Source organism: Longirhabdus pacifica, from assembly GCF_004115085.1.
GTDB classification, from domain to species: Bacteria; Bacillota; Bacilli; order Paenibacillales; family DSM-105158; genus Longirhabdus; species Longirhabdus pacifica.
Genome location: NZ_QXJP01000007.1, coordinates 1 through 57,671, shown reverse-complemented (window position 1 = coordinate 57,671; position 57,671 = coordinate 1). Strand labels below are relative to the sequence as shown.

Here is a 57,671-nt window from a genome sequence, read left to right as displayed (position 1 = left end):
AAGGGAAGAGGCCAATTGTCATTTCACAGTAGTGATTGGCAAGAAATAAAATTAATTTTACCAGGAATGAATGATAAAAATAAATAATTTGTTTTTTGTTTAATTATTCATTTAGATTGTAGAAAAAAGAAAAAAATTGTTGTAAGCTTAGAGTTAATACCTTTAATACCTTTCTATATATTTGATCACAAATAAAGATCATACCATAAATATTAAACTTGCAGGAGGGCAATGGATGGATTCATTAGATCAAAAGTTTGATGTTTCTCGTTTGATGATCAATGCATATGAACTTGCAGATATGGTTAACCATTCTGAAGTACTAGATCGTTATTTAGCGCTTAAATCATTGTTGCGCAATGATGAGACTATACAAGAAGCAATCAAAGAGTTAGATAAACAGAAAGAAAAATTTGCAGAGTACGAGCGCTTCGGACAATATCATCCTGATTATCATAAAGGAATACAAGAAGTGAAAGATGTAGAAGAGAAAGTGAATCAATATGATTTAGTAAAGCAATTTAAAGCCGTGGAAGAAGAACTAGATGATTTGTTGTATTCCATAGCAAAAAATATTGCCCATACCGTATCACCTACGATTAAAGTCCCATCTAATACGTTACAACTAGATGAAGGGTGTTCTACTGGTGGATCATGTAGCGGGAAATGTGGGTAAATAAAGGGGGAAGAGCATGTTTCCTAAACGTAATGGATTAATAATATGGTTTCAAGATATGAAAAACACTCGAGTACTTGAAAAATATGGAATGGTACATTATGTTTCTAAAAAAATGGATTATGCCGTTTTGTATGTATTTGAAGATAAAATGGAAGAAATTCAACATAAATTAATGAAGCTGCCGTTTGTTACTGGTGTAGAACCTTCTTATCGTAAGCATTTAAAAACAACTTACGATGGCAATATTGCAGATAAAACGAAGTTTTTTGTTTTTTAATTCTAGACTATAAGAAAAATAACCAAACATCTATTACAAAAGATCTACTACAAAAGACCAATGAGAAAGACGAATAACATATCAAAGGACTTCTATTAATAGAATGATAATAGTCAAAATTGGAAAGGAGATGATAGTATGAGGGACAAGATCATGAATCGCTGGAGTACGTACGAACCATTTTATGTGGAGTTAGGTGATAAAAAAATAGCAGATGTGTTTATTACGAATCATGCACATTTTCGCTGGAAGGATCGCATTGACGATAAAGAAACAAGCATCGAACATATTTGCAACTATATGTGGGAGCAATTAAAAAATGGGAATGTAAGTCCTTACTATCCGAATGAAAAAGAAGTATTTTTAGTAGAGAATGATTTAGTTATGGTTGTTGAGTTCTCCGTTTTAAAAGATGAGTTTGATATTTCTGGAAATCCATTGCACAAATTAATCGTTGTTACCTTTCTAGGGAAAATGTCAGAAACGATAGAGCTTCGTGATCTAAAATCATACTATTCATGGCTCCGCCACTCTAGAAGAATGACTTTGATAAAAAATTATCGGAAGAAAAGGTAAAGTGAACAAAGGAGTTGTTGGAAGTGGCTATGAATTTTCACCAGCTTCATATATTTTATACGGTGGCACAAAAAGGGAATTTCTCTGCCGCCGCCTATTCCTTACATATGACGCAGCCGGCAGTAACGATGCAAATTCAAACATTAGAAGAGCATATAGGTTCACAATTGTTTATAAGGACAACGAAAAAAGTATCACTCACAGAGGCAGGACAAGTTCTTCTTCCCTATGCAAAACGCAGTATTGATTTAATGAAAGAAACAGATAATGCGATGGCGCATTATACCAATCGATTGAAGGGAAGATTGGACCTTGGTGCAAGTTTAACCATCGGAGAATATATCTTACCTCCACTGCTTAAATCGTTCTACGAACAACATGGACATATATCCGTCGGTATGAAAGTGATGAATACGGCACAGATTGTGGAAGATATCTTAAACTATAAATTGAATTTCGGATTAGTGGAAGCGCCGATTGATAATCCACAATTGCATACAGAGGCAGTCTTGCGAGATGAGTTAATGTTAGTTATGCCTAAAAATCATCCATTAGCAAAAAAAGAACAAATTTGCATTCAAGATGTACTAGACTATCCATTTATTTTGCGTGAGCAAGGATCTGGAACAAGACGAATAATGGAAGATGAATTTCGTAAGCATCATATTAATTTGGAGCAAATACATATTGCAATGGAATTAGGAAGCACTGGAGCAGTTAAATCCGCAGTAGAGTCTGGGTTAGGCATTGCTATTTTATCTGACTCATCAGTAAAGCATGAAGTGGAACTTGGCATATTGCAAACACGACGAATTGAGGGTTGCTCCTTTACACGTCGTTTTTTTGCCATTTACATCGATGCTTCCATGCTACCGATTGAAGCATTAACCTTCCTAACATTTATACGAAAGGCTTAGCACAGGCTTAGCTTCGCTAAGCCACGTCGAAAGCATGAGGAAAAAAAGTGAAACTGTGTTTCACTGATTCCTACAGGCTAAGCATAGCTTAGCCACTTCGAAAGCATGAGGAAAAAAAGTGAAACTGTGTTTCACTGATTCCTACAGGCTTAGCTTGGCTAAGCCACATCGAAAGCATAAGGATAAAAAGCTAAGCTTGCTTAGCTGGATCCTACAGGCTTACCAAAGCAAAGCCACTTCGAAAGCATAAGAAAAAAAGCTAAGCTATGCTTAGCCTTTGGATGCCTAAAGGTTATGTAAGCGGTAATAGGTTGTACTCACTCAACCTATGTCACATACCGCTTATTTTGGTACCTAAAAGTTACACTATTTACAGCACAACATAGAAGGAGGAATACAATCATTTTGTTACAACAAGTGGACTTACATACACATACTACTGCATCGGACGGTAAAGAATCTCCTTCCTCTGTCGTGAAACTAGCTAAAGAAGCCGGGCTACATGCTGTGGCTATTACAGATCATGATACGGTTGGTGGAATAGCAGAGGCGATATCAGAGGGAAAAAAACAAGGAATAGAGGTCATCCCTGGTATTGAAATCAGCACCGCAGCAAGAGGACATGAATTTCACATTTTAGGCTATTTTATGGATTGGAAAAATGAGCAATTTCTTACGCGCATAAGCAATCTTCGCCAAACAAGACAAAAAAGAAATGAAAAAATAATACAGAATTTATCTAGCTTAGGCATGGATATATCACTAGATGAAATTCGAAAGTTAGTAAATAAAGAAGGAGAAACACAAGATTCTGTAGGGAGACCTCATATTGCAGATATGCTTGTGAAAAAAGGTATTGTTGCAAATTTGCGCGAAGCTTTCGATCTCTACTTATCTAAAGATGGGAAGGCATATGCGCAAATTGAGCGCATTCATCCTGCAACAGCGTTGGATTGGATAAAAGAAGCTGGAGGAGCAGCGGTTATTGCACACCCGGGCTTGTATGATGCGGATGAGATGGTGGAGCGTTTCATTCGCTATGGAGTGGATGGCTTAGAAGTATACCATTCTGATCATACCTCAGAGGACGAAGTCAAATACAAAAAAATGGCAAAGCAGCATCATTTGATTATGACCGCAGGATCAGATTTCCATGGGACAAGACAAGGTGAAGTATTTCATGGCCCGTTAGGTGGGAAAACCGTATCCTATGATGTTGTCACAGCGTTAAAACAGGCAGCAAAGCAATGTTAATTTATTATTGAGATATAACGGTGAAGGAGGAGTGTAAGAGATGAAAATTGCTGCACTTTATGACATTCATGGAAATCTACCAGCACTGAACGCTGTGCTGGAAGAGCTGAATAATGTACAGCCCGATCTTATCGTTATTGGTGGAGATATTGTTTCTGGGCCAATGCCTATTGAAACGTTAGAACGTTTACTACAGCTAGGTGACAAAGTTCGTTTTATTCGTGGAAATGGAGATCGTGAAGTGGTTCTGGCTTATGGCGGTGATCCGCTTCACCAAATGTATGAGAAGGGAAGAGAGAAGCAACTTTGGGTTGCTAAGCAGATGAAGCAATCTCACTGTGATTTTCTTTCCCAATTACCAGAAGTAATAACGATCCATTTAGAAGATTTAGGAGATATTTTGTTTTGCCATGCGACTCCACAGAGTGACGAGCACATCTTTACACCCCATACTTCGATGCAGAAACTTACAAGTATTTTTGATGGTGTGGATCAACGTTATGTTGTTTGTGGCCATACTCATATTCAATTTAAACAGCAAGTAGGAATTCATACCGTTCTTAATTCTGGTAGTGTAGGCATGCCTTTTGCTGATCAGCCCGGAGCTTACTGGCTTTTACTTAGCTCTGAAGGTTATGAGTTTAAACGCACGTTGTACAATAAAGAAAAAGCAGCACAGCAAATCACAGACAGTGCCAGTCCACATGCTGAGGAATTTATAGAGACAAACGTATTCAATGTTCTGACAAAAGCAAAAGGGATGGAGTTATTAGAAAATTTAGCAAGAAGACAATAGTGAAAGTTTAAAACAATAAAGGAGATAGAAGGGCGTGCTAAAATCAAAGGATAATGAAATCAGAGTCGTTATCGGTGCAGGGGAATTCAACAACAACCCAGGTTGGATACATACACAGGAAAACGAGTTGAACTTGATAGATCAGTCCACTTGGAGCAAGCGTTTCAACTATAATTCTGTCACTGCTATTCTAGCAGAGCATATATGGGAGCATCTTACATATGAAGAGGGAATAGAGGGAGCTAAAATTTGTTAAGTCATAAAATAGTATATGACTATATTTCTTTATCTGAGATGTTTAAACAGGCTGGATTTAAAGTCTGTTTATTGGAGTATTTTGATGAGCAAGGTACATTTCACTTTCATGATTGGGATGAAAGAGATGGGGTTATTTTTCGATCTAAAAAAATAGACCCAAGAAACCAAAATGGGGAAATGGTATTTCCGTCGCTGCTTATTGATGCGGTGAAGGATGAAAAATTGGTTTGACAGAAAATCATTTCCTACAAAATAATGAATTATGATACAAAATAGTCTTCCATTTTACAATACTAGCAACGTGTATTGGACTGTTTAAAATACTTATTCAATGTGAATAATGAAAGACAAACGGTTCAGAATGGAGGCTTTTGTATTGATGGAAGAAAAAAATAAAGATATACATGAAGAAGAAACATTAACGACACGGCAAGGACATCCTGTTTCAGACAATCAAAACGTACGTACAGTGAGTAATAGAGGTCCTATGACGTTAGAAAATTATCATTTTCTTGAGAAAATTACTCATTTTGATCGTGAGCGTGTTCCTGAACGTGTTGTACATGCTAGAGGGGCTGGAGCACATGGATATTTTGAAACATATGGAACAGTAGGAGATGAGCCTGTATCGAAATACACTCGTGCAAAATTGTTTCAACAGAAAGGAAAACAAACACCTGTTTTTGTCAGATTTTCGAGTGTTATTCATGGTGGACATTCCCCAGAAACGCTGCGTGATCCAAGAGGGTTTGCTGTGAAATTTTATACGGAAGATGGCAACTGGGATCTAGTGGGAAACAATCTTAAAGTTTTCTTTATTCGTGATCCGCTAAAATTTCCTGATCTTGTACACGCTTTTAAACCTGATCCAGTGACGAATATTCAAGATGGCGAACGTATATTTGACTTTATTAGTAACACACCTGAAGCGATGCATATGGTCACTTTCTTATTTTCTCCGTGGGGAATACCAGCAAATTATAGAGAAATGCAAGGCTCAGGTGTCAATACATACAAATGGGTAAACCAAGATGGTGAAGCGGTTCTTGTAAAATATCACTGGGAACCGCAGCAAGGAATTAAAAATTTAACACAAGTAGAAGCAGAAGATGTACAAGGTAAAAATTTCAATCATGCAACGCAAGATTTGTATGAAGCTATTGAGCGGGAAGAATATCCGGAATGGGAACTTTGCGTACAAATCATGAGTGATGATGAACATCCTGAATTAGATTTTGATCCACTAGATCCAACTAAACTGTGGCCGGAAGATCAATTTCCTTTTCTACCTGTTGGAAAGATGGTATTGGATCGCAATCCAGTCAATTACTTTGCCGAAGTGGAACAAGCTGCATTTGGAACCGGCGTACTAGTAGACGGGTTGGATTTTTCTGACGATAAACTGCTACAGGGTAGAACCTTTTCTTATTCTGATACACAGCGTTATCGAGTAGGAACAAATTATTTGCAGTTGCCAATAAATGCGCCACGGAAACATGTGGCGACAAATCAACGAGATGGTCAAATGGAATATCATGTTGATTTATCTCCTGGTCAGAACCCTCATGTTAATTATGAACCTTCGTCATTAGGAGGACTAAAAGAAGCAAAGCAAGAAGGAGATGATCATACACCTCACGTTGAAGGGAACTTGGTGAGGGAAAGTATTGATCGTACTAATGACTACAAACAAGCAGGGGAAAGATATAGACTGTTTGAAGACTGGGAACGAAATGAGTTAATACAAAATTTAGTTACGACATTAGCACCATGTGAGGAACATATTCAACATAAGATGGTTGAACACTTTACCGCTTGTGATCGTGACTATGGTCATCGTGTTGCTGAGGGACTGAAAGACACAAATAAAAATCATTCATCAAGTAGAGGGCCAATAGGGAATACAGGAGCAAGTGAGGCAGTGCAAGAAGCGGAGAAAAAAGGACACGAAGCAGATCCTTATTAAGGTTTATTTAGATGCAAATAGTAAAACATAATCAGATGGATACTATCCATCTGATTATGTTGGTGTGTAATGAATGCATGCTGTTTATACTGTAGACGTATTTATATGTTGATTCACATGAATGAATTGTAATTATATTATACTAGATGACTTTGTGCGGATGGTTGTGCTACATATGCTTGTTAAAGAATTTTGTAATTTCCCGATACAATTTAATTTCGTTTTCTTTTTTAGCAAAACCATGACCTTCATCTTCAAATAGAATATATTCTACTTCTCGACCTTTATTTCTCAGCTGCTGTACAATTTGATCGGACTCGGCTTGCACGACACGAGGGTCATTGGCCCCTTGGACAATCATCATTGGCTTGGTCATACCGTCTACATACGTATGTGGAGAGTGTTCCGTTAACATGTCTTTATCTTTTTCCGGATTTCCAACAGCCTTATCCATTATTGGTTTCCAATGATCTGGTACCGAATTTACAAACGAAAATAAGTTGCTAGGACCGCAAATATCTACAACGGCTTTAAAATAATCACCATGCATACCGTGAAGTAAGAGTGCCATGTAACCACCGTAGCTTCCGCCCATCAGAAATACTTTATCGCGCTCTGCTAATCCTTGTTCAAATAAGTATTCTAAGCCTGCAATATTGTCTAACCTCGGTTCTCCTCCCCAATTTCTGTCCACCATCTTCATGAAAGATAAACCGTAATCCGATGAACCTCGAAAATTCGGTGCAAAGAAACTAAACCCACAGTAAGGTAAGAACTGAAACAAAGCAAAAAAATCTTTTCTATGAGAGGACTGTGGTCCACCGTGCGGCCACAAAATAACATGACCATTATCTACTTCTGGTTTCGGTCTGTACAGTAATGCTTCGATTTCTAATCCATCTACAGAAGGGTAGGTAATAATATCTGGTTCTATCATTTCTTCTATAGAAACACCAGGCACAGTATTATTACTTAATGATGACCAATCGTCTCGACCCACTTCTTTCATATAGATGTTTTCTGGTTTCGTTGCCGTGCTGCCTAGTACGTATACATTTCCAGAATCGGCAACTTTGAGACTGGTTACACAATCTATAGGCATGGAAACAAGGGTATGTATGTTAGTCGTGAGATCGTATTGATATAAGCAATCTACTACCCCTTTGCCAGCAACGACGTAAAGGAAGTTACGTTTTTTATCGAAAGAGATATTTTTAATATCTTCTTTTTCCAATGACCATATTTTCGTAGATTGCATGGTAGTGAGATCCAATTTGGCTAAATAACCGAAGTCAGCACCTTCTGTCGTTGTATAGTATAATTCGTTGTTGTTGGTGAACACATTACTGCATATTTCACCAGAAGTATGAGTAAAAGAGATTTCTTCCCCGTCTTTTAGTAATACCATCTCAGTTTCTGTATTCGATGATGATTTTAATAGAACGAAACAGCGCTCATCAGGGCTTACATTTTTTAAATCAATGGGAAGATCTTTTCCTTCATGAATAAGTGTAATTTCCCCACTGCGAAAGTCTTGACAGTATAGATTTAAATACGATGGATTGTTTTTAGTGGAAGTGTAATATAGTCTTTGTCCGTCATCGGATAGGATAAGGTCAGCATGTTTTTCCCCTTCTTCTACACTTACAGGAACGACTTCTCCTCCTTGCGGTGAAATGGCATATAGTTGTGTGTTCTCGTCTCCATCTTGGTCTATTCCTACAATGATAAATTTCCCTTCTTTGTCGTGTCTAATATAGTGACAGCTTTGATCTTGAAACGTGATCTGGTAAGGATACGTATCGGGTAAATCCATTGCCCATAAATTAAACTTACCTGTGATGTTGGTGCTGAATACACATTGTGTCTCATCATGATTGATAGAAAAATTCGCAATAGTCTTTGTGTTCAGAAATTTTTCTACGTCTGTTTTTTCAAATGTAATCATGGTAACACTCCTTTATTCCAATAATATATCATCATACATACAGGTAGTTTAATTCATGTTTCTATAAAAGGTAATTTAATCAAATTCAAGACTATTGTATTACATATACTTGTTAAAGAATTTTGTAATTTCCCGATACAATTTAATTTCGTTTTCTTTTTTAGTAAAATTATGACCTTCATCTTCAAAAAGAAGATATTCTACTTCTCGACCTTTATCTCTTAGCTGCTGTACAATTTGATCGGATTCGGCTTGCACGACACGAGGGTCATTGGCCCCTTGGACAACCATCATCGGCTTGGTCATACCGTCTATATACGTATCTGGTGAAAATTTCGTTAGCATGTCTTTATCTTTTTCTGGATTTCCAATAGCCTTATCCATCATTGGTTTCCAAAACTCTGGTACCGAATTTGCTAACGAAAATAAGTTGCTAGGACCGCAAATATCTACAACGGCTTTGAAATAATCACCATGCATGCCGTGAAGTAAGAGTGCCATGTAACCACCGTAGCTTCCGCCCATCAGAAATACTTTATCGCGCTCTGCTAATCCTTGTTCAAATAAGTATTCTAACCCTGCAATATTGTCTAACCTCGGTTCTCCTCCCCAATTCCTTTCCACCATCTTCATGAAAGATAAACCGTAGTTTGATGAACCTCGAAAATTTGGTGCGAAAAAACTAAACCCACAGTAAGGTAAGAACTGAAACAAATTTACAAAACTTTTTCTTTCAGAATGCTGTGGTCCACCGTGCGGCCACAAAATAATATGACCATTATCTACTTCTGGCTTTGGTCTGTACAGTAATGCTTCAATTTCTAATCCATCTACAGAAGGGTAGGTAATAATATCTGGCTCTACCATTTCTTCTATAGAAACACCAGGCACGGTATTATTGCTTAATGATCTCCAATCATCATGATCCACTTTTTTCATATACATGTTCTGTGGTTTGGTTGCCGTGCTGCCTAGTACGTATACATTTCCAGATTCGGCAACTTTGAGACTGTTTACACAATCTACAGGCATAGGTACAAGGGTATGTATGTTTGTCGTAAGATCGTATTGATATAAGCAATCTACTACGCCTTTGCTAGCAACGATGTATAGGAGGTTATGTTTTTTATCGAAGTAGATATTTTTAATATCTTCTTTTTCTAATGACAATACTTTCGTAGATTGCATCGTAGTGAGATCTAATTTGGCTAAATAACCAAAATCAGCTCCTTCTGTCGTTCTATAATATAATTCGTTGTTTGTGGTGAAGATGGTACTGCACAATTCACCAGAAGTATGAGTAAAGGAGATTGCTTCCCCATCTTTTAGTAGTACCATCTCGGTTTCTGTATTGGATGATACTTTTAATAGAACGAAACAGCGCTCATCTGCGCTTACATTTAATAAAAAAGTGGGAAAATCTTTTCCTTCATGAATAAGGGTAGTTTGACCACTGCGAAAGTCTTGACAGTATAGATTTAAATACGATGGATTGTTTTTAGTGGAAGTGTAATATAATCTTTGTCCGTCATCGGATAGGATAAGGTCAGCATGCTTTTCTCCTTCTTCTACACTTACCGGAACGACTTCCCCTCCTTGCGGTGGAATGGCATACAGTTGTGTGTTCTCGTCTCCATCTTGGTCTATTCCTACAATGATAAATTTCCCTTCTTTGTCGTGTTGAATATATTGACAGCTTTGATTTTGGAACGTAATTTGGTAAGGGTACGTATCGGGTAAGTCCATTGCCCACAAATCGAATTTACCTGTGATGTTCGTGCTGAATACACATTGTGTCTCGTCATGATTGATAGAAAACGTCTTTATACTCTTTGTATTCATAAATTTTTCTATGCCTGCTTTTTTAAATGTAATCATAATAACACTCCTCTATACAATTTAAATAATATGTTTATATTAGATTGGTCTAATATAGTATGTCAATTTCAACATGTTTCCCAACATGTTTGGATGGAATGAAGCATAGTGTATACTGCCCTTTATGATGTATTCATCCAATGTTCACTCGTCACTCATTCATTACTAGCTGCACTGTATTACATATACTTGTTAAAAAACTTTAAGACTTCCCGATACAATTTAATTTCGTTTTCTTTTTTAGCAAAACCATGACCTTCATCTTCAAATAGAAGATATTCTACTTCCCGCCCTTTATCTCTCAGCTGCTGTACAATTTGATCGGATTCGGCTTGCACGACACGAGGGTCATTGGCCCCTTGAACAATCATCATTGGTTTGGTCATACCGTCTATATACGTATCTGGCGAAAATTTCGTTAGCATGTCTTTATCCTTTACTGGATGTCCAACCCATTTATCCATTACTGGTTTCCAATGATCTGGTACCGTATTAATAAGGGAAAATAAATTGCTTGGGCCACACATGTCCACAATGGCTTTAAAATAGTCACTATGCATACCGTGAAGTAAGAGTGCCATGTAGCCTCCATAACTTGCGCCCATAACAAATACTTTGTCTCGCTCTGCTAGTCCTTGTTCAAATAAGTATTCTAACCCTGCAATGTTGTCTAGTCTGGGTTCACCGCCAAAGTTCCTTTCCACCATTTGCATAAAAGATAAACCGTAACCCGATGAACCTCTAAAATTTGGAGCAAACACACTAAACCCACAGTAAGGCAACAACTGAAATAAGGCTGTAAACATTTTTCGTTCAGATGCTTGCGGCCCACCGTGAGGCCATAAAATAACATGTCCGTTATCTACTTCTGGTTTCGGTCTGTACAGTAATGCTTCGATCTCTAATCCATCTACAGAAGGGTAGGTAATAATATCTGGCTCTATCATTTCTTCCGTAGTAACACCAGGCACTTTATGATGAGTTAACGACGTCCACTCATTAGCATCTACTTTTTTCATATACATGTTTTCTGGTTTGGTTGCTGTGCTGCCTAATACGTATACATTGCCAGATTCCGCTACTTTGATACTGTCCACGCAATCGACAGGCATAGGTACAAGGGTATGTAAGTTAGACGTGAGGTCGTATTGATATAATTGATCTACTACGCCTTTGCTAGCAACGATGTAAAGGAGGTTATGTTTTTTATCGAAGGAGATCGTTTTGAGATTTTCATTTTCTAGTGACAATATTGTTGTAGACTGCATCGTAGTGAGATCTAATTTGGCTAAATAACCAAAATCCGCACCTGCTGTCGTTGTATAATATAATTCGTTGTTTGTAGTAAACACAGTACTGTATGCATCATAAGAAGTATAACTGAATGTCACTTCTTTTCCGTCTTTTAAAAGGATCATCTCGTTTTCAGATCTCGATAATCCTTTTAATAGAACGAAACAGCTTTCATCTGGGTTCATATTTAATACATGAGTTGGAAAATCTTTTCCTTCATGAATGAGTGTAATTTCCCCACTGCGAAAGTCTTGACAGTATAGATTTAAATAGGATGGGTTGTTTTTAGTGGAAGTGTAGTATAACTTTTGTCCATCATCTGATAGGATAGGATTAATATGTCTTTCCCCTTCTTCTACACTAACAGGAACGATTTCTCCTCCTTGCGGTGGAACGGCATATAATTGTGTGTTTTCGTCTCCGTCTTGGTCTATTCCTACAATAATAAATTTGCCTTCTTTGTCATGTGTAATATATTGACAGCTTTGATCTTGAAATGTGATCTGATACGGATACGTATCCGGTAAATCCATTGCCCATACATTAAATTGACCTGTAATGTTCGTACTAAATACACATTGTGTCTCATCGTGATTAATAGAAAACATGGAGATATACTTTGTATTCAGAAATTTTTCCACGCCTGTTTTTTCAAATGTAATCATAATAATCCTCCTTCATTTTTTTGATTTTAATAATATGTTTGTATAAAATTTTCCTGATGTAGTGTGTCCATTCCAACATGTTTGGGTGGAATAAAGGACAGTGTATACTGCCCTTTATGATGTATTCACTCCATATTAACTCGTTACTAATTAATCAATGATTCATTACTAGTTCAATCACTAGCTCATTACAAAAATGAATTGAAAAACTTCAAGATTTCACGATATACTTTGATTTCATTTTTTTTCTTACTAAAACCGTGACCTTCATCTTCCATGACGATATATTTTACTTCTCGCCCTTTGTCTTTCAATTGCTGCACAATTTGATCTGATTCCGCTTTTACAACGCGTGGGTCGTTTGCACCTTGGATAATCATCATTGGTTTTGTCATACCGTCGACATATGTATGTGGGGAAAACTCCATAAGCAGGTCTTTATCTTTCTCTGTATTACCGACCCACTTGTCCATTAGTGGTTTCCAATGTTCTGGTACGGTATCGATGAAGGAAAATAAATTGCTAGGACCGCAAATATCTACTATGGCTTTAAAATATTCACTATGTCTGCCATGTAGCAAGAGCGCCATGTAACCGCCGTAGCTTCCGCCCATAAGAAATACTTTATCTCGCTCTGCTAGACCATGCTCAAATAAGTACTCTAAGCCTGCAATATTGTCTAGTCTTGGTTCTGCTCCCCAGTTTCTTTCTACCATCTTCATGAAAGATAAACCGTAATCTGATGAGCCACGGAAGTTCGGGGCGAAGAGGGTGTAGCCAGAGTATGTGATGAATTGAAACAGTGCGCGAAAGTTTTTTCGCTCGGATGCCTGAGGCCCACCGTGAGGCCATAAAATAATATGACCATTATCTACTTCAGGTTTAGGTTTGAAAAGCAATGCTTCAATTTGTAAGCCATCCACAGATGGATAGGAAATGACGTCAGGTTCTACCATTTCTTCAATTGAAACGCCAGGTACGTTTATGTTCGATAGTGGTGTCCACGTTTCACCCTCCACTTTTTGCATATACAGGTTATGAGGTTTGTTTGCACTGCGTCCTAACACATATAAATTGCCGGATTCCGCTACTTTGATCTGATCCAAGCAATCCACAGGTAATGATACAAGGGTATGGCTTTGAGTATGGAGATCATAACGATATAAATGATCTACTACTCCTTTCCCAGCAACAATGTAAATACATTGATTTTGTTTATCAAAAGAAAGGGACGTAAAGTCTTCTTTTTCTAATGCTAATATTGTAGTAGATTGCATGGTGTTTAGATCAAATTTCGCTAAGTAACCAAAGTCAGCATTTTCAGTCGTTGTATAATACAACTCGTTATCACTAGTAAAAACAGCACCCGCTGTCGTGACTGAAGTTGTGGTGATATGATGTTCTTCTCCATTTTTCAAAAGCACCATGTTCGCTTCTGTGTTAGATAATATCTTCAATAAAACAAAACTGCTGTCATCTGGGCTCTTGCTTAATACACCCATAGGTGCATCTTGGCCTTCGTGTAGAAGTGAGATTTCTTCCGATTGGAAGTCATAGCAGTATAAGTTAAAGTAGGTAGGATTGTTTTTAGTAGAAGTGAAATATAGCTTTTTCCCGTCAGCAGATAACATGGGGCTACTATGCTTTTCACCTTCTTCTACACTGATAGGGACAAGTTCTCCTCCTTGCGGTGGAATAGCGTACAATTGCGTATTTTCATCTCCATCGCGATCCATACCAGCAATAATAAACTCGCCTTTTTTATCGTGAACAATGTACTGGGTACTTTGATCTTGAAAGGTGATTTGGTAAGGATAAGTATGAGGTAAGTCCATGGCCCATAAATTCTGTTTACCTGTAAAGTTCGTGCTGAATACACATTGTGTTTCGTCATGATTAATAGAGAATGTGGTAATGGATTTTGTATTGAAAAATTTTTCTACATCTGTTTTTTGAAATGTGATCATAGTAACACTCCTTTGTTTAATGAATACATGGTGGTACATATAACTACTTTATTCCTATTGGTTGCAAATAGCAGACATGTAATGAAAATAGTAATTACAAATAGTAATTGAAAAACTTCAAAATTTCACGATTTAACGTCATTTCATTCTCTTTTTTATTAAAATCGTGCCCTTCATCTTCAAATATAATATATCGTACTTCTCGCCCCTTATCTCGAAGTAATTGCACGATCTGATCTGATTCCGCTTTCACGACGCGAGGATCTTGTGCCCCTTGAATGATGAGCATGGGTTTGGTCATGCCGTCCACATACGTATGAGGAGAAAAGGCTGTAAGCATTGCTTTATCTTTCTCTGGATTCCCAACCCAGTTGTCCATCAATGGTTTCCAATGTTCTGGTACGGAGTCGATGAAGGAAAATAAATTGCTAGGACCACAAATACCTACTACAGCTTTAAAATAATCCGCATGTCTACCATGTAGTAAGAGGGACATGTAGCCACCGTAACTTCTACCCATGAGGAAAACTTTATCTCGATCTGCCAGCCCTTGCTTAAACAAGTATTCTAAACCAGCAATATGATCCAGTCTTGGTTCTGCTCCCCAATTCCTTTCTACCATTCTCATGAAAGATAGACCGTAATGAGACGAGCCTCGAAAGTTAGGAGCGAAAATGGTATAGCCAGCATAGGTGATGAATTGGAAAATAGCACGAAAGCTTTTTCGCTCACATGATTGCGGCCCACCGTGAGGCCACAAAATAACATGTCCATTATCTACTTCAGGTTTAGGCTTGTAGAGTAACGCTTCGATTTGTAAGCCATCTACAGAAGGATAAGAAATCACGTCTGGATCTACCATCTGTTCAAGAGAAACACCGGGTACGTTATGGTTTGATAATGGTGTCCATGTTTCGCTGTTGACTTTCTTCTTATACAAATTATGAGGTTTGTGTGCGCTTCGACCCAATACATATAGATTGCCAGATTCCGCTACTTCGATGCTATCGACACAGGCGATAGGTAGAGGGATATGAGTATGCTTTTGAGTATGCAGGTCGTAACAATATAAGTGATCGATGACTCCTTTTCCCGAAATGATGTAAATACGTTTATTTTTTTTATCGAAAGCAAGGGATCTGAAATCTTCTTTTTCTAGTGACAGTATTTTCGAAGATTGCATCGATGTGATATCCAATTTCGCTAAATATCCAAAATCACTACCTTCTGTGGTGGTATAGTACACTTCATCTTTATTAATGTATACGACACTGCATACCGCTCCAGATGTATTGGTGAAAGGGTGCAATTCTCCGTCTTTTAATACTGTTAATTGTGCTTCAGAATTGGATGATGATTGTAATAAAACAAAGCTGCTATCATCTGGGCTCTTGCTTAATACACCCATAGGTGCATCTTGGCCTTCGTGTAGAAGTGAGATTTCTTCCGATTGGAAGTCATAGCAGTATAAGTTTAAGTAGGTAGGATTGTTTTTAGTAGAAGTGAAATATTGCTTTTTCCCGTCAGCAGATAACATGGGGCTACTATGCTTTTCACCTTCTTCTACACTGATAGGAACAAGTTCTCCTCCTTGTAGTGGAATGGCGTACAATTGCGTATTTTCGTCTCCGTCGCAATCCATTCCAACGATAATAAACTGTCCTTCTTTGTCATGAATAATGTGTTGCGTACTTTGATCTTGAAAGGTAACTTGGTAAGGATAAGTTTGAGGTAAGTCCATGGCCCATAAATTATATTTACCTGTGATATTGGTGCTGAATACGCATTGTGTTTCGTCATGATTAATGGAGAAGGTCGTGATAGATTTTGTGCTAAAGAATTTCTCTACATCTGCTTTTTGAAATGTGATCATGGTAACACTCCTTTGTTCAAGTAATGTTATTAGGATGAGCTAGTAGTATTCTAGTAGATGACTTACTCATGTATGTAATGAAAATGGTGAAATGAGATGGTTCCTGGTACTGCTTTAGTTTTAACTATAACTTTATTCTATCTTTATCTTGATCTTATCTTTATATCATAGTATAAGAGATGGGGCCTAGGCCAGATCAATACGTTTTTATAAATAAAAATTGAAGTGAAATGGCATAAACAAGGTGTATACCCCATGTTTTTTGGAGTATGAAAAAAAGATGACTCCTCTATCTTGAAGTCATCTACATGTAGTCATGTTGTAGACGGTTTTAACATTATGCATTAGGTTGTTTTCCTACAAAGGACCAAATGGCATCCCTTAAAAATACAGCGGTTCCTGCCACGTCTTTGTCATAATAAGCTGTGAAACGTTCATCTTCCACGTACATTTGCGCTACGCCTGCATGTGCCTCTTTGCTGTATGCTTCCCAGTAAAAGGATAGCCATTTCTTGTGGTATGTTGCCGCTCTCTGTCCCATTTCGCCAGCAGGATCTTCTCCATCTACAACTGCTTTATGCAATATTTCGAATAAGGCGGACTCTACCTGGTTTAGCTCATCATGTTGTGCTGAGGTCATCTTTTTTAATTTTTCATTGGTTTGATTTATTTGCTTATCTCCATACTTTTGCCTTAATTCTTTTCCGTATTGTTGTTCATTTTCTGCTAGCATTTTTTGTTTCAATCCTTCAAATTTCTCTTGATCCGTCATCGTTGTTTCTCCTTTCTTTACTAATATTGTTTTTTCTACATTGGCGATAAGTGTATCTAGCTGTTCTTGTTGTTGTAAAAGTTGCTCTAGATGTTTCTCCAATGCTGCTGTCACATTAAAATCTGGCGAGGTGATGATGATTTTAATTTCATCTAATGGAACGCCTAATGCTTTGTAAAATAAAATTTGTTGCAGACAATCCACTTCTGCTTCCCCGTAAATGCGATAACCCGATTCGTTTATGTTTGCTGGTTTCAATATATTTATTTCGTCGTAGTATCTTAATGTGCGAGCACTGATACCAGCTATATTCGCAAGTTTTTGTACGGTGTATTCCAATGTGATCACCTCCTACAAATGATATTACACGTTTACGTTGCGTAAATGTAAAGACGATTGTATTAATATTTTTTTGGAAAATATTAGATATCTAAGTATGATATACTGAAAATAAACTTTACTTTCCATGATACAATAAAGAAAACGCTTTCAGTTATGTGGTCAACACGTCATAAAAGAACTATAGAAAGGAGCACAGGATGAATACAAAAAAATTTAATGAGAAATCTGAAATGTACCAAAAGTTTAGACCGTCTTATCCAAAAGCATTCATCGCTTATCTCTATCAACAATTAGGTGTACAAGAGCATCATTCCATAGCAGATATAGGTTCAGGAACAGGAATACTTACGGAACAATTATTACATAAAGGAAACAAAGTGATTGCGGTAGAGCCCAATGAGGAAATGCGTCTAAGTGTTGAAAAGAGGTTGAAACATCATCCTAAGTTTATTTCTATTAACGCAACAGCAGAGCAGAGTAGTATATCCGAACATAGTATTGATTTTATTACGGTAGCTCAAGCATTTCACTGGTTTGACCATGATAAATTTAAAATTGAATGTCAAAGAATACTGAAGCGTGATGGAAAAGTTATTTTAGTGTGGAACAATCGTGTGGAAGATGATCCAATTGTGATCGCAAATCGAAGCCTATGCGAAACATTTTGCGAAGGGTTTACAGGGTTTAGTGGAAAAAGTGAAGAGGAAAGGGCAGAACTAACTGCTTTTTTCAAAAAAGGGGAATTTGAGGAACAGTCTTTTGACAACCATATCGTATGCAATCTAGATGGGTTTATTGGTAGGAATTTGTCTGCTTCGTATGCCCCAAAGCCAACGGATGCGAACTACAAACCGTTTGTTATGGCTTTAACGCAACTTTTTTATACGCATAGTGTAGATGGTGTCATTACACTCCCGAATATAACGACTAGTTATGTGGGAAAAGTATAACATGGGATGGATAAACTGATATTTTCAAAAGGTACACTCGTGGAAGTAGATAGGATGTATAAATAAAATAACAGGATACAATACGCCATATCATCAATCCTTATGAAATGTTTGCTTTACTGTGCTGATTCAATATAGTAACATGTAATGTGCATCATAGTAGAAAGTAGTCCCATTAGCGTATAAAGAACAGCGGCATGGGAGCATCACATTGGAGGGGTAGATATGAAGACAGAGCAAAAGCTCGTTGTAAAAGGCATTGAGTTACAGGTGGAAGTACAGCAAATGCCAAGTGGACACTTCACCACAGTTCGTAGCGAAAGAAAGATAGACATAGAGGATAGTATAGCTTTAGAAGAAGATGTGATATGTTGTATAAAAGTTTATTCTGATTGCAAATTTTTCGCGGAGGCTATACTGCACACTTGGATGGATCAAACAGGAACGGTGATAGATTCACTAGAAGAAACAGCTAAAATAATTGGACCATTCTCCTTGTTTAAAACAGTGGAAAATGAACCTTGGGTTATGGCAAGTGTATTTCCTTCTGAAAAAGAATACTTACTGCCCTTACGTGACAGAGAATCCTTAGAAAAGCAAAAAGGAAAAAGAGAATTTGTAGGACATTTTGTTGGTTATATCGATCAACAGGTTTTTATGTATGCTATAGATTCATGGGACAATAAAAAGCAGGATAAATTAAGAAGAATACATTTGGAAGAGAATAGAATCATATCAGACAAAATCAAGAAAGTGCCTAAACCAATAAATAATAAAGTATATATCCATGATAATGAAATACATGTGTTGAAGGTTGTACATGATGAGGGGTATACACTTCACAGACAGATAGATATAGCATGTAATGTGTTGCAAGAGAGGAAGCTGGACCAACTTGTTGTACATGGTGTACAAATCATGCATTTGCATTTTGACAGAACAAGTCACATTGTGTTTAATAGAGCTCACACTATGTGTGTTGGCGCAATCCATGCAGACGGGACAGTGGAAATAAGTGAGCTCTTTACCGTAGAGGATATAATATATAACATATATAAAGCTGAGAAATTAGCTAACGGTAAATATTTATTTGAATTTAGAACCGAAATGAGTAGGGGATGGTTTGTAGTCAAAGAAGACAAACTGCATCAATGTTTTATTTGGAGTGAAGAAAGAAGAGCTTTTATAGATCAAATAAGTCATGAGGTAATTGATTTTTCCCATATTTCAGTCACTCCAATCATCAAAAGCTATAATAGGATAGGGGACTACGGTTACAGCGTGATATGCACACCACCACATATGTCACCAATTGAAAAGGAAGGTATAGACAACGAAATCTACATTCTCACCATGTCGTGTTGATAGATGATAAGAATCTACCATTTTTATAAGATAGAAGGTGAAATAAAGGGATACGATCTGGAGCATTATGAATAATCAAGATCACAATGAAAGGATGAAACGGACATGTATACAGGAACAAAAGTGAGATTAAGAGAACATCGTAAAGCAGAAATACAGCAATCATTAAAGATGATTAACGATCCTGAAGTGATGAAAAATCTGGTGGGGAAAACTCCTTTCCTCTTTACGCTAGAAGATGAGGAGAAATGGTATAAGGAGAATAGTTCTTCCAATGATACATATAACTTTGCCATTGAGACGCTAGAAGACGGTAAATACATCGGAGGCTGTGGCATTAATGGTCTGGATTGGAAGAACAGCAAAGCGACGGTTGGTATTTTTATAGGCGATAAAAATTACTGGAGTCGTGGATATGGAACGGACGCGTTGAAAGTACTAATACGATTTATATTTGAACAAATGAATATCAATAAAGTGAAGTTAAACGTATTCTCCTTTAACAAGCGGGCGATCAAAAGTTACGAAAAGTGTGGTTTTAAAACAGAAGGAGTAATGCGCCAAGAAATGTTTAGAGACGGCAAGTACTACGATGATATTCATATGGGATTGTTGAGAGAGGAATGGCTATTGAATCAGTAGCATTCCTCGTTACATTTTTTGATTCCAATACTGTTCACTTCCAGGTAAATCATCGAACCAAGCAGCAGTAGGGGGGCAAGGTAATATCATAAATTTGCCTTCGTCCCCATCACGGGATTGATGATATTTTAAGTATGCTTTTCCGTTTTCCACTGCTAAAATTTCAATTTTCCCCGAAGTATGACTCATCACTAACTTTACCCGTTTTCCAAGTCCAGATACGTTACTTTTAGCTTTTTCTACTAGTTGATACACTGCTTCTAAGGAAAGGGCAAAGGAGTGGTTACCAATGACAGGACGGTTCATGAAAAAGTAGTACGGTGCAACCCCTGCATAGGACAGTTTGTTGAGTAATGATGACAGTACGTCTGCATCGTCATTGATTCCTTTTAAAATAGGGGTTTGGTTTGTTAAAATGGCTCCAGCTTGATGCAAGCTTTCAAAGCCTCTTCTAGCCTGCTCCGTAATTTCATGCGGATGATTGATGTGTGTCATGATGTAAATGCGTTTATTAGCATTCGAAAAGTCAGCAATAGTTTGCAGCAATGCTTCATCTTCGTAGATTCGCATAGGGTTAAATACGGGCATTTTACTTCCTATTCGAATAATGTGAACGTGGGGTATGTCTCTAATTTGTTCCAAAATATTTTTGATTCTTGCTGTGGATAAAATAAGCGGGTCTCCTCCAGTAAGCAATACGTTTGAAATTTCTTCGTGCTGGGAAATATAGTCCAGCCCAGCTGCAATATGAGATGTTGCCTCTTGCACATCAGGTTGAAATAACCTTTTTCTAAAACAATAACGACAATAAGCCCCACATACTTCGGAAACGATTAATAAAGCTGTAGCTTTGTATTTATGCTGACATCCTTTCACCACATAATTCGTATCTTCATCTGATGCATCCCATCGACCATAGTCCGTTAGCTCATCTAAGTTGGGGATCACTAACTTACGTAGTGGATCTTCCGGATTGGACCAATCAATGAGATTCAGATAATAGTCATTTACACGAAACATAAACTTCTCCGTTACGATTTGTAATGCAGCTTTTTCTTTTTCAGTTAAATAAGGGACATTTTCAATTGAATGAATGTATTTTGGTTGCATGATCATCATCCCATCATCGTGAAATGTTTAGCCTAGTTATATTATTGTATGGTGTGACAGGAGAAGGTATGATGAGTAGTGCTGTATTATAAGTGTGCTGACAAAGTGAATTACCGTACATTGTCACTTACATGATGAGCATTATTTTTCTTCCTTTTATTTTTTATGATTTGTCTTCGGTTTTTTCGTTGCACGACAGGAGATCCTCTGTGAAGATCTTCCACGTATTGAAGCAAGTGAACAAAGTACTGCTGAGTTCTGTGCGATTCAAAAGTTTTCAAAAACGAAACTCTCAATGTGCGAATGTTGCTTTCAATGTGCCACGGTTTATATTTTTTATCGAGTGCAAAATCAATCCCTACCTCTCCAATTCTCCCTAAATCCGCTTCTAATGTTTTATGAATTTGTATGAGTGTCTTTTCAATTTTTTGTCGTAATTGTTGGATTTGTTCTTCATTTAATGATGTATATTTGCTCATAAAAGCACCAAAAGGCATCGTAGTAGATTTGATTGTAATTGGAGATCGTACTCTTCCTATTCTGGCACTAATACCCATAATATGAACACTACCATCGTAACCACGTATGAGTTCAGCTCGAAAGTCAATTCGCTGTTTTTTGATTTTAATGACATCAATAGCATGTTGAATGACGACATTTTTGTTTTGTAATAATGGTGTGAGGGCTTTGATCATATCGTCGATCGTCTTTGTTTTTCCTGCTACTAGTTTCGTATTATTGTAACTATATACGTAAGCATGTTTAGATATTTTGTTCATATAGACGACCTGTGCGCCTCTAGAGGAGTGATCCCCTTTCATGTATAAGCTTGGGGAATGTGCAAACATTTGAATTAAGGTCTTTTTTAATTTGACTTTCTTGTTAAATGCCATGAACGTGGTGCGGGGTAAATACGGTTTAACGAGAGGATTTTTTTCTAACAATTTTTGCTCTTTCCATTTATATAAAATAGCAGTGGGATTGAAAAATTTCACCTCTGCTTTTTTTAATTGCTGTCGGATGGATAACACTTTCCTTCTGTCTGTTTGACTTGTAATGTAACGGTCATATACCACGTTGGGTAGTGGAAAAGACTTTTTCTTCCACGTTTTTTCTTTCTCGTTATAGTATGTTCCGCGAATTTTTTTTTCACTGAGATGCATATCTTTTATAGAAAAAAAGTAAATCGTATGTTGCGTTACTTTATTGGCATCCATTAATCCCTTTAAATATGGAATAGTGTATTCAACTTGGTTCAACAGACGTTCAATATGCTTTTGATTCACAAAAATACCTAGTAAGGTTGAGGAATCTGAACGAAGTTTGACTGGTTTACGTTTTCGTTTACTACCCACTTGATGAACCTCCTTTTGTTTGATGAACCTTTATTACAGCATATGTGGGTAGATGTTATTCGTCCACGGCCTGTATCGTGGGACATATATACTATTTTGAACGAAAAAAAACACCCCTTATGCGTCATCTGTCCTGTGTGACATTTGACAGGTTGCATAGGAGGTGTCGTGTACGTATTTCAGTTTTAACTCTTTTATTTCATTTCGTGTTTCAAGCGCTGAATCTTTTCTTCATCTGGTGTGATGTATAATGTTTTTTGATTATCGTAAATGACAAAGCCAGGTTTAGCGCCATTCGGTTTACGTACGTGCCTAATAAAGGTATAGTCCACGGGAACTTGGCTTGATTGTCTTGCTTGACTAAAGTATGCAGATAACATCGCAGCTTCTTCTAACGTTTGATCCCCAAACTCACTGCTGTAAATGACAACGTGAGATCCATGTATATCTTTGGTGTGCAGCCAAGTATGGTTGGAGCGAGCAAATCGCATGGAAATATATTCATTTTGTATATTGTTTTTCCCTACATAAATCGGAATGCCTTCGCTAGAAGTATAGCAGTGCATGGTTGGTATGTTGTTTTTGTTCTTTTTTTGCTTGCCTTTTTCTTTTTTATTTCTTTTTTTGATATAACCTTGCTTCACTAACTCATCTCTAATTTCTTGCAAGTCGTTTATATCTGCGGTCATTAGTTGCTGTAATATATTTTCAATATAAATGATTTCTTGTTCCGTTTGTTCTATTTGCTCATTTACGATGGTGAGGCTGTTTTTGTATTTGCTATATTTTTTAAAATATTTTTGTGTATTCTCCGAAGGGGAGAGCATAGGGTCTAATGTGATCTTTACTTTTTCTTGATTCTCATCGTAGTAATTGATCACTTCTATTTCTTGATCACCCTTCGTGATCTCATGCATGGACGCAGTGAGCAATTCCCCGAATATACGGTATTTATCTGCTTGGTTTGCTTCTTGTAATGTACGAGCTAATTTGATTAGCTTTTTTTTATTTTTACTGTTTTCATTTTCTAATTTTTTGATAATGTCATTTGCTTTTTGTTTTATCGTGTCACGTTCTGCCTTTTCACTATAATAAGCTTCTAGACAGTCATGTATCGATGAAAAATGCTCTACAGTGCCGTTTAAGTGTGTTAATTCCGTACAATAAAAATAATATTTTCCTTCTTTACTTTCCGTAATGTGGGGCGTAACTGTCCCGCTTTGTATTTGTTCAATGAATTGTTTCAGCTCTGTTGTTAATTGTTCTACTTGCTCCGGTGTAAGCTGTCCTGTTGTTTGATCCAATGGGATGTGACTACGATACAATATTTCTTTTGCAGCGAGTGGACTGATGCCACTACATTGATCTACGATCCACTTGGCAACAGCGAGATCACTGTCTGCTTCTGTGATGCTATCCATCATTTGCGCCCAAAGCTTGTCCGTTAATACGAATGGGTTTTGCTTGTGCTGCTTTGGCGGAGTGACATATTCGTAGCCAGGCATAATGACACGATAAGAACTAATGGCTGGTGTAATGTGATGAATACCGTCTAATATTTTATTTTCTTTAGGATCAATGAGAATGATGTTGCTATGTCTTCCCATGAGTTCAATAATTAGCGTTTTTCGCGTCATGTCACCGAGTTCATCTCTTTTTTGTATATGGATATGAATGACTCGTTCCGCTTCCATTTGTTCAATGCCTTGAATGATTCCACCTTCACAATGTTTGCGTAGTAACATGCAAAACATCGGAGGTTCTTGCGGATTGATCGCTTGTCTCTCTGTCACATGTACACGAGGATAAGTAGGGTGTGCGGATAGTAACAATTTCAATGTTTGACCCGCAGCACGTATATGAAAAATAACATGATGTTCGCTTGGTTGATGAATTTTATTGATTCGCCCTTTAACACATGGTTGCATTTGCTTGCTTAAGGTGTGAACCATCATACCGTCTAATGACAAAGTAAACACTCCAATCTTTTAAAAAAAGCTGCACCTGAATAAAGGAGCAACTTTTATATTATATCACAGTGGAAGTGCATCATGGAATATACAAGGAGGACGTAGCTTTATCGGTTTTATGTCATAGGGATACAAGGAAAAGCTGTTTCCAGCATGATGGTGATGAGCAGGACAAACATAATCATATTTACGACTGATGATGAATACATGTATATAGAGGCTGTCCAATTGAAATGTGGAATAACGGTATTGGGAGGGTAAAGGATGAGCGAGCATAAATGGTACGATATGAAACGGGAGGAAGTAATACAAACTTTACAAGTAGACGAGAAACAAGGACTCTCTCCAAATGAAGTGAAAGAAGCGGAGAAAAAGTACGGGCAAAATATGATAGTGGAAGCCGAAAAAGCATCCCCAATTGCTATTTTCTTTAGTCAATTTAAAGATTTTATGGTGTTGGTGCTGGTGGTCGCTACACTAATCTCTGGATTATTAGGAGAGTACATGGATGCGATTACGATTATCGCTATCATTTTAATTAATGGTATTTTAGGTTTTATCCAAGAATTTAGAGCAGAGCGGTCGTTACAAGCATTGAAACAATTGTCAGCACCGCTATCCAAGGTCATGCGAGATGGGAAATTACAAGAGATACCTGCCCTGTATCTGGTTCCCGGTGATGTAGTCATGATGGAAAGTGGAGATAGAGTTCCTGCAGATGTGCGTTTAATGGAAGAGAGCGATATGTACGTGGAAGAGTCTGCCTTAACCGGAGAATCCGTTCCTGTTTCTAAGCATAGTCAACATATTGGGAAAGAGGATGTGGCACTCGGCGACCAGAAAAATATGTCTTTTATGGGCACGATGGTAACGAGAGGAAGAGGGAAAGGGGTAGTTGTTGCAACAGGCATGCAAACAGAGATGGGGAAAATTGCAGAATTAATTCAAAACACGGAGACGATGCAAACACCACTACAGCGCCGTTTAGATCAACTCGGTAAGCTGCTTATTGCCGTAGCTATTGGATTGACGATTATGGTTGTTATTGCAGGTATTTTGCATGGTCAACCGGCATACGGAATGTTTTTAGCTGGTGTGAGTTTAGCGGTTGCTGCGATTCCTGAAGGTTTGCCGGCTATTGTCACGATTGCACTAGCGCTTGGAGTGCAGCGCATGATTAGGCGCAATGCGGTCATTAGAAAATTACCTTCTGTAGAAACGTTAGGCTGCGCATCTGTCATTTGTTCAGATAAGACGGGTACGATCACACAAAACAAAATGACCGTAACTCATTTATGGGTAGAAAATACGGTCATTGAAGTGACTGGCGCTGGTTATGAGCCGAGAGGGGAAATGCGGAAGCGTGGAGAGGTGATGAACACACGTAACCATCAAACATTGCGCCGTTTAATGCAAATTTCTGCCTTATGCAATAACGCAGAGCTATTTCAGGAAGAAGTAAAGAAAGAGAAAAAGAAGAGATCAAACGCAACGCAGCAAGTATGGAACATTAAAGGGGACCCGACAGAAGGTGCTTTAATGGTACTTGCCGCCAAAGCAGGATATCATCGAGATTCGCTGGAGCAATCGTATGAAAGAAAGCAGGAGTTTCCTTTTGATTCTGAACGTAAATGTATGTCTGTCATTGTACAGCATCAAGGCAGACAATTAGTGTTTGCTAAAGGTGCTCCAGACGTCATCGTGGATCAATGTACGTATGCGATGTGGGAAGGCAAAATGGTTCCGATGACCAGTGAGCTGAGAGCAAAAATTATTTCTGCCAATGAAGCGATGGCCAGATCTGCATTGCGTGTCATTGGTTGTGCGTTTCGGGATGTGCGTAAAACAGAAGCTTGCACAACAGCAGAGCAAGCGGAGAAAGGATTGGTTTTTGCTGGTCTAACGGGCATGATTGATCCACCAAGGCAAGAAGTAAAGCAATCGATTCAAAAGTGTAAACGAGCGGGAATTAAAACTGTCATGATTACAGGGGATCATCAATCGACAGCGGAAGCGATTGCCAAAGACATTGGACTCATTCCTGAAGGTGGCATGGTCATTAACGGTAAACAGTTAGCTGCGATGAGTGATGAGGCGCTTGCGAATAAAGTAGAAGATGTATATGTGTATGCGAGAGTATCACCTGAACATAAATTGCGAATTGTAAAAGCGATGCAGCAGCAAGGTCATGTCGTTGCCATGACGGGTGATGGTGTGAATGATGCTCCTGCTATTAAGGCGTCAGATATCGGTATATCGATGGGGATTACGGGTACGGACGTAGCGAAAGAATCCGCTTCTCTTGTATTACGCGACGATCATTTTGCGACGATCGTGGCTGCAATAGAAGAGGGGAGATCAATATACGAGAATATACGCAAGTTTATTCGTTATTTACTTGCTTCTAATGTGGGTGAAATTTTAGTCATGTTTATGGCGATGATGCTAGGCATGCCGCTACCGCTTGTCCCTATACAAATACTGTGGGTTAACCTCGTCACAGACGGTCTGCCAGCGATGGCATTAGGTGTGGATCAAGCGGAAGATGATTTGATGGAACAACAACCCCGCAATGCGAAAGAAAATATTTTTGCCCGCCGATTAGGTTGGAAAATATTAAGTCGAGGTGCCATGATTGGTGTATGTACGTTGGCCGCGTTTTGGATTGTATTGCAACAAGCTCCACAAGCGTTAGATAAAGCGCAAACCGTTGCTTTTTCTACACTGGTGATGGCACAACTTATCCACGTATTCGATTGTAGAAGTTCTCGCTCTATATTCCATCGCAACATGTTAGAAAACCGTTACCTTGTCATCGCAGTATTGTCTTCTATCGCGTTGTTGCTCATGGTCGTGTATGTCGATGCATTTCAGCCCATCTTCCATACTGTGGATCTGAATGTTCGGGACTGGATATTAATTATGATATTTGCAGCGATACCTACGGTGGTGTTCGGTATTGGTAGTGTGCTAAAGAAAAATAAAAAGGGAAAATTAATCGTTCCTTCTGCTCCTCATCATGCAACGAGAAAATAGTAAAAAACCTGTAGCACAAATAAAATTAACATAATATAAAAGCTTTGGCGTGTATCGTTATCGATAATCCAAAGCTTTTCGTTTCCTTTCTATCCATTTCCTTTCTATTCATTCATGAAGATGAATACTTTTTAATGTCAAACTGGTCATCTAACAGCAAAAAATTCTGTGGGAAAGGATAGCCTAATACCCAGTAAGCAATGCCCCTCAAATTATATTTTTTTGCCGTATCAAATTTGGCTAATGCACTCCGTGCGTCCTCAAACCATACTTCGTGTGCTCTCCCTTGCTCATCATAATATTGATAATAAGGAGACTGAGCGAGAACGTCATATTGAATCGCTGCATTGGATTCTATGGCTCTTTGCTCCGCTTCTTGAGGACTGAACGTTTGCGCTTCTTGTCCTTGCACATGGGGCAGTAGCCAATCTCTAGCGTAGATTTGAAACCCCATGACAATCTTATCTCTAGGCATAACGGATACAGCATAATCTAACACTCGCTCAATTTGATTGATAGGCGAAATGGCTTGTGGAGGCCCTTTGCGGTAACCCCACTCATACGTCATTAAAATGACAAAATCAGCAACGTTGCCATGGAACGCATAATCGTGTGCTTCGTAAAGCAAGCCTTTTTGATCTGCACTGTATTTTGGAGCGAGTGAAGTGGAAACAAAGAAACCTTCTGGATGAAGCATATCTACAGCTAGCTGTACAAACTGATTGTATTTTTCTCGATCTTCGGGAAGTACATTTTCGAAGTCAAAATTAATGCCTTTATATTGTTTTTGTTTCATGATTGCGATGGCTTCGGTTAAAAGTTTCGTTTGCAACGCTTCACTGGATAAAAGCGTGTTTGCTAATGTAGAACCTGGATCATTAAAAGTGAAATTCGTGACAGCCATGATGGGTACAATATTTTCTTGTTGTGCGGTTTGAATGACAGGTTCATCGTTTAGCGCATTCAAGCTGCCATCCGCTGAAAAAATATACGTGAAGGGGATGATAAAGGTGAGATAAGGATCTACTTGAGAAACTAATTGTGCACCTTCTTCTCCCATGTCTAAAAGAAACGCGCTGACTTCGATTTCATCTCTTTTGAAAGGAATGATGATGGACGAGCCAGCTTGAATCAGATTAGGGTCTGTTATCTGGTTTGCGTTGAGTAGTTGTTGCACGGTCACTTGATAATCTCTTGCAATTTGTGAAACGGACTCACCCATTTTTACGGTATGGATAGTAGGGGGAATAAGAAGCCGAACACCTGGATAAATGAGTGCGGGATTTGTTATGTTATTAAGAGTCACAATAGCATCTACTGTTGTACGGTATTGTTCAGCAATACGGTATAGCGACTCTCCTTCTTGAATGACGTGATATGTATATGGTGAAGGGATTACTAGTGATTGCCCGACTGCTAATTGATTTGGATTTCTTAACTGATTGGCTGATGAAATTTGATTTGGATTGGTATTGTATTGTTTGGCAATAGACCACAAGCTCTCCCCGCTCTGCACAACATGGATTAACATAGCCACCTCTCCCTCGTTACACTAAAATAACTGTGGTCAATATGAATGGTTATGTTATTATATATTCTCGTACTCGTTACTTATGCTTAGACGTTCTTGTTTGTGAACGGCTTTGATAATAAGTTAAATAGAAAATGTAAAGCGATATGTGTAGAAACGAAGATGATTGCTGCCAATGAAGATATGAACAATCCAAAGACAATAAAATGTAAAGAAAAAAATGGAATAAAATACAGAGAATATATGAACAATGCAATAAAAAAATAAGTCATGATGATTTTAATAGTGAAGGTATTCATCTTTCTGTTCTTTTTTACTATGTCTAAAAAAATAAACAAAATAGCAATAATTACAACAGGCACACTTTGATACACAAAATGAAATATAAATAGTTCAGAAAAAGAGAAATAATAAGTGCCTTCTCTTCGTTCAGATGCTGGTGTGTAACTTACTATAAACATGAAAGTACTCATCGCAGAATTAGAAATAATAATGAAAATAACGCTTCTTAGAAGAGCGCGCATATTTATAACCTCCAAACATAGGTGAAATGCAGCTACTACGTTCTTTATTTTACACTATGTCCTCTATGCAAGCATAATATATCATATACTGTGGATCACTTTATACTACTAAATCCAAGTAAAGTAATGAAAATATATTTTCTTTCATAGAGATAAAGTATAGTATATAAGAGATAACATCTATGATGGACAGTGTAATAGTGGAATGTATAGGGGATAGGCGCAATAAATATACTATATATTCAGAATATTTAAAATTCAATATAATTCAAAGGAGATGTTGCACTACATGCCCACTATGTTTTTATTCATTTATTTTCTGATGATGCCGGCTATTATCATTTGGGCCTGCATCCAATTTTCTGCCATCCGTAAAATAGGGATCGTTCTGTTGTGTTATTTTGCAGGATTATTTATTGGCAACGTATTTGACTTATCACACATACCGCCAGCTGATCTTGAAACATTTTCTGGCATCATGATCATGATCGCACTACCCTTACTTTTATTTTCATTAAATATTCGAAGTTGGTTTAGTGAATTAGCAGGTAAAGCTTTATTATCGATGATCTTGGCTATTACGTCTGTCACCATTATTGTTGGAGTTTTAACGTTTTTCTACAGTGAACGGTACGCAGAAGAAGCGTATCAATTAGCGGGCTTATCTGTTGGCGTTTATACTGGTGGAACGCCCAATCTTGCCTCTATTCAAGCTGCATTGGATGTGAATTCCGACTTATTTGCTGTTTTTTTAGCTTATGATACCGTCTTATCCCTATTATTTATTGTATTTGTGTTGACGATAGGGAGGAGTGTATTTCAACTCATCTTACCTCGTTTCAAACAGCAAAATGAAAGCGCTAACAATAATGGGGATATAGCGGAAATAGAAGATATCACACTATATAAAGATCTGATTAAACCGTCTTATTTGAAATATTTACTTGGTGCATTGTTGTTATCTATCATTCTGTTTGCTATCTCATTTGGTATTAGTTCATTTTTTGCATCATCTATGCAAACGGCAGTCATTATTTTATGTATTACGACGTTTGGTGTAGCCATTTCACTCATAGATAGGGTGAGGCAAATTCCTCGTACCTTTTCATTTGGTATGTATTTTATTTATATATTTTGTATCATCATCGGCTCTATGACGAGACTAGAAAATTTAAGTTTTGTTAATGGAGATATTTTCATTTATGTCGGCACTGCCATTTTCGGTTCGATGCTGCTACATGCCCTGTTTTGTAAAATTTTCTCTATCGATACGGATACATTTCTCGTCACTTCCACGGCAGCTATTTGCTCGCCTCCATTTATTCCACTTGTGGCTGCATCTATCAAAAATCCTAGCGTGATTTTGTCTGGTTTATCCATGGGAATTTTGGGATACATTGCGGGTAATTATTTAGGTATTTCTATCGGTTTATTATTTCGATCATGGATATAAAGATATAAAGATGAAAGGGAGATAAAACAATGAAAACATTAGTAGATGAAAATGTGACGCTACCGAAAAAAGGAATAGCGAAGGAAAGTATACTGGAGCAATTAAGAGAGATGAAAGAAGGCGATGTCAATTATAAAGATGGGAAGACATGGAGCCTTGTATACTATCTAGGAGAAGAACATCAGCAATTTTTACATGATGCTTTTACGACGTATCTTTCTGAAAATGGTTTAAATCCACTCGCGTTTAAAAGCTTAAAGAAAATGGAGTCCGAAGTCGTTAGAATGACTGCGAACATGCTTCATGGGGATGAGAACGTATGTGGCACGATGACTTCAGGAGGAACGGAAAGTTGTTTACTAGCAGTAAAAACGTACCGAGATTATGCAAAAAAACATAAGCCATGGATTAAGAAACCAGAAATGATCGTACCTGAATCCATTCATGTTGCCTTTGAAAAAGCCTCCTCTTATTTTGGGGTTAAATTGGTACGTATTCCGCTCGACGATGATTACAAGGTGAAAATTGATATGGTGAAGCGGAAAATAAATCGCAATACGATAGGCATCATTGCCTCAGCACCTTCCTATCCACATGGGATGATTGATCCTATTGAAGCATTAGGTGAGATTGCGCATAGTCATCGTTTACCGTTACATGTGGATGCTTGTCTGGGAGGTTTCTTGTTGCCTTTTGTAGAGAAATTACAGTATAACGTACCATTATTTGATTTTAGGGTAAAAGGAGTGACTTCTATCGCCGCAGATATACATAAGTATGGGTATGCAGCGAAAGGTGCTTCTATCATCGTGTATCGCAACATGTCCTATCTGGAATCGCAATTTTTTGTGAGTGAAAACTGGGCTGGTGGAGTATTTGCATCCCCTGCATTGCTAGGTACAAGAGCAGGAGGAGCTTTTGCAGCAGCTTGGGCAGTGTTGCATTATTTTGGTGAGGAAGGTTACGTAGAGAAAACAAAAGTCATTATGGATACGACAAAAAAAATCATGAACGGGATTCAAGAAATAGATGGGCTAGAGGTCATGAGTACTCCACCTATGAGTGTCTTCGCTTACCGCTCTACAGACCCGAAGCTAAATATATTTGCTGTTGCCGATCGGCTGGAAGCACGGGGTTGGCATATAGATAGACAGCAGAGACCCGAATGTCTGCACTGCATGGTGATGCCTGGACATGAAGTGATCGCGGATGAGTATATTGCAGATATTCAACATGCTGTGAATGAAGTTCGTGATAATCCGCATTACGCTTATGAAGGTGGAGCGGCAATGTATGGTATGATATCACGCGTACCATTGAGAGGTATGGTGAAAAAACAAGTGCTGCAAATGATGAGAAATCTATATAGTCCGAGAGGAGAACTTCCTGCTGATTTAGCTCCTCCTGAACAGGAAGTAGAGGTAATGGAACAGGCTGGTAAAGGGGCTTCAAAAACACAGCAAAAAATTAGTTTGAGTGATCGTTTGGGACATGTATTTATTCGATGGAGACGTAATAATCAAAAATAACCATGACGCAATAACCATGATCTTAACACCAAAAAGCTGCTCTGTAAGGAAAATGAACCTTACGAGCAGCTTTTTGTACATAGTATGATATTTAAGATGTTTCCACTGCACGTTGTTTTCTTTGCCAGAGCCAGATGGAAAATATGAATATACTTAACATCATGACACTGCCACCGACAGTAAACGGTGCATTGATTTGAATATCGAACAGTACACCAGCAAGCGCTGGTCCAATCATGTTACCAAGACTCATATACATGTTGTTCATTCCTGCAACAAAACCTTGTTGTGAGCCCGCCATTTTTGAGAGTAACGTGTTGAGTGCTGGTCGCATAAGGGAAGTAACAGTAAAGAAAACCATTGTGCCGAGCAAGATTCCCCAAAACGTAGTCGTTAAAATAAGGGCGATACTACAAATTGCAGCAATGAAAAAACTCCAATTGATCACTTTTGCTTCTCCAAATTTGTTGACCAGTTTATCTACGGCTAATGCTTGTATGACTACCCCTATTAAAGCACCGACGGTAATAATAATGGCGATATCTGTAGGAGTAAATCCTAGTTTTCGATCCACGTAAAGACCAAAAATGGCTTCTAGATTTGCAAGTCCAAATGACATCGTAAATACAAGAACAAGTAACACAAAATAAGGAGCACCGAATGATCTTACTAGCTGCTTAAGCATATTCTCTTTTTGTCCTTGTAGCGATCGTTTTTTCATTCGTGCTTCTTTAGATAACGTTTCAGGTAACATAAAGAAAGACAATATCGTAGCGATGCCTGCAATAATAGCAGCAATGTAAAATGGAGTCCGAATGCCTAATGGTGCTAGAAATCCTCCGACACCAGGACCGATGACAAAGCCTAATGACATACTAGCTCCGATCAATCCCATTCCTTTGGCACGTTCTTTCTCTGTCGTAATGTCTGCGATATAAGCTAACATTGGAGTAGTGACGAATGCGGCTCCGACTCCGCCTAACAATCTGGATATGTATAGCACCCAAAGTTCCGTTCCAAATGCGTAAATAACTTGTGATACAGTAAAAATGAACAATCCGAATATAATCGGCAATCTTCTTCCCCATTCATCCGACAACCTACCGGCAATAGGAGAAAATATAAATTGTGCAAAAGAAAAGAAGGCCACTAGTAAGCCCATGGCTACTCCAGGGTTTTCGAATCCTTGCAGAAAGGTTGGTAAGACAGGAATGATAATACCTACACCAACCATCGTAATAAACATATTGAGCATGAGAATAAACATTCTCATTTTATTTTGTGATAATAATGAAATAATAGTCCCCACCTTTTGCGTAACTTAGCATCATGCTACTTAAGAATAATATAAAAAAGATAATTAAAAGTATATTAACCATATGATAAGAAAACATACATAGGCCAGCCATAGGTCAAACTAAACTCCTAATAGAAAAAACCAGATAATCAATGATTATCTGATACAGTATACAGTGAATAACAATAGTATACATTGCCCACATGATCTGAACGACTCTTATTTCACATCGTTATGGTTTTCTTTTTGCAGCATTAACTGTTTTAATTCATCAATCTCTTTCATGACCTTATGTAAATCTTGATTGTCTTCCTCTATTTCTTCGGAAAGTTTTTGCGCATTGTTTACAATCTCCCCGACGATGAGATTCAAGATAATGAAGGTAGATACTACAATAAAGGATACAAAATAAATCCATGACCAACTCACTTCTGCAAAAATAGGGCGGAAGACGCCGCTAGCCCAACTCTCCAGCGTAAATACTTGAAATAAAGTGAGCGCACTTAATGACAAATTACCAAAATATTCAGGAGCAACTTCATTGAAGAAAGTAGCACCAATAATAGCATAAATGTAGAAAATGATACACATCAATACAGTAACCGATCCAATGGCAGGAATAGCCATAAACAAGGCATCAACGAGTCTACGTAATGAAGGAATAGCAGATATCGTTCTCAGTACTCTTAATACGCGTAAAATACGAAGCACACTTACAAAATTAGAGCTATACAATACTAAACTACCAAACACGATGGCAAAATCAAGTATATTCCAACCATCTGCGAAAAATTTTCCGCGATACACAATAAGTTTTAATGCAATTTCAATCGTAAAGATGGCTAGAAATACAATATCAATCATCGTAAATAACGAATGATAGGATTGATATAAATCGGGATCTGTTTCCAGTCCAATGATAATGGCATTAATAATAATAATCGTTAAGATAAAACGTGAAAAAATAGAATGTTCTACAATATGTTTAAGATTCATTACCTTTCCTTTCATTTTAAGCGTAATAAGTTAATACAGTGTATTCATGGATATCCGGTTACAGCACCAATAAATAGAATATCATGGAACAGCTTTTCTTTCAAAGTTTTCCCTGTAAAAATTCGTTACAAGAGAAGAAATCATACATGACTAAAATCGATAATATGAGATAAAATAACAAAAATAATTATAAATATTGACAAAAAATGCTTTACACTTATATATAAATTAGTCTATACTCATATTTGTTTGATTATTTAAATTATTATGAGAAGGAAGGTATTACATGTCATATTGTACACATTGTGGTGAGAAGTTAGATGCTAATACAAAGCATCACTGTAACGAAATTGCAGCTACATCTGAGTCTAGTCCTATACATACAAATTCTACTAATACAAACTCTACTAATGATAAGACGAACACAAACGCATTGAATGAAAAAATGAAGGATGCAATACAACAAGTGGATAAAAATAAGTTGGTTGACATCATTCGCAATCCGATAGGAAGTTTAACGTTAACTAAAAATGATATGGTATATGGTATCATAGGTATAGCGGCTTCTGTTCTTTCTTTTTCTTTTTTAGGTTTTGCAGCAGGTAATAAATTAGGCGCTTTAACACTTTACTTCTATGATGTAAATGAATTTTTGATTGCGATGAGATTTTTACTATTAGGTGTGATATCTATTGCCGCATTGCTAGGTATGATGTTTTTATTCGGAAATCGATTTGGAAGCAAAAAGTACACGTGGAAAGAAAGTTTAACATCTTTAGGTGCGATACAAACTGTATTTGCTGCAGGATTTCTGTTAAGTGGATTACTTGGTTTTTTTGCAGCTAATTTATCGTTATTCATTTTAAGTATTACTTGTTTAAGTGCGCTATCTTTCACGGTGCTGTTTGGAGTGAAGTTTTTTAGCGTAAAGGAGAATAAATTATTTTTATTTGTTATACTATCTATTACCGGTTATTTATTGATCGTATATATCCTGACTCAACTTGTTATAATTTAACGTTTTCTGAAATGAAGTTGAATCTATTTGTAGGTGATGGTAGTGAAACTATTTTTCAAAGATAATTTTTTTAACGCTGGCGAAACGGAAATATTAAATGAGAGTGCAGAATTAATTGGCATGCTTGATTTGAAAAGTGCGTTTGGTTCTTCTTTGGAAATTTGCGATAGTAAACGAAATCTCATTTGTTCTGGATCTTTCCCATTTTTCTCATCCAAGTGGAAAGTCATCGATTCACATGACAATCAGTTGGGGTTATTAAGAGCGAGGCTGTCCATGTTCTCGAAAAAATTTGAGTATGAGACAGAAGATTCTAGCCTATATGAAATTAAGTCCCCAGCGTTCTCTAAAAGCTATGAAGTTTTCAAAAATGATGGTACTTGCATCGCACAATTCGAAAAAGTCAATGGATGGCTTCAGTCCGATGCTTATTGTTTAGACAATCATAGTGAACATATAGATGACTATGAACTTATAGCTGTCATTATGGGAGTTAATGCCATACAGAAACGTCAAAACAATAGCTCATAGGCAACGACTTAAAATCTTTTCCAGCATCAAGCCAAATAAAACTTATCTGATCACGTATGGATTACGTATGAAGATAAGTTTTTTGTTTTCTACTGCATTTTCTCATTCTCATATTCAAGCACACTAGATAATATGGAAAATTAAGGTTAAGTTAGTTAGAATGAATATATTAAAACTAATGCAAGATGATAAGGAGATGAGACGGTGAAAAGTAGATTAAAGTTGTTACTAGTGGCGATCTTGATATGCATAGTATTAAGTGGTTTTTCTTTCACAGCAAGTTCATCCAATATTAAAGTGCTTTTGAATGCTATAAATATCATGATCAATGATGAAGTAGTCGACGTTGATAATATACTTTACGAAGGAGTAACTTACGTTCCTTTAAGGGATATGTCTGAATTATTTCAAAAAGAAGTGGCTTGGGATAGCCAAACCAACACAGTAAACGTAAAAGATAGCGAAGATTGTAACCCACCATGTCATAGTGGTCATTTAGAAACATTTCTAATCACAAATATAAATGCTGATCGAAATTTAGAATTACAGTTGATACTTCATAATCCAACCTTGGAAGAGGTCACGGCTACTTTCGATACTAAGTTATACTATGATATTGTGATTTACAATGATGAAGATGAAGAAACGTATAGATACAGTGACGGTTTAGATTATGCAACCGTAATTTGGGATGAAGTCATAGGCAGTGGTAAATCGTTCATTACTAAAGCGAATATTGATTTATCAGATCCAAACTGGTCTGTTAGTGAGTTATATAAAGTGAGATTTGATATACATTACGAAATAAAATCCGAGAAAAAGGATTATGAAGTATACGAAGAAAATTATTTTATGATACAAAATGAACAATAATCCTCATCAACTGCATGTAGAAAATTACTTATCTGATCACCTATGGATTACGTATGAAGATAAGTTTTTTGTTTTCTACTGCAATTTCTCATGTTCTACGTCAATAAGGGTAAGATAACCTCTATATGCACGGGACGAATGTGATGTTCGTCTTGTTCAAGGAGGAGCTATCATTTGACCTTACCACTAACACCAAGACCAACAACAACCAATAAGGAGCAACAACTCTCCAAGGAAGAGAAAGGAAAAATAATCCCAAATCATACATATGTTAAAGATAAAGATCCCCATAAAATAGGTCTTGTGCTAGAAGGGGGAGGGATGAAAGCTTTATACACGTCAGGAGTTTTAGATTATTTTTTGGAAAAAGATCTTCATGTTCCTTACATCGTTGGTGTTTCTTCTGGTGCATGCAGCGCCACTTCTTATATTAGCAAGCAATCAGGGAGAAATAAAAACATAATTGTGAACTACATCGACCATCCCCAGTATATGAGTGTTCGAAATGTTTTGAAGCAGCGAAGTATATTAAAGTTGGATTTAATCTTCCGAACGATTCCACTACAATATGAACCGCTTGATTTCAAGACATTTGATGCATCTAACCAACATTTTTTGATTGGCACAACAGATGGGCACTCAGGAAAACCAATTTACATTAGTAAAGAAGATTGTAGCAGCAATGAATGGGATTTACATGAGGTGTTGCGCGCTTCTTGTAGTTTGCCATTTGCACTACCATCTGTGAAACTGAATGGAAAAACGCTGTTTGATGGTGCGATTTCTGATCCACTTCCCATCCGTAAAGTTTTTGAAGATGGAAACAAAAAGGCCATCGTTATTTTAACAAAAGATAATACGTTTAAAATTAAAGCTTTCAAACGTAAGCGATTAGTTCGATTTTTCTACCCTAGATATAGAGGGTTAGCATCATCGTTGGTTAAGCTAGCGGATGCATACAATGAATCATTGCGATTGTTGAAACAGTTAGAACAACAAGGAAAAGCGTTTATTATTCAACCGCAAGAAAAAGTAACGGTAGGAAGAGTGGAAAGAAATAAAGAACGCTTGGAAGGGCTGTATGCACAAGGCTATGAAGACGCAAAGCATTGCTATGAACGCTTGAACCGTTGGTTGGCATGGGATTAATAGGATAGCAACAAGAAAAAGGAAGATGTTCGTTCCCTTTTCTTGTTGTTTTTGATTTTAGCTTACTCTAGTTCTATATCATATTCCATAAACGTTGCCGCTTGTGCTGCAACTTCTTTACCTGTAAGTCGTTGGAGTAGATGGAATGACATATCTAATCCTGCGGATATACCAGCCGAAGTCACCACATCTCCTTCGTCTACAAATTTTACATTTTCCAACACTTCAACGTCAGGAAAATACGCTCTGAACACCGATATGACTTGCCAGTGTGTTGTTGCAGTTCTATCGTTCAGTACCCCATGCTTCGCGATGAGAAATGCGCCGTTGCACACTGAAGATAGGATGTCGACTTTCTTACTTTGCTCTCCGATCCATTTACTAATGTCTTCGTCATAGAAAATAGGTTCAATTACTCCACCAGGAACGATGAGAATATCTAAATCAGGTGTGTTTTCCATACTATAATTCGGAGTAATAGCTAGTCCATTATGTGTTGTAATACCATTTCCATCCTTACTTATCGTTACCACTTCAAATGGTTTGTCTTCTTGTGGTGCATCAAACATCGTAGTTTGATACGAAGCTACAGAAAATACTTCGAAAGGTCCTGCAAAATCTAGCTCTTCTACGCCCTCATAGATGAAAATGCCTACTCTCCACTTTTTATATGGTTCAAGTGCATCATCATGAATAGAGGATACAGCCACCCCAATACCATGTTCCACCGCAAGGGAGGTGGCCTGCTGTTCAGGATCATCTGCAAACACATAATTTCTCATGGGAATGCCAATATTTAATTGTATAAGATCCGTACCTTTCATCACAGCTCCATCCATAGCAGCGACAACTTCATCCGCATAAATGGTTGAATCCGATTCAAATAATGTCGTAGTTTGTATTGTGGCATGACGCAATACTTTTTCGTTTTGAATGTCGTTTTCGATCGGTTGTTTCGTTCCTATTGCGTTTACTATCATGCCTTGACCTGAGCTGCCTTCATCTTCCCATTGTTTTATGTGTTGAATCAAATCAGGACTGTAATGCATTGGTATTATTTCATCGGATACATCATATGTGTTTGCGATGTGCACTGCTTTTACTTTCGGTATGTTTTCTAACTTGTCAATATCGCCATACTTTATGTCACCACTAAAACCATAAAAGACAGTGGAAAATTGATGCTGTAGTTGAAATGAAATTTGTTGTTTTTCCATTTCGTCTAAGGTGTACTGCTGCCTATTGATTAGTTTGTTTTGCAGTTGCTTTTTTGTTGCTTCATCTGCCTCACTGTAGGAAAGTTGCTTCTCGTCCATTTGCGTTAAGCCCGGCTTTTCTTTTAGTTCCACAATCACACGAACCGTATCTTCGACCGCATATGGTGCTGTTTCTTTTAGACTCTGTTCCTCTGGATTTGTGTATTCATTCATTTCATTTTCACTTACAGCGGAATTGCTTTGGTCATCATTTCCATTGGCAAAAACAAAACCAGCAGAAAAAGCCAGAAAAAAAACAATAACAAAAATAGTAAAATGCTTTAACTTCACGTTCATCAGTCTCCTTTTACATAGTATAAAATAATCCCTTGTTTAAAGTTGATAAACGATTGATTAAAAACTCTGAATATTCAATCTTTAAAAGTTAGCTTTAAATACAAGGATAGTACTGCTTTCGTACTAAGCATTATGTTAGATGATTTTATTTAGGTAGTAAAGTAGCTGAGTAACAACATTTGCGACGATTTAATGAACGTTTAATAAAATGGTTATTCGTTACATTTTTTACTTCTATGATGTTTTATTTTGACTTGACAAAATGTACAAGTGTGGCTACACTATACTAAGTGTACTAGTTCAACTAATACACTTCATATTATATTTTATATAACATGACCTATAGGAGGTGACAGTGACGTGCTGATTCATATTGATCCTAAAAGTAGTACTCCGATATACGAACAAATCATTCAGCAAGTAAAAGAATGGAGACTAAAAGGAATTTTGCAAGATAACGAAAAAATTCCTTCGATTAGGGAACTATCGTCTCAGCTATTAGTGAATCCAAATACGGTAAGCAGAGCTTATCAAGAACTAGAAAGGCAGAATGTGATCGTGACCATAAGAGGAAAAGGAACATTTATAGCCGAACAAGCACCCTCTGTAAACAATGAGGAGAAAAAAGAACAGTTAAAGAACAAACTAAAACAGCTCATTGTCGAAGCAAAATATTTAGGTATATCTAAGGAAGAATGGATGTCATGGGTAGAATCTCAATACATGGAATTAGGAGGGGAAGCAAATGCTAGAAGTACAAAAGTTAACAAAGACCATACATAATAAAAGTGTATTCGAAGATATATCCTTTTCAATCGAACCAGGTCAAATTATTGGCTTAGTGGGTCGCAATGGGGCAGGAAAAACGACATTGCTTAAAAGTATGGTAGGTATTTTTAATCCACAAAGTGGAGATGTCAAATTTGAGGGAGTCAGTGTGTACGATAATCCTTCGATAAAGAAACATATCGTGTTTGTGCCTGATTCACCAGAGGCATTGAAAAGCTATACCGTAAAAGAAATAGTGAAATTATACAATGATATATACCCACAGTTTGATGAACGTTATTTTTATGAATTGCTACAGAGATTTTCTTTATCAACAAACGTGAAAATTGGAAACTATTCAAAAGGAATGAAAGCACTATTTGCGCTAGTTCTTGCGTTTTCTACAAAAGCAAAACTTATTATTTTAGACGAGCCGACAGATGGACTAGATGTCATCGTAAAGAAAAAAATCATTCAATATATCGTAGAAGAAGTAGCAGAAAAGCAAACGTCCATCCTCGTGTCCTCACATCGATTGGATGAGATTGAATTTATTGCGGATAAAGTATTAATGATGAAACAGGGGAAACTAGATTCACAGACAGAATTAATGGATATGAAAAGTCACTATAAAAAGGTGCAGGTTGTATTTAAAAAAGAGTTGCCACCATCGCTACAAAATGCAAATGGAATAGATGTTTTAAATCAAACTGGTAGAGTGTATACGTTATTACTTTCAGGAAAACTAGAAAAAGCTAACGAAATGATACAAAGTGAGCAGCCGTTACTATTTGAAGAACTTCCGATGACGTTGGAAGATGTGTTTGTTTCCAAGCTCGGAGGTGATGGTGATGTGGCATAAAGCACTGTTTAGAAAAGATTACAAGCAAACGAAGTTTATTTTATGGGCTATCGTACTAATCTGTATATTAGCATTGCCACTGAATACAGCAGTGCAGCTGGAAGAGTTACGTATAAAAGTAGAGAAAGATGAATTAGATGGTGATTTCGCTAATGACACGGAAAAATTTGAAGTTATATCACGCTCAATTAATTCCTCTATACTTCCCGACACTATGGCGATGACAAATGTTATTTTGAGTGTGATGATCATTTTATTAGCTGGCGTTATGATTGGTGCGGAAAGAGGCAATAAGACAAATGATTTTACCTTTACACTACCTTTTAGTCGTAAGCAGATTTTTTTATCAAAATGGATGATGGGTAGCGCAGTGATTGTCGCATCGTATATCGTTAATTTTATTCTTGCACAATGTATTATTTATTTTTCTGAATTTGGTCAGCATATGATTTGGAAGTTATCTTTTTTCTATTTGATTTATCCCCTTGTTGGTTTACTTGCAATTTATACGTTTTCATTATTTTGGGGTACTGTAACGGGTGGTGTCATATATCAAATTGCCGTGTCGATTATTTTTCTTATTTTCCCACTAGGCATCATTATGCTGCTGTCCAGTTTTCTTGATGCTAATACCGTATCTTATTATTACTGGGATGAGTGGGCATTTCTAAGAGGGTTAGATTCTGTTTTAAATCACACTTTTTTGTTCAAATATAATATTGCATTAGAAAACTTACTGTATGACTTTAACAATAGATGGTTTGATATGCCGATACAAGACATGAAAATCTATTATACGCATCTTCTCATTCCGCTCGGATATATCGCAACTTCTCTATTTCTAGGTGTGATGTTGTACGAGAAAGGAAACATAGAGCATAACGGTAAGTTTATTTTATTTGATAAACTGCAACCTGTTTTCCAAGTGGGAATGGTTGTGTGCTTTGCTCTATTAGGCGGCATGCTGTTAAGAGAGTTTACACCATATAATTTAAGTGAGAGTGAAATTTATTTCTATTATGCAGGATTTATTGGAACAGGGCTGTTATTTTATTTCATCTCTAGAAAGCTGTTGAACATGAAGCTGCAACTGTTCAGCAGATAGCTTAGCATATTTGATGCCCAAACTTGGAGGTGGAGACGATGTGGAATAAAGCATTGTTTAGAAAAGATTATAAGCAAACGAAATTTATTTTATGGGCCATCGTACTGATCTGTATATTGGCATTGCCACTAAATACAGCAGTGAAGTTGGAACAATTGCGTGTTGAATTAGAGGAAGAAGATTATAATAAATACTATTTTTTAGATGAAGAAAGTGAAATCGTTGACGTTGATCAATATACTGTGGAATCTATATACCGAAGAGTGTTGGATTCTAGTATACAGTTAACAAATATTCTTTTATTTATTATGATTGTTTTATTAGCAAGTGTAATGATTGGTGCGGAAAGAGGTAATAAGACGAACGATTTTACTTTCTCTCTGCCTTTCAGACGCAAGCAAATCTTTTTATCGAAATGGATGTTAGGGAGTACAGTTGTTGCGGCATCGTATATTGTAAATTATTTTCTTGCACATTGTATCATCTATTTTTCTGAATTTGGAAGTTATCTACACTGGGATTTGTCTTTGTATTTTGTTGTTTATTCCCTTGTTGCATTACTTGCAATGTATACATTTTCATTATGTATAGGTACCTTCACGGGTGGTGTCATTTATCAGATTGCTGTTTCTGTTATTTTTCTAATCTTTCCAATGGGAATTATTTTGCTGTTAGCCAGTCTTTTTGATGCACATACGGCATCTTCTTATGTTTCTTGGAATGAATGGGCATTTTTAAGAGGATTAGAACGTGTGTCATATGATATCTTTTTATTTCAATATAATATGAATTTACAAGGCTTGTTGTATGACTTTAACCATAGATGGTTTGATATCCCGATCCAAGAGATGAAAGCTTCCTATATACAACTACTCATTCCACTCGGATACATTGCTGCTTTTGTACCTCTAGGTGTGTTGTTGTACGAGAAAGGTAATATAGAGCATAACGGTAAGTTTATTTTATTTGATAAGTTACAATCTGTTTTTCACCTAGGAATGGTTGTGTGCTTTGCTCTTTTAGGAGGTATGCTGGTAAGTGATTTTACACCATATAATTTAAGAGAAAGTCGAATTTACTTCTATTATGCAGGATTTATTGGGGCAGGGTTGTTATTCTACTTCATTTCTAGGAAGCTATTGAACATGAAGCTGCAGCTGTTCAGTAAGTAGATCTCTATAAGCTCTAAATAAGCATCCAATATAGGATATATAACTAACTAAATAAATAAAAACAGATTTAAATATGAATAAGTAATGGGAAAGGTTTAATTAAACCATTTATAAAATATAACTAACGAATAGCATATACAGGAAAATAAAAATAAATAATCACAATTGACGTAGTAACAACTAACTAAATAAGTAAATGAAAACGAATGAGCAAAATAAAATAGTAAATATATAAATAAGTAATGGGGAGTAACAGATGAAAAAATGGACAAGTATATTCATTGCAATGACGTTGATGATTATATTGATAGGTTGCAGTAACGGGAAAGTAGAAGAATCAAAAATGGAGCCAAAACTACTTAAAGTGTTGGTGAATTGGGACGAAGATAACTTTTATCGAGACTATGCGAGTTACTTTACGATTCAAAATCAGAATATTGAGTTTGAAGTTATTACATTAGAACAATTAAGAGAAAAAAGATATGATGCATATGATACAGATGAAGAGTTTGATTTTGATAAGGAATTCAAACTATTTGTTGAAGAGCATCAACCCGACGTGTTCATGGTGGATGACAATGAATATTATACTCTAGCAGAAGAAAATCGCTTATATGACCTTTCTATTTTAATAGAACAAAGTGAATTTGATATCGAAAATATGGATACGAATGTGATACAGTATTTAACTAAAAAAGGGAACGGCACATTGTATGGTTTAGCATCCGAGTTTTATTCTAATGCGCTGTACTATAATAAAGATCTTTTTGCAGAATATAATGTTCCCTTGCCAACCGATCAGATGTCTTGGGATGACATTATTGAAAGAGCAGCGATGTTCCCTTCAACAGATGATGAAGATGCAATTTATGGGTTTGAAAAAGCATGGGGAGATCTTTTTGGACTGATAAGTGGAATGGCTGAAACGTATGGATTGTCCTACGTTGATCCTGATGCAATGGAAGTAACGATGGATACAGAGGCATGGAACAAAGTGTTTGAAACGGCAATAAATGCTTATCAATCTGGTGCAGTATACTTACCAGATGAAAAGACAGAAGAAGAAAATGAAGCTACAGGAGACATATATTATGAATCTCAAGAAAAATTTACTCTTGGAAAAAGTGCAATGATCATCAGTGGAGTTTGGTATATGGATTATATCGATAATAGCGGGTATAGCGATAGTGATCCTATTAACTATGATATTGTGACTGTTCCGGTAGATCCTATGCATCCGGAAAAAGGCGGAAGCATGAACATATCTAATGTATTTGCAATCAATGCACAATCAGAACATATCGATGCAGCGTGGGAGTTTATACAGTTTGTAAATGGGGATACATTGGCTAAAGCAACTGGCAAATCCACATATGAGCTCTTAACACGTAAAGAACACATGGATGCACCCAATCATATCAACATCGACGCTTTTTACAAATTAGCACCTTTAGATGACACATTGTATGATAGCTATGATAAACTTCCTAGTACGTTTTTAAGTGAATTTGAATCTATTCTTACAGAGGAAATAGCATCGATACAGAAAAATGAAAAGACGATAGAAGAAGCATTACAGTCTATACAGTCTCGTGCAGATGAAGCGATGCAGAAGGCAATCGCAGAAAAAGATGATTTGAGTTAACAACATCATCGTTTAAGTTAGCAACATAGTAGCAGAATCAATTTCAAATGAAAGAAATAAAATAATGGTTACATGCGGTCTGTTGAGTGTTATCAACAGTCCATTTTATTCCATTTGAATAAAACAAGAAATATGTGATAAAATATTAATAAAATGTTACTTTAATACTGATTTGATGTATGTTTCATTATTTTTAAGATACATTATTTTCAAGAAAAAATGGAGGGGATTATAGTGTTAGAACGTTCTATGGTTAGGATCATGGAGTTAGAAGTGGAAGGAGGTGATAATCGAAGAGCGTAGAAGAAATATGCTCTTCCCAAAAAAAAGGAGAGAGTAATAAATGAATACGATAAAGCATATCGTTTGTGACGGTTTTCAATTAAATATTAACATAAAAGGGTCTGGAAGTCCGATTTTAGTCGTAGGAAGCAGTGTGTACTATCCTCGGTTATTTTCAGAAACATTATATAAAAAGTATCAGTTTATTTTTATGGATCACAGAGGTTTTGTAAAACCACCAAGAACGTTAAAACCAGAAGATTATACTTTAGACAAAATCGTGTCGGACATAGAAGCTGTCAGACAAGCGTTGCAACTTAGCAATGTGGTTATCTTGGGTCATTCTGGTCATGCTTTTATGGCATTGGAATATGCAAAACAATACAGTGAACACGTAGATAAGGTGATCTTGCTTAATGCGGCTCCAAGCAACAGTAGGGAAAGGCAAGAAGGCAGTCAGCTTTTCTTTCAACGCCACGCTAGTAAAGAAAGAGAAGCGGTGTTGCAAAGAGATATGGCCTTATTACAAGAGGATATAAATAGAGATCCGGAGAAAAGATTTGTTCACATGTGCGTTCGTACAGGGGCGATGAGCTTCTATGATTATCAATTTGAGGGCGCCTATTTGTGGGATGGCGTGTATACCAATATGCAGATTATAGATTATTTGTGGGGGGAATGTTTTGCGGAGTTAGATATTACAGAAGGATTGGACAAGTTAAATAAGCCGATTCTTTTAGGGCTAGGTAGGTATGACTACTTGGTTGCTCCTGTTTCCCTGTGGGACTCCATTTCCCAAACGTTTCCTCAAATACAAAAAGTTATTTTTGAACACAGTGGTCATAATCCAATGTTTGAAGAAGAAGGTATGTTTAACGAAGTATTTGAAGCTTTTATGAGATCGGAATAGCACGATAGAGGGTATTGAAAATGTACGGGTAATTCATTTCTATCAGGAACAATTGTAATTGCATCAGAAGAACGACTTCCTTAATAATAAGTTGGTCAACCAACTTATTACCACTATCCATAAGATGGAGAAATTTCAACATGATAACTTTTACGCCTGGTAACTGAGGCGTAAACTTGCATTTCATCATTTCTTCATCTTATATATAAGTTGAATGAAGTTGGTCAACCAACTTATTACCACTATCCATAAGATGGAGAGTAGGGAAGTCGTTTTTTATTTCCAGATTTCTGATGTTGGATATTCGTGTTGCATGAGTTTCCATATGTTCCATACTTGTCTTATGACCTGTTGTATTTGCCACGTGTTTTTACCGAGTATGCGAATACATAGACCATACGTATGTAGTAAACTTGCCCCCGTCATCACTTCATGACATTGAGGAAGGTGGGGGCGAAGCATGTGGAGGAGGGTGTCACTGGCAACGTGGCCAAAAATCCAAACGCTGCCTACGTGTGTATAATGTGCAAATGCACTACTCCCTCCCACATCATGTTGCTGAGGAACGAGGTGGAATGTATCCCATGCAATAAGTTCATGGTCAAGAAAAACGTTTAACTTTGTCGTTATAGATTCATAGTCAAATTGTTCCCCCAAATATACTCGACCAGGCGTAACAATGTCAGAGAGAAACAAGGCAGCCCCTTTTTCCAGATGAAACGTACTTGTCGCATCAAGCACGCTCCCAGCATAAGGAACGGTGCCCTCTGGCACATATTCCAGACAACTATGGTTTTTCAATGTTATATGTTGTTTTAATTTACATCCCATCCCATCTGGGTGTTTCGGATGTATTTTAGTGGATGACTGATTCGTTAAATATACCGCTGTATGCTCTTCTAATGTGAAGTTTAGATCGTAGCAATCTCCTTCCAACATTCCCGGTGATGCATCCATCATACAGACCGTTAATTGCGGAGTATGGTTGTTCATCCGATGTGTTTTACTTATTTTTAATGAACCTTGATGGTATTTATCTTGTAATATGGTTTTGCCATGTTTGAATGTAAAGTGTCCGTACATCTTGCTAGTATGAGACGTGAGTGACTGAGTTTGTTTTTGCTTTCTTGCTTGTTGGTCATGGAATGCAGGTTGATGCATGTCTTCGACGTTTAGGCTGGACATCGGCATTCATTCCACTGCTGGTCTATCCAATCTATGATAGAATCTACTCCTTCGCCTGCCATCATGTTGGAAAATACAAAAGGTAACTTATCTCCTCTCATCGTTAATGTATCGCGCTCCATGACTTCCAAACTGGCACCGACGTGAGGGGCGAGGTCCGTTTTGTTGATAATAAGTAAGTCAGAACGCATGATGCCTGGACCTCCTTTGCGTGGAATTTTCTCCCCTTGTGCTACATCGATAATGTAAATAAAACGATCTACTAGCTCTGGGCTAAACGCAGCCGCTAAATTGTCCCCACCACTTTCGATAAAAATGATATCTAAGTTCGGAATGGATTCTTCTAACGATTCGATGGCATCGAAATTCATGGATGCATCTTCTCTTATCGCCGTATGAGGGCAACCCCCAGTCTCCACACCGACAATACGTTCAGTCGGTAATGCGGATTGACGTATTAGTATTTCAGCATCTTCTTTCGTGTAAATATCGTTGGTAATAACCGCTAAACTGTAACGATCTCTTATTTTTTTGCTTATCTTTTCTACGAGAGCTGTTTTTCCTGAACCTACAGGTCCGCCTATACCGATTCTAAATGGTCTGTTTGTTGAAATGTTTGGTTTTTCCCATCCATGATGATGATGACTGCTGCCGTTGTTACACATAAGTATCTCCCCCAGTTTATTAGTAATAGGATAAGTACAAATACACGTTATTTGGATATTTGTTAAGACATAAATAGGCGTGAATATAGTGTTTCGTGATTCATTGCTTCAATTTCTTGAGCAATAGCAAATGAATGCATCTCTGAAGATGGTGTTTCTTTTATTTTCTCCCATTCTGAATGAATGATGGGGATCATCTCTTGAATAATGTGTTGCCCATCTGTTTGGCCAAGTGACATTAAACGAATGGCACTGTTTATTAATGTAACGACATTGGTGTAGGCATACCCTTTCACTGTTTCGTCTAAAGTAATGCTTAAATCGTAAGCGATAAAGGTATGCATGGTTGGCAATGTCATATGGTGGTTGGGAACCGATTTGCTCAAAGGCTCAAAATCGATCCAAGGATGTATCGTTTTAGACAACTGCCATAATCTCTTTCCCATTTTGGCTATCGCTTCTCTGGATTCTCGTGCAGTACGTTGTACAAGCAGCACATGATTGTAATATGCAAGTTGATCCATGTTATGTTCTTGTAATGCACCATATATTCCTTTCATTGCTAATCCTTCAAAAGGTAGAATGCTAGATTGCAATTGAGAATGAATGAATTGCTTTAGTTCCTTAATAGTTTGAATTTTATTTTCTTGTACATACGTTTCTAAACCAAAGGAATGAGAAAATGTACCTACTGGAAGTGCAGAGTCAAGAATTTGCACATAATAAAGTAACTTGGAATCCAGTTTCAATGATATAGCCTCCTTCCTCGTGTAAGTTGATTTAAAATAAGAAATAGCGTTGTGCTAAAGGAAGTTTTTCCGCAGGCTGACAAGTAATGCGTTCACCGTCCACTTTGACTTCATACGTGTCTGGATTGATGTCAATATCCGGTGTCTGATCGTTTAGTATCATCTGCTTTTTACTTATAGTACGGCAATGTTGCACTGCTGCAATTTTTTTCTGTAATCCCAACTTGTCATGAATACCGAGTTCCCACGCTTTTTGCGATATAAATGTGAAGGATGATTGTGTTCGGCTTTTCCCATAGGCACCAAACATAGGTCTTCCATAAGATGGCTGCGGAGTAGGGATGGAAGCGTTAGGATCACCCATTTGTGCATAGGCAATCGTTCCTCCTTTGAGCACCATTTCTGGTTTGACCCCAAAAAAAGCAGGTTTCCAAAGTACAAGATCAGCCCATTTCCCAACTTCTATCGATCCGACAAGATGTGAAATGCCGTGCGTGATGGCTGGGTTAATAGTATATTTGCTAATGTAACGTTTGATGCGAGCGTTGTCTCCTTTAGGTTTTTCCTGTATAGAAGGATAGGGGAGAGCAGCACCAAATTGTTGTTTCATTTTGTCTGCTGTTTGCCACGTACGCAATATCACTTCACCCACTCGACCCATCGCTTGGGAGTCAGAGCTAATAATGCTGAACACTCCGCGATCGTGCAGGATATCTTCTGCTGCAATCGTTTCTGGTCGAATACGTGAATCTGCAAAGGCGACATCTTCAGGAATACTGCTGTCTAAATGATGACATACCATTAACATATCGAGATGTTCTTCCACGGTATTGATGGTGTAAGGTCTGGTTGGATTCGTGGAAGAAGGAAGAACATGAGCATAGGATGCTGCCTTCATGATGTCTGGTGCATGACCGCCACCAGCCCCTTCCGTATGGTACGTATGTATCGTACGACCGTTAATAGCACGTAACGTATGTTCAACAAAACCAGATTCATTGAGTGTATCCGTATGAATAGCCACTTGAATGTCAAAATCTTCGGCCACAGAGAGACAGCAATCAATGGCTGCAGGAGTAGAACCCCAATCTTCATGCAGCTTCAAACCGATAGCACCTGCCTGCACTTGTTCCATCAGTGGAAGGGAGGTACTGCTGTTTCCTTTTCCCAAAAAGCCAAGATTCATCGGAAATGCATCCGCAGCTTCTAACATGCGCTGTATGTGCCATGCTCCAGGTGTGCATGTGGTTGCATTGGTGCCTGTTGCCGGACCTGTTCCTCCTCCTAGCATGGTTGTGATACCTGAGGCTAGTGCCGTTTCGATTTGCTGCGGGCATATAAAGTGAATGTGAGCATCAATTCCGCCAGCGGTGACGATTTTCCCTTCTCCAGCAATGACCTCTGTACTAGCGCCGATAATCATGTGTGGCTCTACGCCGTCCATCGTATGTGGATTTCCAGCTTTGCCGATGCCTACAATGTTGCCATCACGAATGCCGATATCTGCTTTCACGATACCCCAATGATCGATAATGATCGCGTTGGTGATCACAACATCTAAAACGCCATCCTCTCTTGCGTGTGTTGCTGACTGGCCCATGCCATCTCGGATAACTTTTCCGCCTCCGAACACACATTCATCGCCATAAACGGTATAATCTTTTTCGATTTCAGCCCAAAGATCTGTATCGGCTAAACGGACTTGATCTCCGGTTGTTGGTCCATATAGTGCAGCATATTTATGACGATTAATGGTTTCCATTCTCATCTTCCCTCTCTGTACTATTAGATGATAGTGGTGTAGTGAATGATGTATCTTTTGAAGCATGTGTTACTGACCCATTTGTTTTCCCATTTAATCCGTATATTTTTTTCTCTCCGCCAAAGGATACTAACTTCACAACGCGCTCTTCACCTGGTTCAAAACGCAGGGCTAAACCAGCTGGGATCTTAAGGCGCATACCGAATGCAAGGTTTCGATCAAAATGTAAAGCGGGGTTTACTTCATAAAAGTGAAAGTGTGATCCCACTTGTATCGGTCTGTCACCCGTATTTTTGACAAGCAATGATGCATATTCTCTATCACTAAACATCACAATAGGCTCCTGTGCTAAGCGGTACTCGCCTGGTATCATCTTATCCTTCCTTTCGTTCTTATTATCTTATCGGTTCATGAACCGTGACTAATTTCGTTCCATCAGGAAAAGTGGCTTCCACCTGTACTTCAGGCAACATGGAGGCAACACCTTCCATGACCTCCTCTTCAGATAATACATTCCCTCCTTCCTGCATAAGTGTCGCTACCGTTTTCCCTTCTCTAGCTCCTTCTAAAATATACGACGTAATCATGGCTACTGCTTCTGGATAATTAAGTTTGATGCCTTTTGCTTTTCTTTGTGCAGCCACATTTGCTGCTACGGAAATCATGAGCATCTCTTTTTCTCTTGGCGTGAAATGCATACACTGCCCCCTTTGATTCAAATAGATAGCCGTATGAATAAAGTATATAATATATATGTGAGGTATTATAACATTATTCTTGCGTTTTGTACGGTAAATTAAAATAAATATTTTTATTTTTCCTATTCATGTTATTTTTGTTGACATAAATTTCAGGGTGAATATATAATAAAGGTGCATTTAATGTTAGGTTATATAACGTAACATTTAATTGTGCATGAATTAAATATTTAAGTGTAGTACATAACAAAAAGGTGGGGTGGCAATGGAATTCATGGAGAAGTGGCAGGAGAAAAGAAAGAAAGTTTGGTTTCATACGGTCTGTTTTTTATTTATCACTATGTTGTTGCTTGCAGGCTGTGCTGAAGAAGGGGAGTCGCAAGAAGCGGACGAAGAAGATGGGAGTCAAGAAGATGTCATTGAAGTTGGTATTTTACATTCATTAAGCGGTACGATGGCGATCAGTGAGGTGTCGGTCAAAGACGCAGAGTTAATGGCCATCAATGAAATTAATGAAGCAGGTGGGGTTCTAGGAAAGCAAATTGTACCGATTATTGAAGATGGGGCGTCAGATTGGCCGACTTTTTCAGAAAAATCAAGAAAATTGTTGGAACAAGATAAAGTAGCCACGGTATTTGGTGGGTGGACTTCTGCTAGTCGAAAAGCGATGTTGCCTGTATTTGAAGAATTGAATGGATTGCTCTGGTATCCCGTTCAATATGAAGGGCTAGAAGCGTCACCGAATATTTTTTACACCGGAGCAACGACAAATCAGCAAATCGTGCCTTCTGTAGCGTGGCTATTGGAGAATCGCGGTAAGAAATTCTTCTTACTAGGTTCGAACTATGTGTTCCCGATTACAGCTAACAATATTATTAAAGCGCAATTAGATAGTGAAGGTGGGGAGCTAGTAGGAGAAGAGTATACGGAATTAGGTCATACAGAATATAGTACCGTTATTGCAAAAATAAAAGAAAGTAAGCCAGACGTTATTTACAATACGTTGAATGGAGATAGTAATGTTGCTTTTTTCAAACAGTTAAAAGACGCTGGCATTTCTGCGGATGATATAACGGTGCTTTCTGTCAGTGTGGCAGAAGAAGAAATAAGGGGGATTGGTGCTGAATATTTAGAAGGTCATTTAGTTGCATGGAACTATTTCCAGACGACAGATACGCCAGAGAATAAGGAGTTTGTAGATCACTACAAGGAGGCATACGGGGAAGATCGAGTGACCGCAGACCCGATAGAAGCAGGATATAATGCAGTACATTTATGGGCAAAAGCGGTAGAAAAAGCGGGCACGACAGATGTAGATAAAGTCAGAGAGGCTGCAAAAGGAATCACGTTTGCCGCACCGGAAGGTACGGTCACGATTGACGGAGATAATCAACATCTTTATAAAAAAGTAAGAATAGGAGAAGTGACCGCAGAAGGACAATTAAACGAAATATTCAGTACAGAAGAAGCGGTGAAACCAGATCCATATTTAAGCAGTTATACGTGGGCAGAAGCACTAACGAGTCCATGATCGTTGGATTCTAATGGGATGTCATAACAGCAGCATAGCAATAATGAACACTTACCTTTACACATTGGTAAATCACTAGACATGGTAGTTTGGAAAAGAGGGATGTTATGTGGGCAATTCAACTTTTTAACGGATTAAGTTACAGCTCTATATTGTTACTAGTAGCACTTGGACTTTCAATTACATTTGGATTAATGAATGTGATTAATATGGCACATGGCGAGTTTCTCATGATTGGAGCGTATATGGTCTATGTTACACAGCATCTTTTCCAACAGTATGCACCGGCAGCATGGTTTGACTCTTATTATATATTCGCTTTGTTCGTATCTTTCACTGTTGCTTTCTTCCTTGGCATGCTGCTGGAGATGGGGCTCGTAAAATTTCTTTATCGCCGTCCACTAGATAGTTTGCTCGCAACATGGGGAGTAGGGATGATGTTACAACAAGCAGCAAAAATGATTTTTGGTGCGCCGAATGTAGCGGTGACAAGTCCGAGTTGGCTAGAAGGAGGATTGCAGCTTACTTCCGTTGTTGTCCTTCCTTATAAAAGGCTATTTATCCTTGCGCTCGTCATCGTATGTTTATTGTCTTTATACATCTATTTGTATCGAACGGCAGCGGGCAGAAGTATGAGGGCGGTCATGCAGAACAGGGATATGGCAGGTTGTCTCGGTATTTCAACGAGAAAAGTGGATCGTATCACCTTTGCCATTGGCTCTGGCATAGCAGGGTTAGCAGGAAGTGCATTGGCGCTTATCGGTCCTATTGGTAGTTCACTTGGGACGTATTACATTGTCGATGCATTTATGGTTGTGGTGTTAGGTGGAGTTGGCAAATTAGCAGGGGTGGTATTTGGTGCTGTCACGATTGGCGTGCTCAACGTATTTTTTGAATCTTGGTTATCTGCCTCCATCGCAAAAGTCATCGTGTTTGTCATCGTCATTGCATTTTTACAATGGAGACCACGCGGTTTTGTTTCTTTGAAAACACGTGCTTTGGAATCTTAGACAGGTTGACAATAAGGGAGGAAGCAAAGTGAAGCAGGGCTTAGGGACAATAAATAGAGAGAGTCAATTCAAATGGATAGTTTATATGCTTATACTCGGAATGATGCTACTTGCTCCTTTATTTCTTTCCGATTTTCGCTTGATGTTGCTTGCAAAATACGTCAGCTTTGCCATTGTAGCCATTGGTTTAGCACTTATTTGGGGTTATACAGGCATCTTAAGCTTAGGACATGGGGTGTTTTTTGGCCTCGGTGCTTATGGTATGGCGATGTATTTAAAACTAGAGGCAAGTGGGGGAAAGCTTCCCGATTTTATGGTATGGAGTGGGCAAAACGAACTGCCTTGGTTCTGGATGCCCTTCTCCTCTTTTTTTCTTACGTTATTGCTCATCGTCATCGTGCCGATGGGTATCGCGTATGGCTTAGGTTTTCTAACTTTTCGCAATCGTATTCAAGGTGTTCAATTCACCATATTAACGCAAGCACTTGTGTTAATTGTCGTGACGTTACTCATCGGTCAACAAGCATTTACTGGAGGAAGTAATGGCATAACGGGATTTAAAACTATTTTAGGATATTCGCTGTCCGATCCAACAGTAAAACGTGTATTATATTGGATTACCATTGGTGTATTGGCGTTGCTATTCGCACTGGCATATTGGATGACCAAATCCCGTTTTAAGCGTGTGTTGCTCGCGATACGTGATGGGGAAAATCGCTTGCGTTTTATCGGGTATAATCCTGCCGTATTTAAAGCGTTCATTTTTGCCGTCTCTGCTGGTTTTGCGGGTATAGCTGGTGCACTATTCGTCTTACATGTCGGTATTATTTCGCCTTCGATGATGGGTATCGTACCTTCGATTGAGATGGTACTCTGGGTGGCGATTGGGGGCCGAAACTCCTTGAGTGGAGCGGTGCTAGGTGCCTTGCTCATTAATTATGCAAAGACCACTTTTAGTGAGGCTTATCCTTCGTTATGGTTGTTTTTACTCGGTGGATTGTTTGTCATTAGTGTTATTTTATTACCACGTGGCTTCATGGGTTTGATGAAGGATGGAATGCAAAAAATAAAAAAGAGAAGAAAGAGGGAGGACGCCAATGAAAACAACATCGATTTTACGTTCGGAGAAAGTAAGCGTTGAATTTGCTGGATTTAAAGCCGTAAATGAAGTCAATTTTCATTTAGCAGCGTGTCAGCTTCATTTTCTGATTGGGCCGAATGGAGCGGGGAAGACGACTTTTTTAGATGTACTTTGTGGAAAGGTAAAGGCGAAGCGGGGAAAGGTCTGGTATAAGGAGAACGTGGAACTGACAAAGAAAAAAGAGCATCAAATAGCAGATTTAGGTATTAGTCGAAAATTTCAAGCCCCTTCTATTTTTCCGAAATTAACGGTATATGAAAATTTGGAACTTGCTATTCAGCCGCGTAAAGGCGTATGGTCTTCCCTGTTTGAAAAAACGAATAAAGATCTACAAGAAAAAATACAGCATCATCTCCAGTTAATCGAATTACAGTCTAGGGCCGAACAAATGGCAGGAGCGCTTTCGCATGGTGAAAAACAATGGCTGGAAATAGGTATGATGTTAGTGCAAGAACCCAACGTGTTATTGCTGGATGAACCGGTAGCAGGTATGACAGATGTAGAAACGGAAAAGACGGGAAAGCTGCTCAAGGAAATTACGAAAAAACAATCTGTTATCGTTGTAGAACATGATATGGAATTTGTTCGCACGTTTTCCGAGAAAGTGACGGTGATGCATCAAGGGGCATTACTAATGGAAGGCACGATGCAAGAAGTTCAAGAAGATGAACGCGTTGCCGAAGTATACTTAGGACAGAGGGCGAGTTAATATGTTGAACGTATATCAATGCCAAGTAGGTTACCGAGAAAGTATTATTATTCGTGATGTAAGCCTAAAGGTTAAGCAGGGACAGGTGGTTTGCTTATTAGGTAGAAACGGGGTAGGTAAAACCACATTAGTAAAAGGCATAATGGGTTTGCTTCCCTTTCGTCATGGAAATATGCAGATAGAGCAAACGAATGTCACGAACGATCCGCCATATAAGCGAGCAAAGCATGGAATGGGGTATGTGCCACAAGGAAGAGAGATTTTTCCGCATCTTACGGTTTATGAAAATATTTGTTTGGGTTTAGAAGGCACATCGAAAAGGGATAAGCGTGCTGTAGAAAAGATGCTGGAAATATTCCCAGCCTTAAAGCCGATGTTAAAGCGAAAAGGAGGCGACCTTAGCGGAGGTCAGCAGCAGCAATTAGCGTTTGCAAGAGCGATGATCGCAAACCCAAAGTTGCTCATCTTAGATGAGCCAACAGAAGGGATTCAGCCTTCTATTGTACAAGAAATTCAAGAGTTAATTGTAAACATGAAACAGCAGCATACCGTTTCTATGTTGCTAGTGGAACAGAGTATAGATTTTGTAAGGCAGGTGGGAGATTATTTTTATATGTTGGAAAAAGGGGAGATTGTTGCGGAAGGAGCAATAGAAGCATTGACCGATCAAATCGTAAAGCAGCATGTCGTCGTCTAGTATCATTACAGACGGCTTCATACTGCTTCACCTTACAATTACATTACGAAATAAATCGTTGTGAAGTACAGTACACCAAATCCAATCATTGAACCTACACGAATTAAAAACTGTTTTATATCTTTAGATTCTATTTGTTCTTTACGTTTAAATTTTTCATATAAATATTTTGTATCTTTTATAGAAGATATTAGTCTTGCTAAAAACATTCCCCCAGCTTGTACAATAATAAAAAAAAGTGCTAGTCCTCCTAGAGAGGAAGAAAACGGAAACCAACTATCAAAACTAATAAGCATAATGATCGTCCATACGAAATATGAAATAAACATACATATTATTTCTGTTTTAATAAATTCTCCATTTTTACTTTTGTTTTCTATATCACTTATGGCCTCTCCTTGAATAGCATGATCATTTAAAAATTGACGTAAACGATG

At 37.8% G+C, this 57,671-nt stretch carries 49 protein-coding genes and 1 pseudogene (1 of these 50 running past the window's edge); 30 read left to right on the top strand and 20 right to left on the bottom strand.

Going from position 1 to position 57,671, the window contains the following annotated elements; genetic code table 11:
- The 9 genes and pseudogenes from D1Z92_RS07235 to D1Z92_RS07195 all read left to right on the top strand — a co-directional run.
- A protein-coding gene (locus D1Z92_RS07235; RefSeq protein WP_128894997.1) for a hypothetical protein crosses the window boundary here: on the top strand, window positions 1-87 show its 3' end. Its footprint begins 1,740 nt before the window's first position; the window shows 87 of its 1,827 coding nt (coding positions 1,741-1,827); its start codon lies beyond the left edge, outside the window; the stop codon is at window positions 85-87.
- Between the two features lie 148 nt (window positions 88-235).
- Complete coding sequence (locus D1Z92_RS07230) at window positions 236-676, top strand: YlbF/YmcA family competence regulator (protein ID WP_128894996.1); 441 nt, start codon at window positions 236-238, stop codon at window positions 674-676.
- 16 nt (window positions 677-692) lie between these two features.
- Window positions 693-956, top strand: a complete 264-nt coding sequence (locus D1Z92_RS07225; protein ID WP_128894995.1) for a YlbG family protein — start codon at window positions 693-695, stop codon at window positions 954-956.
- A 138-nt stretch (window positions 957-1,094) separates the two neighbouring features.
- Window positions 1,095-1,532, top strand: coding sequence for a hypothetical protein (locus tag D1Z92_RS07220; RefSeq protein WP_128894994.1), 438 nt, complete (start codon window positions 1,095-1,097; stop codon window positions 1,530-1,532).
- Between the two features lie 23 nt (window positions 1,533-1,555).
- Complete coding sequence (locus tag D1Z92_RS07215; RefSeq protein ID WP_128894993.1) at window positions 1,556-2,449, top strand: selenium metabolism-associated LysR family transcriptional regulator; 894 nt, start codon at window positions 1,556-1,558, stop codon at window positions 2,447-2,449.
- 405 nt (window positions 2,450-2,854) lie between these two features.
- On the top strand, window positions 2,855-3,703 hold the full coding sequence (locus D1Z92_RS07210) for a PHP domain-containing protein (RefSeq protein ID WP_306438811.1): 849 nt from the start codon (window positions 2,855-2,857) through the stop codon (window positions 3,701-3,703).
- Window positions 3,704-3,743: 40 nt separating this feature from the next.
- Entirely contained in the window at window positions 3,744-4,499 is a 756-nt protein-coding gene (locus tag D1Z92_RS07205; RefSeq protein WP_128894991.1) for a metallophosphoesterase family protein, read from the top strand.
- A 34-nt stretch (window positions 4,500-4,533) separates the two neighbouring features.
- Window positions 4,534-4,988: pseudogene (locus D1Z92_RS07200) on the top strand (class I SAM-dependent methyltransferase).
- A gap of 148 nt (window positions 4,989-5,136) precedes the next feature.
- Window positions 5,137-6,723 (top strand): catalase, encoded by a 1,587-nt coding sequence (locus tag D1Z92_RS07195; RefSeq protein WP_128895129.1) that lies wholly within the window; start codon window positions 5,137-5,139, stop codon window positions 6,721-6,723.
- Between the two features lie 169 nt (window positions 6,724-6,892).
- On the opposite strand, the gene D1Z92_RS07190 is transcribed toward D1Z92_RS07195, so the two are convergent.
- The 6 genes from D1Z92_RS07190 to D1Z92_RS07165 all read right to left on the bottom strand — a co-directional run bounded on the left by D1Z92_RS07190 (window position 6,893) and on the right by D1Z92_RS07165 (window position 17,458).
- Window positions 6,893-8,671 (bottom strand): S9 family peptidase, encoded by a 1,779-nt coding sequence (locus D1Z92_RS07190; RefSeq protein WP_128894990.1) that lies wholly within the window; start codon window positions 8,669-8,671, stop codon window positions 6,893-6,895.
- Between the two features lie 99 nt (window positions 8,672-8,770).
- Window positions 8,771-10,549: a S9 family peptidase gene (locus tag D1Z92_RS07185; protein WP_128894989.1), complete on the bottom strand. Its 1,779-nt coding sequence runs from the start codon at window positions 10,547-10,549 to the stop codon at window positions 8,771-8,773.
- Between the two features lie 179 nt (window positions 10,550-10,728).
- On the bottom strand, window positions 10,729-12,507 hold the full coding sequence (locus tag D1Z92_RS07180; RefSeq protein WP_128894988.1) for a S9 family peptidase: 1,779 nt from the start codon (window positions 12,505-12,507) through the stop codon (window positions 10,729-10,731).
- A gap of 188 nt (window positions 12,508-12,695) precedes the next feature.
- Window positions 12,696-14,474 (bottom strand): S9 family peptidase, encoded by a 1,779-nt coding sequence (locus tag D1Z92_RS07175; RefSeq protein WP_128894987.1) that lies wholly within the window; start codon window positions 14,472-14,474, stop codon window positions 12,696-12,698.
- A 94-nt stretch (window positions 14,475-14,568) separates the two neighbouring features.
- Window positions 14,569-16,347, bottom strand: coding sequence for a S9 family peptidase (locus D1Z92_RS07170; protein ID WP_128894986.1), 1,779 nt, complete (start codon window positions 16,345-16,347; stop codon window positions 14,569-14,571).
- 337 nt (window positions 16,348-16,684) lie between these two features.
- On the bottom strand, window positions 16,685-17,458 hold the full coding sequence (locus D1Z92_RS07165) for a MerR family transcriptional regulator (protein ID WP_128894985.1): 774 nt from the start codon (window positions 17,456-17,458) through the stop codon (window positions 16,685-16,687).
- Window positions 17,459-17,658: 200 nt separating this feature from the next.
- Between D1Z92_RS07165 and D1Z92_RS07160 the strand changes: the two genes are divergently transcribed.
- From D1Z92_RS07160 to D1Z92_RS07150, 3 genes are all read left to right on the top strand, one after another.
- Window positions 17,659-18,411 (top strand): class I SAM-dependent methyltransferase, encoded by a 753-nt coding sequence (locus D1Z92_RS07160; protein WP_128894984.1) that lies wholly within the window; start codon window positions 17,659-17,661, stop codon window positions 18,409-18,411.
- Window positions 18,412-18,636: 225 nt separating this feature from the next.
- Window positions 18,637-19,776 (top strand): hypothetical protein, encoded by a 1,140-nt coding sequence (locus D1Z92_RS07155; RefSeq protein ID WP_128894983.1) that lies wholly within the window; start codon window positions 18,637-18,639, stop codon window positions 19,774-19,776.
- 105 nt (window positions 19,777-19,881) lie between these two features.
- On the top strand, window positions 19,882-20,418 hold the full coding sequence (locus tag D1Z92_RS07150) for a GNAT family N-acetyltransferase (RefSeq protein ID WP_128894982.1): 537 nt from the start codon (window positions 19,882-19,884) through the stop codon (window positions 20,416-20,418).
- Window positions 20,419-20,427: 9 nt separating this feature from the next.
- On the opposite strand, the gene D1Z92_RS07145 is transcribed toward D1Z92_RS07150, so the two are convergent.
- From D1Z92_RS07145 to D1Z92_RS07135, 3 genes are all read right to left on the bottom strand, one after another.
- The gene (locus D1Z92_RS07145; protein ID WP_128895128.1) at window positions 20,428-21,531 is read right to left on the bottom strand and encodes a KamA family radical SAM protein; all 1,104 of its coding nucleotides are present in this window, start codon (window positions 21,529-21,531) and stop codon (window positions 20,428-20,430) included.
- Between the two features lie 107 nt (window positions 21,532-21,638).
- Window positions 21,639-22,883: a YheC/YheD family protein gene (locus D1Z92_RS07140; RefSeq protein WP_128894981.1), complete on the bottom strand. Its 1,245-nt coding sequence runs from the start codon at window positions 22,881-22,883 to the stop codon at window positions 21,639-21,641.
- Between the two features lie 194 nt (window positions 22,884-23,077).
- Window positions 23,078-24,862: an Rqc2 family fibronectin-binding protein gene (locus D1Z92_RS07135; RefSeq protein ID WP_306438810.1), complete on the bottom strand. Its 1,785-nt coding sequence runs from the start codon at window positions 24,860-24,862 to the stop codon at window positions 23,078-23,080.
- A 255-nt stretch (window positions 24,863-25,117) separates the two neighbouring features.
- On the opposite strand from D1Z92_RS07135, the gene D1Z92_RS07130 reads away from it, so the two are divergent.
- Window positions 25,118-27,889 (top strand): calcium-translocating P-type ATPase, SERCA-type, encoded by a 2,772-nt coding sequence (locus D1Z92_RS07130; protein WP_128894979.1) that lies wholly within the window; start codon window positions 25,118-25,120, stop codon window positions 27,887-27,889.
- A 112-nt stretch (window positions 27,890-28,001) separates the two neighbouring features.
- Here D1Z92_RS07130 and D1Z92_RS07125 read toward each other — a convergent pair whose 3' ends face one another.
- Window positions 28,002-29,420, bottom strand: a complete 1,419-nt coding sequence (locus tag D1Z92_RS07125) for a LysM peptidoglycan-binding domain-containing protein (protein ID WP_128894978.1) — start codon at window positions 29,418-29,420, stop codon at window positions 28,002-28,004.
- 813 nt (window positions 29,421-30,233) lie between these two features.
- Between D1Z92_RS07125 and D1Z92_RS07120 the strand changes: the two genes are divergently transcribed.
- Together D1Z92_RS07120 and D1Z92_RS07115 are read left to right on the top strand one after the other, a co-directional pair.
- On the top strand, window positions 30,234-31,397 hold the full coding sequence (locus D1Z92_RS07120) for a DUF819 family protein (protein WP_164931495.1): 1,164 nt from the start codon (window positions 30,234-30,236) through the stop codon (window positions 31,395-31,397).
- Between the two features lie 29 nt (window positions 31,398-31,426).
- Window positions 31,427-32,926 carry a pyridoxal phosphate-dependent decarboxylase family protein gene (locus D1Z92_RS07115; protein WP_128894976.1) on the top strand — a complete coding sequence of 500 codons (1,500 nt, stop codon included), beginning with the start codon at window positions 31,427-31,429 and terminating at the stop codon, window positions 32,924-32,926.
- A gap of 91 nt (window positions 32,927-33,017) precedes the next feature.
- On the opposite strand, the gene D1Z92_RS07110 is transcribed toward D1Z92_RS07115, so the two are convergent.
- Both D1Z92_RS07110 and D1Z92_RS07105 read right to left on the bottom strand, forming a co-directional pair.
- Window positions 33,018-34,223 (bottom strand): MFS transporter, encoded by a 1,206-nt coding sequence (locus D1Z92_RS07110; protein ID WP_276318870.1) that lies wholly within the window; start codon window positions 34,221-34,223, stop codon window positions 33,018-33,020.
- A 219-nt stretch (window positions 34,224-34,442) separates the two neighbouring features.
- Window positions 34,443-35,219, bottom strand: a complete 777-nt coding sequence (locus D1Z92_RS07105; RefSeq protein ID WP_240666603.1) for an ion transporter — start codon at window positions 35,217-35,219, stop codon at window positions 34,443-34,445.
- Between the two features lie 286 nt (window positions 35,220-35,505).
- Here D1Z92_RS07105 and D1Z92_RS07100 point away from each other — a divergent pair, with 286 nt between their 5' ends.
- The 4 genes from D1Z92_RS07100 to D1Z92_RS07085 all read left to right on the top strand — a co-directional run bounded on the left by D1Z92_RS07100 (window position 35,506) and on the right by D1Z92_RS07085 (window position 38,790).
- Entirely contained in the window at window positions 35,506-36,237 is a 732-nt protein-coding gene (locus D1Z92_RS07100; protein WP_128894974.1) for a hypothetical protein, read from the top strand.
- Between the two features lie 36 nt (window positions 36,238-36,273).
- A complete protein-coding gene (locus tag D1Z92_RS07095) occupies window positions 36,274-36,768 on the top strand; it encodes an LURP-one-related family protein (RefSeq protein ID WP_240666615.1) in 495 nt (164 codons plus the stop codon).
- A 204-nt stretch (window positions 36,769-36,972) separates the two neighbouring features.
- Window positions 36,973-37,641 (top strand): BsuPI-related putative proteinase inhibitor, encoded by a 669-nt coding sequence (locus tag D1Z92_RS07090; protein ID WP_128894972.1) that lies wholly within the window; start codon window positions 36,973-36,975, stop codon window positions 37,639-37,641.
- 174 nt (window positions 37,642-37,815) lie between these two features.
- Window positions 37,816-38,790, top strand: a complete 975-nt coding sequence (locus tag D1Z92_RS07085) for a patatin-like phospholipase family protein (RefSeq protein WP_240666602.1) — start codon at window positions 37,816-37,818, stop codon at window positions 38,788-38,790.
- A 62-nt stretch (window positions 38,791-38,852) separates the two neighbouring features.
- Here D1Z92_RS07085 and D1Z92_RS07080 read toward each other — a convergent pair whose 3' ends face one another.
- The gene (locus tag D1Z92_RS07080; protein WP_240666614.1) at window positions 38,853-39,485 is read right to left on the bottom strand and encodes a DJ-1/PfpI family protein; all 633 of its coding nucleotides are present in this window, start codon (window positions 39,483-39,485) and stop codon (window positions 38,853-38,855) included.
- A gap of 1,218 nt (window positions 39,486-40,703) precedes the next feature.
- Here D1Z92_RS07080 and D1Z92_RS07075 point away from each other — a divergent pair.
- The 6 genes from D1Z92_RS07075 (at window position 40,704) to D1Z92_RS07050 (ending at window position 47,087) form a co-directional block, all read left to right on the top strand.
- Window positions 40,704-41,126, top strand: coding sequence for a GntR family transcriptional regulator (locus D1Z92_RS07075; RefSeq protein ID WP_206099718.1), 423 nt, complete (start codon window positions 40,704-40,706; stop codon window positions 41,124-41,126).
- Entirely contained in the window at window positions 41,089-41,973 is an 885-nt protein-coding gene (locus tag D1Z92_RS07070) for an ABC transporter ATP-binding protein (protein WP_128894971.1), read from the top strand. The genes D1Z92_RS07075 and D1Z92_RS07070 overlap by 38 nt, the downstream gene beginning before the upstream one ends.
- Window positions 41,963-43,078 (top strand): ABC transporter permease, encoded by a 1,116-nt coding sequence (locus tag D1Z92_RS07065; protein ID WP_164931494.1) that lies wholly within the window; start codon window positions 41,963-41,965, stop codon window positions 43,076-43,078. The genes D1Z92_RS07070 and D1Z92_RS07065 overlap by 11 nt, the downstream gene beginning before the upstream one ends.
- Before the next feature lie 38 nt (window positions 43,079-43,116).
- Window positions 43,117-44,250 (top strand): ABC transporter permease, encoded by a 1,134-nt coding sequence (locus tag D1Z92_RS07060; RefSeq protein ID WP_128894969.1) that lies wholly within the window; start codon window positions 43,117-43,119, stop codon window positions 44,248-44,250.
- Window positions 44,251-44,506: 256 nt separating this feature from the next.
- On the top strand, window positions 44,507-45,895 hold the full coding sequence (locus D1Z92_RS07055) for an extracellular solute-binding protein (RefSeq protein ID WP_128894968.1): 1,389 nt from the start codon (window positions 44,507-44,509) through the stop codon (window positions 45,893-45,895).
- 343 nt (window positions 45,896-46,238) lie between these two features.
- Entirely contained in the window at window positions 46,239-47,087 is an 849-nt protein-coding gene (locus tag D1Z92_RS07050) for an alpha/beta fold hydrolase (RefSeq protein WP_128894967.1), read from the top strand.
- 276 nt (window positions 47,088-47,363) lie between these two features.
- Here D1Z92_RS07050 and D1Z92_RS07045 read toward each other — a convergent pair whose 3' ends face one another.
- The 6 genes from D1Z92_RS07045 to ureA all read right to left on the bottom strand — a co-directional run bounded on the left by D1Z92_RS07045 (window position 47,364) and on the right by ureA (window position 52,146).
- Window positions 47,364-48,272 carry an urease accessory protein UreD gene (locus D1Z92_RS07045; RefSeq protein ID WP_164931493.1) on the bottom strand — a complete coding sequence of 303 codons (909 nt, stop codon included), beginning with the start codon at window positions 48,270-48,272 and terminating at the stop codon, window positions 47,364-47,366.
- On the bottom strand, window positions 48,260-48,937 hold the full coding sequence (gene ureG, locus D1Z92_RS07040) for an urease accessory protein UreG (protein ID WP_128894965.1): 678 nt from the start codon (window positions 48,935-48,937) through the stop codon (window positions 48,260-48,262). Before ureG ends, D1Z92_RS07045 begins: the two co-directional genes overlap by 13 nt.
- Before the next feature lie 62 nt (window positions 48,938-48,999).
- Window positions 49,000-49,686 carry an urease accessory protein UreF gene (locus tag D1Z92_RS07035; protein ID WP_164931492.1) on the bottom strand — a complete coding sequence of 229 codons (687 nt, stop codon included), beginning with the start codon at window positions 49,684-49,686 and terminating at the stop codon, window positions 49,000-49,002.
- 31 nt (window positions 49,687-49,717) lie between these two features.
- Window positions 49,718-51,448, bottom strand: a complete 1,731-nt coding sequence (gene ureC / locus D1Z92_RS07030) for an urease subunit alpha (protein WP_128894963.1) — start codon at window positions 51,446-51,448, stop codon at window positions 49,718-49,720.
- Window positions 51,435-51,821, bottom strand: a complete 387-nt coding sequence (locus tag D1Z92_RS07025; protein WP_128894962.1) for an urease subunit beta — start codon at window positions 51,819-51,821, stop codon at window positions 51,435-51,437. The genes ureC and D1Z92_RS07025 overlap by 14 nt, the downstream gene beginning before the upstream one ends.
- Window positions 51,822-51,843: 22 nt before the next feature.
- Entirely contained in the window at window positions 51,844-52,146 is a 303-nt protein-coding gene (gene ureA / locus D1Z92_RS07020; protein WP_128894961.1) for an urease subunit gamma, read from the bottom strand.
- 340 nt (window positions 52,147-52,486) lie between these two features.
- Between ureA and urtA the strand changes: the two genes are divergently transcribed.
- The 5 genes from urtA to urtE all read left to right on the top strand — a co-directional run bounded on the left by urtA (window position 52,487) and on the right by urtE (window position 57,234).
- A complete protein-coding gene (gene urtA / locus D1Z92_RS07015) occupies window positions 52,487-53,677 on the top strand; it encodes an urea ABC transporter substrate-binding protein (protein WP_240666613.1) in 1,191 nt (396 codons plus the stop codon).
- Window positions 53,678-53,784: 107 nt separating this feature from the next.
- A complete protein-coding gene (urtB, locus tag D1Z92_RS07010; protein WP_128894960.1) occupies window positions 53,785-54,687 on the top strand; it encodes an urea ABC transporter permease subunit UrtB in 903 nt (300 codons plus the stop codon).
- Between the two features lie 85 nt (window positions 54,688-54,772).
- On the top strand, window positions 54,773-55,828 hold the full coding sequence (urtC, locus tag D1Z92_RS07005) for an urea ABC transporter permease subunit UrtC (RefSeq protein WP_128895122.1): 1,056 nt from the start codon (window positions 54,773-54,775) through the stop codon (window positions 55,826-55,828).
- A complete protein-coding gene (urtD, locus tag D1Z92_RS07000) occupies window positions 55,785-56,537 on the top strand; it encodes an urea ABC transporter ATP-binding protein UrtD (protein WP_128894959.1) in 753 nt (250 codons plus the stop codon). Before urtC ends, urtD begins: the two co-directional genes overlap by 44 nt.
- Before the next feature lies 1 nt (window position 56,538).
- A complete protein-coding gene (urtE, locus tag D1Z92_RS06995; RefSeq protein ID WP_128894958.1) occupies window positions 56,539-57,234 on the top strand; it encodes an urea ABC transporter ATP-binding subunit UrtE in 696 nt (231 codons plus the stop codon).
- Window positions 57,235-57,272: 38 nt separating this feature from the next.
- Here urtE and D1Z92_RS17275 read toward each other — a convergent pair.
- Window positions 57,273-57,671, bottom strand: a 399-nt coding sequence (locus D1Z92_RS17275; RefSeq protein WP_164931491.1) for a hypothetical protein, incomplete at its 5' end; no start/stop codon positions are given.

What these genes read in the sequence shown, in the direction of transcription:
- D1Z92_RS07230 (WP_128894996.1), top strand. Translation starts at nt 236, where the DNA reads ATGGATTCATTAGATCAAAAGTTTGATGTTTCTCGTTTGATGATCAAT.
- D1Z92_RS07225 (WP_128894995.1), top strand. Translation starts at nt 693, where the DNA reads ATGTTTCCTAAACGTAATGGATTAATAATATGGTTTCAAGATATGAAA.
- D1Z92_RS07220 (WP_128894994.1), top strand. Translation starts at nt 1,095, where the DNA reads ATGAGGGACAAGATCATGAATCGCTGGAGTACGTACGAACCATTTTAT.
- D1Z92_RS07205 (WP_128894991.1), top strand. Translation starts at nt 3,744, where the DNA reads ATGAAAATTGCTGCACTTTATGACATTCATGGAAATCTACCAGCACTG.
- D1Z92_RS07195 (WP_128895129.1), top strand. Translation starts at nt 5,137, where the DNA reads ATGGAAGAAAAAAATAAAGATATACATGAAGAAGAAACATTAACGACA.
- D1Z92_RS07190 (WP_128894990.1), bottom strand. Translation starts at nt 8,671, where the DNA reads ATGATTACATTTGAAAAAACAGACGTAGAAAAATTTCTGAACACAAAG.
- D1Z92_RS07185 (WP_128894989.1), bottom strand. Translation starts at nt 10,549, where the DNA reads ATGATTACATTTAAAAAAGCAGGCATAGAAAAATTTATGAATACAAAG.
- D1Z92_RS07180 (WP_128894988.1), bottom strand. Translation starts at nt 12,507, where the DNA reads ATGATTACATTTGAAAAAACAGGCGTGGAAAAATTTCTGAATACAAAG.
- D1Z92_RS07175 (WP_128894987.1), bottom strand. Translation starts at nt 14,474, where the DNA reads ATGATCACATTTCAAAAAACAGATGTAGAAAAATTTTTCAATACAAAA.
- D1Z92_RS07170 (WP_128894986.1), bottom strand. Translation starts at nt 16,347, where the DNA reads ATGATCACATTTCAAAAAGCAGATGTAGAGAAATTCTTTAGCACAAAA.
- D1Z92_RS07160 (WP_128894984.1), top strand. Translation starts at nt 17,659, where the DNA reads ATGAATACAAAAAAATTTAATGAGAAATCTGAAATGTACCAAAAGTTT.
- D1Z92_RS07155 (WP_128894983.1), top strand. Translation starts at nt 18,637, where the DNA reads ATGAAGACAGAGCAAAAGCTCGTTGTAAAAGGCATTGAGTTACAGGTG.
- D1Z92_RS07150 (WP_128894982.1), top strand. Translation starts at nt 19,882, where the DNA reads ATGTATACAGGAACAAAAGTGAGATTAAGAGAACATCGTAAAGCAGAA.
- D1Z92_RS07130 (WP_128894979.1), top strand. Translation starts at nt 25,118, where the DNA reads ATGAGCGAGCATAAATGGTACGATATGAAACGGGAGGAAGTAATACAA.
- D1Z92_RS07125 (WP_128894978.1), bottom strand. Translation starts at nt 29,420, where the DNA reads ATGTTAATCCATGTTGTGCAGAGCGGGGAGAGCTTGTGGTCTATTGCC.
- D1Z92_RS07120 (WP_164931495.1), top strand. Translation starts at nt 30,234, where the DNA reads ATGCCCACTATGTTTTTATTCATTTATTTTCTGATGATGCCGGCTATT.
- D1Z92_RS07115 (WP_128894976.1), top strand. Translation starts at nt 31,427, where the DNA reads ATGAAAACATTAGTAGATGAAAATGTGACGCTACCGAAAAAAGGAATA.
- D1Z92_RS07105 (WP_240666603.1), bottom strand. Translation starts at nt 35,219, where the DNA reads ATGAATCTTAAACATATTGTAGAACATTCTATTTTTTCACGTTTTATC.
- D1Z92_RS07100 (WP_128894974.1), top strand. Translation starts at nt 35,506, where the DNA reads ATGTCATATTGTACACATTGTGGTGAGAAGTTAGATGCTAATACAAAG.
- D1Z92_RS07095 (WP_240666615.1), top strand. Translation starts at nt 36,274, where the DNA reads ATGGTAGTGAAACTATTTTTCAAAGATAATTTTTTTAACGCTGGCGAA.
- D1Z92_RS07070 (WP_128894971.1), top strand. Translation starts at nt 41,089, where the DNA reads ATGCTAGAAGTACAAAAGTTAACAAAGACCATACATAATAAAAGTGTA.
- D1Z92_RS07065 (WP_164931494.1), top strand. Translation starts at nt 41,963, where the DNA reads ATGTGGCATAAAGCACTGTTTAGAAAAGATTACAAGCAAACGAAGTTT.
- D1Z92_RS07060 (WP_128894969.1), top strand. Translation starts at nt 43,117, where the DNA reads ATGTGGAATAAAGCATTGTTTAGAAAAGATTATAAGCAAACGAAATTT.
- D1Z92_RS07055 (WP_128894968.1), top strand. Translation starts at nt 44,507, where the DNA reads ATGAAAAAATGGACAAGTATATTCATTGCAATGACGTTGATGATTATA.
- D1Z92_RS07050 (WP_128894967.1), top strand. Translation starts at nt 46,239, where the DNA reads ATGAATACGATAAAGCATATCGTTTGTGACGGTTTTCAATTAAATATT.
- D1Z92_RS07045 (WP_164931493.1), bottom strand. Translation starts at nt 48,272, where the DNA reads ATGTCCAGCCTAAACGTCGAAGACATGCATCAACCTGCATTCCATGAC.
- ureG (WP_128894965.1), bottom strand. Translation starts at nt 48,937, where the DNA reads ATGTGTAACAACGGCAGCAGTCATCATCATCATGGATGGGAAAAACCA.
- ureC (WP_128894963.1), bottom strand. Translation starts at nt 51,448, where the DNA reads ATGGAAACCATTAATCGTCATAAATATGCTGCACTATATGGACCAACA.
- D1Z92_RS07025 (WP_128894962.1), bottom strand. Translation starts at nt 51,821, where the DNA reads ATGATACCAGGCGAGTACCGCTTAGCACAGGAGCCTATTGTGATGTTT.
- ureA (WP_128894961.1), bottom strand. Translation starts at nt 52,146, where the DNA reads ATGCATTTCACGCCAAGAGAAAAAGAGATGCTCATGATTTCCGTAGCA.
- urtA (WP_240666613.1), top strand. Translation starts at nt 52,487, where the DNA reads ATGTTGTTGCTTGCAGGCTGTGCTGAAGAAGGGGAGTCGCAAGAAGCG.
- urtB (WP_128894960.1), top strand. Translation starts at nt 53,785, where the DNA reads ATGTGGGCAATTCAACTTTTTAACGGATTAAGTTACAGCTCTATATTG.
- urtC (WP_128895122.1), top strand. Translation starts at nt 54,773, where the DNA reads ATGCTTATACTCGGAATGATGCTACTTGCTCCTTTATTTCTTTCCGAT.
- urtD (WP_128894959.1), top strand. Translation starts at nt 55,785, where the DNA reads ATGAAAACAACATCGATTTTACGTTCGGAGAAAGTAAGCGTTGAATTT.
- urtE (WP_128894958.1), top strand. Translation starts at nt 56,539, where the DNA reads ATGTTGAACGTATATCAATGCCAAGTAGGTTACCGAGAAAGTATTATT.